The sequence below is a fragment of the Pseudomonas putida genome (assembly GCF_004357765.1).
GTDB lineage: Bacteria > Pseudomonadota > Gammaproteobacteria > Pseudomonadales > Pseudomonadaceae > Aquipseudomonas > Aquipseudomonas putida_U.
The window spans coordinates 1-57671 of sequence record NZ_SMTE01000017.1 but is presented as its reverse complement, the minus strand read 5'-3'; the positions used below and the strand labels follow the sequence as shown (position 1 = coordinate 57671).

Below are 57671 nucleotides of genomic sequence, written 5' to 3'. Positions count from 1 at the left end.
ACCTTGGCAGGCAGGATCAGCAAACGGTCCTTCAGGAACACTTCGTAGTACTGGCGCGTGCCCGCTGGCCAGTTGTGCGCCATCACGTGCTCGATACGCCAGTGATGGACGTTGTTCTCATACACCACGACCCGTTCGACCTTGTGCCCGTTGCAGGCGGCGAGCAGTGGCAAAAACAGGTATCCGAGCCCGGTACGCAGGCGGCGCAATATCATCGAAAATTGCCTCGTTGTATCAGTGAGAGTGGTCACTTCAGCGCCTGACGGTTGGCCCTGCGAATCTGCCGGTACTCTACCAGTTGAACGCGCATCTCTCGGTAGCGCTGACTGTTGACGATCAACAACGCCGTCAAGCCGAACAGCAATATCGAGACGTAACCGCCCATGTGCGGTCGGTAGCCATAGCTCGGCAGCACGGCGAGAAGCGCAATCACGACCAGCCCAATCACCCCACGCACGCCCCAGGCATAGCCGCGCACCAGGGCGATATGCGAAGCCGCACTCACCACCGCTACCAGGGCCAGCGCCATGACGGGCTGCGCGCGGTCGGGGCTACGCAGATAGGTGGAGAATACCAACGAGACGGTGCCGCCCAATGTCAGGCAGGACAGGAAAAACTCGGCGATGAACACGCCGAAATAACGGGAAAGAAATCGCTGTAGTTCCTGGCCACGTGTCACTCGCTGATCTCCTCGTAAAGCCCCACTGCAACCGATTGCACGAAGCTACTGCTGCCAAAGCCAGACAACGCGCCGATCGAATCCTGGATAAGGGTCTTGGTGGCGTGCTGGATCTCTGTAGGGGTAAAACGCTTGATCGCCGTGCCCGCAGCTTGCTGCAGCTTGAGCTGCTTGGCCGTGAGCGACGGGTGCTTGATCAGCAATAATTCCTTGGCCAGTGCCTTGCGTTGCTGGCGGCTGAGGTTATGGAACAGCTCTGTCCAGCCTTTACCGGTCGCGGCCTTACGCACTTGCAGGAAACGCACCGTGGTCGCGCCCGAGGCGCCGACGCCCAGCAGCGAGACACCATCGAGGATACCCATCACAGTCTGCACGGTGTCGTTGTTGTCGAGCCAGTCGTTTTGCTCCGGGTCGTTCATTTCGTTGTAAACGCGGTAAGCGCCCATCATGCACTGCCCAGTCCCGGCAGCGGCAGCCGCGTAACCCACGGCGGTGAGGGTCAGGCTGGCACCGGCGGTGAACGGCACGGCAACGGTGCCACTGAACATGACGATCCAGCCCAGAGCTGCAGACAGACAGCTGGCGGTCGCATTCACGGCCTCGCTGACCACCTTGCGCTCGCGAGCGCCAGTCTGCAACTGGGTCATGAACTGCTCGGGCGAGGTATAAGGCGGCGCCTCCTGCAGGATGATGCGCTTGGGCGCGATACTGCAGATCGGCTGAAATTCACGTAGCACGATGACGTTGTACTGGGCATCGATGTAGACGACGCCAGCGCCGACGATGCCAGGGTCGGCATCGATGGCCCTGAACAGCTTCTGCTGGTCAAGGCTCAACAACAGCCGCTGACGCGCCATCTGCTGACGGTTGCGGCCCAGCACATCGGGCAATAGATCACTCACGACAACTCTCCTTCGGTCGACAAGCCGCTGCGCCGGCCCACGCGCTTGCCCGGCAGGTCACAAGACCTGCCAAAGGCAGCACGTGCGCAGGCGCGAGCGCAACGAAGCGTGGATTTACACGTTCGGGCAAGGGACCGGCGCCCAGTCACCCATGTCGGGGCTGTTGCACATCTTGTTGACCTGGGCCACACCGGCATTGGCGACCTGCTGTGCCTCGGCCTTCTTGGTGGTGGCCTTCTGCAAGGTCTTCTCGGTGGCGACGGCCTCTTGCGGCACGCTCTTGCTCACTTTCTTGGTCTTGCTGGTCGGGGTGGCGACCTTCGCCACTTCGGTACGCGCTACACCCACCTGCTTGAGGTCTTGCTCGTAAGCCTGGGTGTAACTGTCGAGGTTTTCCGCGACGCGGCCATTGACGGTGGCCAACAGCTGGTTCGACTCCTGCAGGCCGGAGACGATCTCGGCCAGGCGCTTGCGTCCTTCGGTGTCGTTGATGCGGTTGGCCTTGCGGCCTTCGATCAGGCTGCTGAACTCGCGCTGATAGCAGCTCTGCGACGCCTTGGCGTAGGCGGTGGTGCGGTCGAGGTCGGCAGCGCTCTTGTCGATGTCGGTGGCGTACGAAGCGATACGCTGCTTGTCGTCGCTGATCTGCTTCTGGCGCTCGGTGTAGTAACCGGCTGCGCCGCCGACCAGGGCGCCACCCGCTGCACCGATGGCGGCGTTGCGGCCACGGTTTTCCTTGTCGACCAAGGCGCCGGTCAAGGCACCGCCGAGCGCACCGATGACCGCGCCGCTGGCAACCGACTTGGTCATGTCACCGTCGGTGGAGCGCAGGTGCTGCACCGGCTCGTAGCAGCTCGGGTAGTACTCGACCTTGGTCGTGGCACCGACCTTGGAGACCGGCGAGCTGGAGCAGCCAGCCAGCAGAACGGTACTGAAGCCTGCCGCCAGCAGCAGGGTGGAACGGGCCTGGGAGGCCGTGATGAAGGTCTTGAACATGTCACTTTTCTCACGTGGGTGGATCGAACCGGGGAGCCTCATGCCACCCCGGGGTTACAACAGCCAGAAACCACTACGAAGGCCGCGCGGCGGCCGACGCCAGGAGCTCCTTGAGGATCGTCGCCGGGTCGGCCCGCCGGTTCTGGCGGTACTCCCCAACGTGGCGGACGAACAGGGTGGCGCGGTTCATCAGGCTCTTGCCCAGGACCGGCTTGCGATTGAGCTCTTCCTTGACCCGCTGGAACTGCGCCTGAATCACCGCATCGGTGTAGCGCGTGCCGCTGGCCAGGTTGTCGATGTAGATCGCCACCGCACCATCGAGGGCGGCGCGACCGTTGGCGATGGCGGCGGCGTACATGCGCACCGTGGTCTGGTCGCCACGCGCCTTGGCCTCGGCCTGGGTATTGCGCAGGTTGGTCAGGCGGATGTTGTAGTTGTTGATGGTCTCGGCGACCAACGCGGCCGACTGGATCAGGTTGCCGGCAGCTTCCTCGCGCTGACGGCCGATCAGCGAGACGCTGCGCTTGAGCTCTTCGTTGACCAGGCCCAGTTCGGCCTGCTGGCGCGGGTCGACAGTGGCGGCGATGATGCTGTCCAGGCGCTTGGTCGGGTCCTGGGCGGCGTCGATGTCGTCGGTCAGGCTGGTCAGACGGCCCTCTTTCTGCCATTGCTCGAACAGTTCCTGATAACGCGAGCGCGGTGCCGACAGCGCACCGATGGCGACCCGGAAACCGGTGGTCGCATTGCGCTGCTCGGTGCCGTCGGCGCCGAACAAGGGGTATTCGCGGCGCATGCCGGTGAACAGCGTGCCCTCGCCTTCGAGGTAGTTGCCGCCCTTGACCACGAAGCCGCCATAGGCGCCTTGCAGCCTGCCGGCATGTACCAGCTGGAAAGACTCCTGGACCATCTCGGCGGCGTTGCCGATCACATCGAACAGCCCCAGCGGGTTCGGCAGCTTGGTGCCAATCGGCATCAAGCGCGCAGCCTGGCCGGTGCCGCCGGCCACCTGGTTGTACACCGCCCAGTCGCCCAGCGGCCCATCGCTGTCGCTGCCCTCGACCCTGCGCGGGAACAACCGCCCTTCCAGCTCCTGGCGGCTCACGGCCGAACCACCGCGGGCGGCGAACTCCCATTCCACTTCGGTGGGCAGGCGCACGAAACCGACTCCGCCGTCCTCGGACTTGCTACCACGGCCACTGACCGGCAGCAGGTCGCGGTGGTGCTTGAGCAACCAAGCGCTGTACACGGCGGCAAAGCGCTCGGCCTCGAAGCGCGACAGCTTGACCTTGGGTAAGCGCCCCGCCGCCGTGGTCTCGGGCTCACAGGCCGGCGCCGCTGCGCCGCTGGCCAACGACTGGGCCTGGGCCATGACCTGGGCGTATTGGCGCGCGGTGACTTCGTATTTGCCGATGAAGTACATCATCGGCTTGAGCGGGCCACCCTGATCGAGCTTGGGCAAGGTCGGGGCGACCGCCTTCTGCCAGCCGGGCGACAGGTCCTGCAGCGCGAACTGGCCGTTGATGAAGTCGCGGCGGTAGCCGGAGATGAATGATTGCTTGTAGCCGGGCTCGCCTTCGCTGAACGGGTAGCCGAGATTGACCTCGCGGTCGTCCAGGCTGCCTTGGGCCAGCACGTAGACACTGCGCAGCACCAGTTCGCCGCCGCACGGCAGCGGCAGGCTGACATCGCCCGGCAACGGTTTGGGGTTGTCCAACCGGGTGCTGTCGACCGGCTGCGCCGAGGCGCTGGCAGGTGCGTCAGGCTTGGCTGGCTGTTCGTCGCCCGGCGAGCAGGCCGCCAGGCTCAAGGTGGACAGGAACAGGGCCACGGCCCCGAGGCGAAGGTCAGACATCACGGATTCCTTGGCTGGCATCGATGCGCGCCACCCGCCAGCCGCCCAGGGCGGCAGCGGCCATGCTGGCCAGCAGCACGGCACACAGCGCAACGAGGAAGTGCATCGGCAACAGGTGACTGGCGTACTCGCCCGGCACCTGCATGAACATTCGGTTGAGGCCGTGCTCGGCCAACAGATACAGGCCCCCGGCAGCGGCTGCCGCCAGCACGCCGCTGTACAGCGCCTGCAGCACCACGAACAGCAGCAGCGCGACCGTGCCGAAGCCCAGCAGGCGCAACACTGCCAGCTCGCGTTGCTTGCGCTGCACCGCCGCCACCGCGCCTGCAGCGATGGCCGCCACGGCGCCGGCCACGGCGAGGCCGGTGATGATCCAGAACACCAGGTCAAGGTTGCGGCTGAGGGTCTGCACCTGGGCGATCTGCGCGGCCTGGGTCGACACCAGCCAATTGCGTGCGGCGAAGTATTCGCGCAGCGGCTCGACGTCGGCAAGCTCGCGGGCATACAGGCGAAACGCCGGATACACCCGCTGGGCGTCGCTGCCTGGCGTCTCGCCCGGCCAGCCCAACGCAGGCACGGCGCGCCCGTCGCGGTAGTCTTCGACGGCCTCGAGCAGACCCAGCGAGGCGAACAACCCGTCGCGCTCGAACGCCGCCAGCGGCAGCACGGCGCTCACCTGCAGCGGCAGCTGGCGCCATTGCACCTGGCCGGCCTGCTGGCGGCTGAAACTGGCCTGCAGTTCATCGCCGACCTGGGCGCCAAGCTTCTCGGCAGCAGTGAAGCTCAGCACCACCTGCTGCAGGCCCTGCGCTGGCGACACCTGCTGCAACAGCGGGTCGCCAGCAGCGGTGGGGATCATTTCGACGGTCACCGCGCGCCCCTGAGCGGGCAGCAACAGCTCGGCGGTGGCGGCGATCTGCCGGGTCCGGGGGATGGCGAACGCCACGTCGGGGCGCTGGGCCAATTGCTGGATGAAGTCAGCGCGATAACGCCCGCCGCCAAGGGGGATGATCTCGCGTACGGCCGGGTCCCGTTGCAGTCGCTCGGTCAGGCTGCCGACCAGGCCGAACTTGAGCCCAAACAGCACCAGCAGCGGCGCGATCACCGCCACCAACGCCAACACGCTGCACGCCGACAGCCGCGCATCGTTGCGATAATCCTGCCAGGCCAGCCCGGCGATCAGCCACGGGCGCATCAGGCGGCCTGCTCCAAGGTGGCGGTGACACCGCCGTCGGCATCGCGCCGGCAGGCCATGCGCAACACATTCAACCCGGCTGCGCGGGCCAGCGCTTCGTCGTGGGTGGCGACCACGCAGGTTACCTGGCGAGCCTGCGCCTCACGCAACAACAACTGCATGACCCGCTCGGCATTCACCGGGTCCAGCGCCGCCGTGGGTTCGTCGGCCAGCAGCAGCGCCGGTGCATGGGCCAGGGCCCGGGCGCAACTGACTCGCTGGCGTTGGCCAAGGGACAGCGCGGCGGGTTTCTTGGACAACTGATCGTGCACATCCAGCGCTTCGGCCAGGCGCTCGACGCTGCCGTCTTCGCCCAGGCCCAGCAGTTGCCGGGGCAGGCGGATATTGCCGCGCACATCGAGAAAGCCCAGCAGCCCGCCTGCCTGCAGCACATAGCCCAGCTGCCGACTGCGCAGCGCGGCAAGCCGGTCGAGGCGGCGCTGACGCCAGAGGCCCGCGACATCGGCGTTGCCGAGCATGAAGCCCTCGGCGATGTCGGGGGCCAGCACCAGCGCCAGCAGGTCGAGCAAGGTGCTCTTGCCACAGCCGCTGGGGCCGACCAAGGCCACCCGCGCACCCACCGCCAACTCGAGGCTATCGACCTGCAGGCTGTAGCGCTGGGCACCCTGCCCGCGTGTCTTGCGCACCCCGTTCAGGCTGATCATCATGGCAGCGTCGACAACGGGACACGGTACAAGGCATCGCCCGGCTCGGCCTTGCCGAAGCGCACCCAGTTGGCCATATCGTTGTGGAAGGTCTCGTACAGGCGGATCTTCGACTCGAGCTCGTCGATGAAATCCTCCTGCTCGGCCACCGACAGCGACAGCCACAGGTCCTGGGTCATGCTCAGGGACTTGCTGCGGTATGGCAGGCCTTCGAGGTATTCGCCCAACACGCCGCCCTGGGCGAGGTTGGCACCTTTGCGCAAGGCGCCGGGGTCACGGCTCATGTAGGCACTGGCGCTGGCGATCTCGTTGAAGAAGTCGCCCGGCGAGCTGCGGGTCTTGCGCGCAGCATCGACGATCAGCTTCAGTGATTGCTGCAGATCGTTGAGCTGCAGCTTGGTCAGCATCACGCATACCTGCAGGCTCGGCAGCGCTGGATTGGTCAGGTCGCGATCAGCGGCCCAGGCGCTGACCAACTGTGGCGCCTGGCTGGCGCTGTGACGACCGAGAAAGTCCATGTGCATGGCGTAGCCGATGGCCTGGGACTTGGCCGCCAGGCTCGCGCCCGCGCTCAGTTGCGGCACTGCCTGGGGCTGCTGCTCGCGCACCTGGTGCACCAACTCGGCGAAGGTCGAGCCGATCTCGCGTACACGCTCGCCAAAGGCGCCGACATCACCGCCTGGGACGCCCACGTACAGGTCGCCGATCTGCGGGTTGCTGTCGGCAGTGAGCACCCGGTACTGGCTCTCGGCCGAGGCATGGTTCTTCGCCCCCGCAGGGGTACGCAAGTGCAGGGCGTAGATCTTGATCTGCTTGCTCAACGCGGCCTGGCGCACCTCGGCCTCGTTCATCTGGGTGCTGCTGTATGGATCGTTCTTGCGCAGGGCGCCGGCATCGCTGACCAGCAGGACGATGCGCCCGCCATAGCCGGACCAGTCCATGCCCTCCACCGCCTGCATCACCCCGGCGAAGGCATCTTCGTTGAATGAATGGCTGGACACGCTGGTGGCCTTGACCTGCGCAGCGGCCTTGAGGAAGCGCGCCGGATCGCGCCCCTCCTCCAGACTGACCAGGGTCTTGCTCAGGTAGTCCAAGCCCGGAGTGCGCTTGACGCTGTTGCGAAAGCCCACCAAGCCGAAACTGACGCTGTCCAGCTCGCCACGGGCCGCGAGTTGCTGCTGCAGTTCGCTGACCACCTGGCGCACGCGGTCGATGTACGGCTGCATCGACACCGAGGTGTCGACCACCAGCACGATGCCGGTGCGGAAGCTGTTGTCCGCTGCCGCCAGCGCCGCACCTGCAGCCTTGGGCGCGCTGTCACGGGCGCTGGCACCGGGGTCGATGGAGGCGACGTTGAGCAGTTGCACCGGCTGCCCGTCGGCGTCGAAGCTCTCGCGGTAATCGAAGATCGGCATCAGGTAGAACTGGTTCTGCGGCACCGCGCTGGCCGCCGGCTCCAGGGCCAGTACCTGGGGCACCTGATCGGGCTGGTTCTGGACCTTGAGCAGGTCGGCACGGGCCTTGCCGGTGTCGTCGAGCAACTGCTGCAGGTCGTCGGCCTGACGCATGAACATCACCGGCGAGCGGCCCGAACGTTCGGTGAACTTCAGCACCAGGCTTTGCTTCCAGTCGCTGGTCTGCGCCGCTTGCAGCCAACCGTCGCGCTGGCCATCGCTGGAGGCTCCGACCTCCAGCCACTGCTGACCATCGATGACCTTGCGCTGATACACGTACAGCACCGAAAACGCCGGCAGTGGCTCACCCGAGGCGTCGCCAGGCTGGACCAGCAACTGTGCCTCGGGCTTGCTCAGCACGCGCTGGAACAGGGTCTTCTTGCCAGGCATCAACAGCGGCCGGCCATCTTCGCTGACCGCAGGCGGCGGCGTGGGCGCTGCGACAGGCTCGCTCGAAGCGTGGATCTCGGGCGCAGGTTCGGCCGACTCGTCACGGCTGCCGAGCAGCCAGAAGAAGGTCCCGCCCAGGCCCAACGCCGCCGCGATGGCCACCGCCAACACAGCCTTGGCCGGATTGCCCGAACCAGAGGTGACGGAAGTGGCCGGCTTGGGCTGTGGCGGCTCCACACGGGGCTCGGGTTTGCCCGGTGGCGGCTCAGGCGCCGGTGCGGCCTGTGGAATTTCGATGGAAACTGGCGTCAGTCCGCCCAGATCGCCCTTCACCGGCTCGACCACCGGCAGTGGTCGGATCACCGTGCTGTCATGGTCGTCGGCGGGCAAGCGGTCGAGCGCGGCCAACAGCGCCGCGGCATCGGCAAAGCGCTCGGCTGGGTCCTTGGCCAGCAGTCCGCGCAAGATCTCCCGGTATCGACCATGTTCGATGGGCAGTTCCGGCAGTGGCTCGGTCAGGTGCGCCAACGCCGTCGACAGTGCATCGGTGCCCCGGTACGGCAGTTCGCCGACGAGGATTTCGTACAGCACCACGCCGAGCGCATACAGGTCGGCACGTCCGTCGATGTCCATGCCCCGGGCTTGTTCGGGGCTCATGTAGCTGGGTGTGCCCACGGCGAAGCCGGCCTGGGTGAACTGGGTGCGGTCATCCAGGGATTTGGCGATGCCGAAGTCCGAGAGCACGGCGGTGCCGTCGGCGCGGAACAGGATGTTGGCCGGCTTGACATCGCGGTGCACCAGGTCCTGGGCGTGGGCATAGCCCAGCGCCTGGGCGATCTGGCGCACGTACAGCAGTCCCTGCTGCGGTGAAAGGCCTGCTTCGATGCGCTCTTTGAGCGTGCCGTTGGGCAGGTATTCCATGGCCATGTAGTACAGCTCGCCGACGTTACCGATGTCGTGGATGGTGGCGATGTGCGGGTGCGACAGCCGCGCCAGGGTGCGCCCTTCGCGCAGGAAGCGTTCGCAGAAGGTGGGATCGGCGGCCAGGCTGGCGGCCATGACCTTCAGCGCCACCTTGCGCTGCAGCGAGCGTTGAGTGGCCAGGTAGACGCTGGCCATGGCGCCCTGGCCAATCTCGCTGTCGATGTCGTATCCGGGAATCTGCATGGTCTGGGTGCTCTTCAATTGGCCTTCACCACCACGGCGGTGATGTTGTCCGGGGCACCACGGGTCAGCCCCAGGTGCACCAGGCTGCGCACCACCTGGTAGGGGTCGGCGTGGCCGAGCACGTCGGCGATCTCGTGGTCCTCGGCGGTCTTGTTCAGGCCATCGCTGCACAGCAGGTAGGTGTCGCCGGGCTGTACCTGCACGCTGACGGCCTGTAGTTCGAGGCGATCCTGGACACCGATGGCGCGGGTGACGATGTTGCCGCGTGGGTGTACGCGGGCTTCGGCCTCGTTGAGCAGGCCGCTGTCCTGCAGTTCCTGGACGTAGCTGTGGTCGTGGGACAGGCGCTCGATGCGACCGCCGCGCAAGCGGTACAGGCGACTGTCGCCGGCCCACAGGCCCATGGCCTGGTCGCCGCGCGCGGCCAACACCACCACGGTGCTGCCCATCATCGCCACGCCACGGCGCACGGTCTCCTCGCGCACCGCACGGTTGACCCGGCCCAAGGTGTCGCGCACGGCCTCGGCGAAATCATCCAGGCCCTCGGCAATCGGCAACTGCCGCAGGCTGTCCACCGCCAGACTGCTCACGTAGTCACCGGCGGCATGCCCGCCCATGCCATCGGCGACCGCCCACAGGCCATCCCAGGTCAGTTCCAGGCAGGCGTCTTCGTTGATCTTGCGCACCATGCCGACATGGCTGTAGCTCGCCGCGCTGTAGTGCATGCCGCTCATGCAGGGCCGCCCTCGCTGCCGAGCAAAAAGGCGGCGAACTGGTCGCTACGCGGCAGCCCCCGGCTGCGTATCAGCCCCGGTTCGATGCGCTCGCTGCCATCCCCCCACCACAGGCTCATGCCTTCGCAGGCGCATTCGGCCAAGGCCGTAGTCCTGTCCTGCGGCGTAACCGCATCCAGGTGCTGCAACCCCGCCACGGTCATGCGCGGACCCGCTGGCAGCGGCCTTGAGCCGTGAAAAGGCTGCAAGGCCGCCTCGAAGTCCTCGAACGCCGCGTCAGCCTCGAGCGTGCCCAACAAGGCCCGTTCAACGCCTTCGAACCAGTCGTCGGCCGCGCCGACCACACCCGCCACAGACGCTCCAGGCTCCAGTACCTGGGCCACGGTCAGCGGAAAGTACCGCCCGACCCGGTCGATGCTCGGCATCAGCACACCCACCACCGCATCGGTGCCGCACACACCCGGAGCCAGGGCAAAGCGCCACAGCGGGCTGACCAGGTAAGCCTGCAGCCACTGCTCGCCCAGTGCCTGCTGGCTGGCCTGGATACCGGCGGCCAGCCACTGGTCCCAGGGCTGGATGAAGGTCTGCGGCAGGCTGCGACTGACGAAGTCGCCGCGGCAGGCCAGTTTTCCGTAGAAACCCACGTCGTTCACAAATGCTCCGGCAGGCTGAAACCGCTGACCACTCGGCTGCGGAACGGGTTGAAGGCGCTGCTGGCACGCAGCTCGTAGGAAACGCTGGCGCCATCCACGCGCAAGCGCAGGTTGAAGCGCTCCGGCGAGCTGCCGGCCACCAGATCGGACTGATCGAGCAGGCGGAACCACGCCCACGGCCCTTCCATGGTCAGCCCCGAACGGCCACTGGCCGAGGGTGGCGATATCGACAGGCGGACCACGCCGATACTGTTGGGATTGGGCCACTGCAGTGCCACTGGGCGGCTTGGGCCGTGGTCGTAGCTGACCTGCTGACCATCGAGATCGAGCAGGAACTGGGTGATGCTCGCATCCATCGCCACCGGTTTGAGCTCGAAGCGCACTCCCGGCTGCAGGCCACTGCCGCTGCGGAAGAAGGCATCGCGGATGGTCGCCGCGCGCTGGAAGGTATGCAGCACGCCGCTGTTGATCCCGAGCTTCTGCGCCGCGCCCGGCTGCCAGCTCCAGGGTGTGCTGGAGGTGTTGACGTAGGGCTGCAGGTACTTGCGGAAGTAGTTGTCCATCACCCCGCCGACGCCGAAGAACTGGCCGAAGTCTTCCAGGGTGGCGTCACGCGAGCTGCCGACCACCATCGGGTAGCGGCCGCTGAGCGATTGGCGGTAGACGTTGACCACCTCGCTCGACCAGGCGGCATTGAGCTGATTGCGCACCCCGCCCATGACGATGCTGTGGGTCGAGCCGAGCACCGAGCTGACCAGGTTCTGCACCACCTTGGGCTGGCGTGCCGCGCCCAGGGCGACACGTTGCGCCGCCGCCTGCGCCTGGTTCTTGGCTTCGCCGAGCAAGGCATCGCCGCTGGCGCCGACCATGGCGCTGACCTGCACGTAGAGCGCGTTGAGGTCGGTGAGCAAGCCATCGATGGCCGCTGGCTGACCTTCGCCGGTGTCGACCAGCGCGGCCAGTTCGGCGAAGTGTGAGGTCACCGGGTCCAGCGCCTTGGCGGCGGGGTTATCGCTGGGCAGCGGCGCTTCGCCCAGCAACCCACCCAAGCGTTGGCGCAGTTGATCGACACCTGCTTGCTCGGCCTTGTCCTTGACCTTGTCGAGGGCAGTCGGCTGGCTGAGGTCGGTCTCATGGGCCACGGCCTGCAGCAGTTGCTTCATCGGCGAGGTCGGCCCCGACAGCACCCGCAACACATCGGCCGCCTGGCCGACACTGGTGATCGGCACGAAATCCAGATCGTCGAGCAAGGCATCCCAGTGGCGGATGTAGTCCTGATAGTAGAGCTGCTGCACGTCGTCGGCCAGGCGCTTGGCGTCGCCCGCCTCGCTGGGTGTGCGCCCCAGTACCCAACGCTCCTCGGCAAGGGTGGTGCTCTGCGCCAGGCTGGCAGCAAGAAATGCCTTGCGGTAGCCCTCGACGGTGAACAGTCCAGGCAGCGGGTCGCTGAGTGGTTTGCCGTTCTTGAAACGGAACACCAGCGCAGCATCGCGGCCTGCCGCCTCGCTGACGCGGAAGTCGCTGACACCGACAGGCAGCTTCTGACGCTTGACCCGGTCATACACACGCTGGGCCACCGGCAACTGCTGCAGTTGGCGACGGGTGTCGTCGATCAGACGCTGGTCCAGCCGCGCATTCGGCGGGCGTTTGTCGAACAGCGCCGTCAGGTGCTGCTCCAGGGCCTGGCGCAGATCGGGGGCAAGGTCGCGGGGTAGCTGGCGCTCCCAGTCGAGGGTGATCCAGGCCTTGAGGAACTCGGGGTCGTAATGTTCGCCATCGGCCAGCATCAGGTAAGCCTTGAGGCCTTCGTAGAGGTAGTCGGAGGGACCGCCGGCATACAACTGCTCCTCGATGCGGGTCACCAGGCGCGGGGCGAAGATGGCGATCAGCAGCTTGCGGTACAGGCTCTGGGATTCGCTTTCGAGCATGTCGCCCTGGTACAGGCCCAGCCCTTCGGCCCAGCCAGGCGGATCATCGGTCAGGCGGCGCACGGCGTTGAGCAGCGGCAGCACGTCGACCACGCTGCGCTGGGCCGGACTCAGCGCCTGCACGCGCTTGCCCAGCGGCTGCAAGCGGCTGTCGACATCGGCGATGTACTGCTGGTTGGCGCGGTAGCTGAGGGTCCATAAGGTGCCCACCAGTACGACCAGCGCTACGCTCAAGGCCAAGGCGCCGCGGGCGATCCACTTGCGCCGCCGCTCCACCTTGGGGTTGCTGCCGACCAGGCCACGCTCGGCGAAGGCCACCGCGCTGAACAGCTTCTCGATGAAGTAGCTGCGGCCGCTGCCGCTTTGTCGTGCCAGGTGAGCGCGGTCCAGGCCCATGCTCTGTGCCATGCTGCCGATCAGCCGGTCGATGGGGCTGCCTTCCTGGGTGCCGCTGGTGAAATACACACCGCGCAGCAGCGCGCGCTCCTCGAAAGCGTTGGGTTTGAAGACACCGTCGAGGAACTGCGTGAGGTTGCCGCGCAACGCGGCGAACTGTTGCACGAAGCCGTAGATCAGATCGCGCCGGGCCGGGTCGCGCTCTTGTTGCAGACGCTCGACCAGACGCTCGCCGAGGCGCTGTTCGAGCAGCCCGAACTCGCGCCCGAATTGTGCCAGCGGGCCGTCGCCACCCTGCTCCACGGTGTCCAGCGGGAAGGTCATGCCCCACACCTGGGCGCGCTCGTCCTTGCCCAGGTTGTCGAAGAACTCCATGAAGCCCGGTACCAGATCGAGTTTGGTCAGCATCAGGTATACCGGGAAGCGCACGCCTAGCTGGCTGTACAGTTCCTGGATCCGCGCGCGGATGGCTGCGGCATGGGCGGCGCGCTCGGCCTCGCTGCCGAGCAGCAGGTCGGACAGGCTGATGGCGATGAACGCACCGTCGATCGGCCGGCGTGCACGCTGAGTCTTGAGCAGGTCGAGAAAGCCCAGCCAGGCGGCCTTGTCGACCTGGGCGTGGCTGTCCTGAGTGGTGTAGCGACCCGCGGTGTCGAGCAGCACGGCCTGGTCGGTGAACCACCAGTCGCAGTTGCGCGTGCCGCCTACGCCACGGATGGCGCCCTCGCCCAGTTGCGCGGCCAGCGGGAAGTGCAGGCCGGAGTTGACCAGCGCGGTGGTCTTGCCGGAGCCAGGTGGGCCGATGATCACGTACCACGGCAGTTCGTACAGGTTACGCCGCTCGTCGCCGCCGAGGCGGGCTTTCTTGAGCAGCGCCAGGGCTTCGTCCATGCGCTGGCGCAGGGTCGCCAGTTCTTCGGCGGTCGCCACGCTGGCAGGATCCGGGGCAGTTTCCGCCGCCAGGCTTTGCATTACCTTGGCGGCCTGGCGGCGTGCCTGGACGATACGCCAGGTGCGATAGCCGATCCAGGCGGCGAACAGCAGGACGATCAACGCCCAACGCGGGGCAGCCGGCGCCAGTACATCCAGCAAAGGCCCGACGAACCAGATGATCAGGCTCAGGGCGATCAACCCCAGCAACGGGACCACCCAGCGAACGACAAAACTGAACAACGCCTTCACTCGACGCCCTCCGCCAGAACGGTGATTTCAACGCGGCGATTCTTCGCCCGACCCTGCGCAGTGGCGTTCGACGCCAGCGGCTCGGTATCGCTCAGCCCTTGGGCGCTGAAGCGATCGGGTTGGCCGGTACGCGCGACGAGCATGGCCTTGACCTCTTCGGCCCGTGCCTGGGACAGCGCCCAGTTGGACGGGAAGCGCAAGGTGGCGATGCGTTGGTTGTCGCTGTGCCCGGTGACCCGGACGTTGCCCTTGACCTTGGCCACCGCCTCGGCGATGCGTAGCAGCAGGGGTTGGAAGTCACCCTTGATACTGGCGCTGGCACTGGCGAACAGTTCGTCGCCACGGATGGTCACCACCGACCGGTCCACCGCGTCTTCCACGGCCACCCGACCGGCCTTGATGTCGTCGGCCAGGAACCCAGCCAGGCGCGGGCGCTCCACCGGTTTGGGTTGCACCACCGGTCGGTCCATGGCCTGCACCGGGATCTCGCCCAGGGCGTGGATGCCACGAAACACCGGCTCGGCATCGGCGGCCAGCTTCAGGCGCAGGCCGAACAGCACCAGCAGCAGCAATGCCAGGGCCACGGCCAGGCCCACCCAGGGCGGTACGAACTGGGCCAGACGATCACGGCTGACGGTCACCCCGCGCCAGTGCGGCGACAGTTCCCGCTCGCGTTCGCCGCGGGCGCTGCGGATGGCCGCGGCAGTCCGCTCGCGCAAGGCTTCGAGCTGGGCGCGGCCATCGTTCATGACCCGGTAGCGGCCTTCGAAACCGAGGCTGGTGCACAGGTACAGCAACTCCAGCAGGTTAAGGCGCTCACGGGGGCTCTGTAGACAATGCTCCATCAACTGGAACACTTTCTCGCCCCCCCAGGCCTCGTTGTGCACGGTGATCAACAGGCTCTGCCGGCCCCAGTCGCTGGCACTGCCCCAGGGCGTGCTGAGGACCGCTTCGTCCAGGGCGGTGCACAGCGCGTAGCGCGCCAGCAACACTTCGTTGCGGGCCACACCGGCGGCTTCGGCGCGTTCCTCGAACTGGCGCAGATAGGCCAGCAACTGCGCCCGTAAGCTGGCCGGCGCCGGGTGGGCGATGGTGTTGCGCAGACGGGTGAGCAAGGCCAGCAATGGCCCGGCCGCCTGTTCGAGCGGATTAAGGCCCACGCCCTGACCAGGTGCCAGGGGCTCGGCGGGCATCTGTAACGACGCCGCAGGCGCCGCCTGCGCAGCGGCCGCGGCGGCAGATTGCGGGCCGCGGCCACCGGGGCGCGGCATGAACTGAGTGCGGTCGTCTGCCTGTGGATCTTCCGGGTGCATCGCGGCTTATCCTCGAATGGCCCAGAAGGCCAGGCTCAGGCCGGGGAACTCGCCGGCGACGTAGAAGGCGAAACCGCCGGAATGCTGCAACTGTTTCCAGTGCTCGCTGCCGCGGTCGAGCTCGAAATAGGTGGAGCCGGCGTGGAATGGGATCTGCCGCGGTGCCACCGGCAACGGCAGCAGGCCGATACCCGGCAACTGCAGGTTGACCAGGTCGCGGATGTGTTCCACCGAACCAATCTTGCTTTGCTGACCGAAACGGCTGCGCAAGGTCTCGCTGGGCACATCGGCGCGGACCACGAGGATGAAACTGGCGCTGTCGAGCAGGCTGCGATCGGCGAGCATGCCGACGTGGATACCGTAGGCCTTCTCGACGATGGGAATAGCCACCGCCTTGCTGTCGATCAGGGTCGAGAGGGCCTCGCGCAGCGCCGCCATCACCGGGGCGAAAGTCGCGGCCAGATCGTCGTGCTGGTACACCGGGAAACTGTGCGGGCGGCGACCATCGCGGGTGAAGGTGGCGAACTCGCCGGCCAGTGCCACCAGCTCGCTGTACAGCCGTTCGGGGTGCAGCGGACTGAGCTGGTTGAGGTGCTCGACCAGTGGCTGGGCGCGGTTGACCAACTGCAACAACATGAAGTCGGCGATCTCCGAAGCCCCACCATTGGCCGATGCCACCACCCGCCCCGCCAGCGCTTCGCCGCGCTGGTGCAGCAGGCCCAGCAGCTCGCCGCAAAAGCTCGACAACTGTTGGCTGGCGGCCACGTCGAGCACCGGTGGGATATAGCTGTCATCGATCACCAGAGCGCGATCGGCGCGCTTTTCTCGCACGCGCAGCATGCCGAGTGCGGCGTAGTCGCTGAGGCCATCTTCGCTGCGCAGCAGACGCAGGGCGCGGCTGCCCAGTGCCAATGGCGCGCGGTTCTCGAACGGGGCGTTGTCATCACGCACTTCACTGACCCGGCTGATGTAGCGGGCACCGGCGAGCGCTTCACCCTCGTCGACGGTATCGCGGGCGCCTGCTCGTTTGAGCGGCAGGCCGAGGTGGATCACCCCGTCGCGCAGCTCGTCAGGCACCTCCAGCGGCGCCGGCGGCAGGTCGTCGCGCGGGATATCGAACGGCGTGCCGTCGGGCAACAGGCCCCGGGCACTGAGAATCGCCAGCTTGCCCTGGGCCAGCAGGCCCTGGTCGAGCAGCAGTTCCGAGAAGCCCCAGGCAGCAGCGCTCAAGGGTCGGCTGCGGGCGTCGACGAAATGCTCAAGATAGCGGTCATGCTGTTGGAAGTGCTGGGTCGTGATGAACATGCCTTCCGACCAGACCACGCGATTGTTCCAGGACATGGGGGCTCCGATTGCCTAGCGCACAGGCTCAGGTTGTGGGGTGGCCACGGCGCTGCGCACGGCACGCACATCGAGGCTGATCTGATAGTCACGGGGCGGCACCGGCAGCACGCTGCGCCACAGGGCCTGGTCGATCTCGCGATAGCCGACCACTAGACCGACCTGGCGGGTGGCCGGGTCGAGCGGACGCTCCAGGCGCAATTGCTCGCCAGGCTGCAACAGCACTTCGTCCTGATCGATCAGGTCGGCGCCAAGGGTCGCCTGGGCACGCTCGGCCAGGGCGAAATAGTCGGCGCGGGCAAAGGCTGCACTGTTCTTCAGCTCGTATAGGCGCACCCGAACCGGCGCGGGTGTACCGCCAGCGCCCGGATTGAGCCCGGCGGCAGCGCTGAAATACAGGGTGACGGCAGAGCCGCTGGCCGCACTGTCGGCGGCGATGGGCGCGTCCTTGCTGCAGGCACTGAGCAGCACCAGGGTCAGTGCGGCGATCAGTCGTGTCGCTTTCATCCTCGTCCTCATGACGTACTGTGATCTTCCTTCGCTCGCTCAGGAGCGTCGCAAACGGCTGTTATGGGCCTCGTAGGCACGGCTGAATTCCCGACCGAACAGGTCCTGGAAGTCGTCTTCGGCCTCTTGGGAAATCTGCCCATAGAGTTCGGTGAACTGTTGCCAGCAGTGCGCCTGACGCGAGCCTCCGAACAGCTTGGCGAGCCCGCCTGCCGGTGCCAGACGCTGCTCCAGGCGGGCCGGTTCGAATCGGCCGAGCAGATGCTTGATGGCCGCTTCCACGCCGGCCATCACGGCCAGTTGGTGCGCGCGCACATCATCGAAGCTGTCGCGCACGGCCTGGTCCGGCGCCATGAACGCCTGGTTGCCGTGGCGCAGCAACAGCAGCAACGCTTCATCGGCGTTTGGGGCAAATTTCAAGGGGTTGTTCTGCACCGGGGCGATGGTGGTCTGCTGCATGCGGAATTCGCCTTTGAGGCTGCTACGCGCACGCAGCACATCGATCAGACCTTCGACCATCAGGCGGTAGCTGCGGCCGATGGCCTCCATCTGTGCCGCGGCATCGGCAGCGTCGATGCGCAGGTGTTCGATACCGGCGCCGCGCAGAAAGGCTTGAAGCAACGCATCGCCGGTCGCGCTCGGTGCGGGTGGCGCAGCGGCAGGTGCGACCGGCTCAGGCGACGGAGCCAGCGGTGCTGGTGCGACTGGCGCAGGCGGCTCTGCCGGGGGCGGTGCCTGTACTGGAGCGGGCGGTGTGTCGAACAGGTTCCAGTCTTCCGGAATCTTCCCCGCCGGGGCAGGCTCGGCCACCGACGCGGGCGGAGTCGGTGACGCTACCGGAGTCGGCGGACGGAAGTCGTGTTGCTGGGCCGGGACATGGTCGGGTTGGCTGACTGGCGGTACGCTCGAAGGGCCAAGAAAATCGAACAGGTCGGGCAGCGTATCGTGACTCGATGCCCCCTGGAGGAATGCCGCAGGCGCACCGGAAATCGGCGGGTTGCTCACCGCCGAGGCCGAGGATTGATTTGCCATCAACGCCTCGAAACTGTGGACCTCGGGTTCGCCGCCCACGCTGGCGGAAAGACCGGAGTCGATGCGCGCCTGAATTTCGTATTCGCCGATCCGAATAACTTCGCCATCCATCAGCGGCTCACTGGCGCCGCGGCGCAGGCGAATACCGGCGCGCACTAACTCCACACCATTGGTACTGTTATCGGTCAAGTAATAACGCCCATCCTTGAACTGAATCACACAATGCCTGGCTGATACCAGTCGTTCCGGATCTGGCAGCACCCAATCATTATCCGACGAACGCCCGACAGTGATGGCACCGGCTTCCAGCAACTTCTCCGGGCATTGTCCGGGAGTAATCTTGTGATAACTGGTGATAGTCAGGCAAAGTGCCATCATGCCTCCTTGCATATATTTGAAGTGCCAGGCCATTCATTTGAATAGATCAGCCCTGCCCTTCAAATGAGTGCTGAACCCCTTGATTATCAAGGCTTCCAGACGACAAACCGAATATAAGGCGAGCTCTATGACCCTATTGTTCCCGCACACTCATTGCACCCGACAAGTGGTACTGTGCGGCTGCCAACTGGGTCACAGTGGGTACTCAGGGCGCGTAGCTTACCTTGACACTCGCGAACAAATAAACCATAAATGCGCAACTTCGAAGTACTAAAACGATATCACTCTGATATCACCTCGGTACTCTTTGGCAAATCTGTGCACTGGTTCACACTTGCAACTTCGCGCGTGAACACGCCCCTACCACGGGCCGATATGGAGATCGATTTCTGGTGAACTCATCGCAGTTACTCGCCGCCGTTTCCGCTGATTTCCCCTGCGGCGATGACCTCGAATACGACGCCGATTTCCTGCAACTTGAGCGGGATGCCCAAGGTCGCCCGGAACGTGTGATGGGCGATGCGGTTCAGCCTGCCGAACCGCCTCAATGGCGCGATATCGAACAGGCCTGCACGGCCCTGTTGCAACGCAGTAAAGACCTGCGTATCACCCATTTCCTGCTCCAGGCCAACCTTGCCTTGCACGGTCTGCCGGGCCTGGTCGCCAGTCTCGAACTCATTCGCGATCTGCTTGGCGAGTACTGGCTGTATCTGCACCCGCAACTGGACGCAGCCGACGACAACGACCCCACCGTACGCGTCAATGCCCTTGCCGGCCTGACCTGCGAGACCAACATCGCGCTGCTGCGCGACGCCGTGCTGGTGCGCTCGCGCGCCTTCGGCCCGGTGACCCTGCGTGCAGCGCTGCACGCTGCCGGCGTTCAGCACTTCGCCAGCGAGCAGCTCAGCGCCGAGGAGTTGGCCGCCGCGCTGCGCGATGCCGATGACGAGCAGTTGCAGCAGTGCCGGCAGGCCCTGCAACTGGCCCGCGAAGCCGTGGACGCCATCGAGCGCCGGGTCAACGACCAGGTCGGTTCGGCCAGTGGTGTCGACCTGTCGGCCCTACGCCAGCCGCTGCGTCAGGTGCAACAGGTGCTGAACGACTACGGCCCGGCAGGAGCGGCACCGGCTTTGGCCGACGATGCCGCGCCTGCCGCCGACAGCGCTGAGGACCAGATTGCCACCATCCCGGCCAGCCCACGCGCCGCCGCACGACCTGGCGAGATCAGCAGCCGCGAGGACGTGCAACAGAGCCTGGACCGCCTGTTGCAGTACTACGCCCGCCACGAGCCATCGAGCCCGCTGCCGGTGCTGCTGCACCGGGCGAAGAAGCTGGTCAATGCCGATTTCGCAACCATTGTCCGCGACCTGATCCCCGATGGCTGGTCGCAATTCGAGAACCTGCGCGGCCCCGAGGACGATTGACGCCCTCGCGCCGCATCAATACCGACGCCCGCAACGAATAGAGCCGCCGCACCGGCGACCAGGAGGAACAACGTGGCGAAAGACAGCTCCCAGAAATTCATCGCGCGCAACCGCGCGCCGCGGGTGCAGATCGAATATGACGTCGAACTCTACGGCGCCGAGAAAAAGGTCCAGTTGCCGTTCGTCATGGGCGTGCTCTCCGACCTCGCCGGCAAGCCGGCCGAGCCGCTGCCGGCAGTCGCCGAGCGCAAGTTCCTGGAGATCGACGTCGACAACTTCGACTCGCGGCTCAAAGCGATGAAGCCACGCGTAGCCTTCAATGTGCCCAACGAACTGACCGGTGAAGGCAACCTGAGCCTGGACATCACCTTCGAGAGCATGGACGACTTCAGCCCTGCCGCCGTGGCGCGCAAGGTCGATGCCCTCAACCAGTTGCTCGAAGCCCGCACCCAACTGGCCAACCTGCTGACCTACATGGACGGCAAGACCGGGGCCGAGGACATCATCCTCAAGGCCATCAAGGACCCGGCCCTGCTCCAGGCCCTGGCCAGCGCGCCGAAACCCGCCGACAACGAGCCCAAGGCCTGAGGAGACAGCCCATGAACGATCCAATGCGCGACGCCCAGGGCCAACCGGCCGCGGCCACCCAGGACCCCAGCGAATTCGCCAACCTGCTGCTGCAGGAATTCAAGCCCAAGACCGAGCGCGCCAAGGAAGCCGTGGAAAGCGCCGTGCGTACCTTGGCCGAGCAGGCCCTGGCGCAGACCAACCTGGTCTCCAACGATGCCATCGGTTCGATCGAGCAGATCATCGCCGCCATCGATGCCAAGCTCACCGCCCAGGTCAACCAGATCATCCACCACGACGATTTCCAGAAGCTGGAAAGCGCCTGGCGTGGCCTGCACTACCTGGTCAACAACACCGAGAGCGACGAGCAACTGAAGATCCGCGTGCTCAACGTTTCCAAGACCGATCTGCACAAGACCTTGAAGAAGTTCAAGGGCACCGCCTGGGACCAGAGCCCGATCTTCAAGAAGCTGTACGAGGAAGAGTACGGTCAGTTCGGCGGCGAGCCCTACGGCTGCCTGGTGGGCGACTACTACTTCGACCAATCGCCACCAGACGTGGAGCTGCTCGGCGAAGTGTCGAAGATCTGCGCCTCGATGCATGCGCCGTTCATCTCCGCTGCCTCGCCGACGGTCATGGGCATGGGCTCGTGGCAGGAACTGAGCAACCCGCGCGACCTGACCAAGATCTTCACCACGCCGGAATACGCCGGCTGGCGTTCGTTGCGTGAATCGGAAGACTCGCGCTACATCGGCCTGACCATGCCGCGCTTCCTGGCCCGCCTGCCCTACGGCGCCAAGACCGACCCGGTCGAGGCCTTCGCCTTCGAGGAAGACACCGACGGCGCCGACAGCAGCAAGTACACCTGGGCCAACGCCGCCTACGCCATGGCGGTGAACATCAACCGCTCGTTCAAGCACTACGGCTGGTGCTCGCGCATCCGCGGCGTGGAATCGGGCGGCGAAGTGCAGGGCCTGCCGGCGCACACCTTCCCCACCGACGACGGCGGCGTGGACATGAAGTGCCCGACCGAGATCGCCATCTCCGACCGCCGCGAAGCGGAGCTGGCCAAGAACGGCTTCATGCCGCTGCTGCACAAGAAAAACACCGACTTCGCCGCCTTCATCGGCGCCCAGTCGCTGCAGAAGCCGGCCGAGTACGACGACCCGGACGCCAGCGCCAACGCCAACCTGGCCGCGCGCCTGCCGTACCTGTTCGCCACCTGCCGCTTCGCGCATTACCTCAAGTGCATCGTTCGCGACAAGATCGGCTCGTTCAAGGAGAAGGACGAGATGCAGCGCTGGCTGCAGGACTGGATCCTCAACTACGTCGACGGCGACCCGGCGCACTCCACCGAGACCACCAAGGCCCAGCACCCGCTGGCAGCGGCCGAAGTGGTGGTCGAGGACGTCGAAGGCAACCCAGGCTACTACAACTCGCGCTTCTACCTGCGCCCGCACTACCAGCTCGAAGGGCTGACCGTGTCGCTGCGACTGGTGTCGAAGCTGCCTTCGGCCAAAGGGGCTTGATGCCCCGCCCACCCGTTAATCGACATGTAATTCCGAGGACATCATGGCTGTAGATATTTTCATCAAGATCGGCGACATCAAGGGCGAGTCCAACGACAAGACCCACAAGGACGAGATCGACGTGCTCAACTGGAGCTGGGGCATGTCCCAGTCCGGCAACATGCACATGGGCAGCGGCGGCGGTTCGGGCAAGGTCAACATCCAGGACCTGTCGATCACCAAGTACATCGACAAGTCCAGCCCCAACCTGATGGCCCACTGCTCCAGCGGCAAGCACATCGACAAGGTCAAGCTGACCGTGCGCAAGGCGGGCGGTGAAAGCCAGGTCGAGTACCTGATCATCAATCTCGAAGAAGTGCTGATCAGCTCGCTGAGCACCGGCGGCTCGGGCAGCGACGATCGCCTGACCGAGAACGTGACCCTGAACTTCGCCAAGGTCACCGTCGACTACCAGCCGCAAAAAGCCGACGGCAGCAAGGAAGGCGGCCCGATCAAGTACGGCTGGAACATTCGTTCCAACGTCAAGATCTGACGTGGCCACCCCCTGTGGGAAGTCTCCAGCCGATTGCGCGTCCTGTAGGAGCGGGCTTGCCCCGCGAAACAGACGCCGCGGTACATGGCACCGGCTTTGCCGGTGTTCGCGGGGCAAGCCCGCTCCTACAGGGTCCCACTCATCTCTGCGAGACCTTCTGAAGTGGTAGCCGAGATTGCCGCCCGCGACCGCTTGCAGCCCTCGCTGCTCGATCGCCTGACCGACGACGACCCGGGCAACCCACAGGAAGCCCCGGACAAGCGTGTGCTCAGCCTGCAACAGCTCAAGGCCTCGGTTCTGCGCGACCTGGCCTGGCTGCTCAACACCACCTCGCTGCTGGACGCCAGCACCACCCTCAACGCCCCCGCCGGCGCCTCGGTGGTCAACTATGGCCTGCCAGCATTGGCTGGCAACAGCGCCTCGAACATCGACCTGAACGTGCTGGAGCGCATCATCCACCAGGCCATCGTCACCTATGAGCCACGCATCCTCGCCCACACCCTGAAGGTGCGTGCCCAGGCTGCGCCCGGGCAGATGAACGCCAACGCCCTGAGCTTCGAGATCGAGGGCGATCTGTGGGCTCAGCCCGCGGCCCTGCCGCTGCTGCTGCAAACCGACGTCGACCTGGAGTCCGGGCATGTCAGCGTGGCACCGGCCGACCGCAGGAGGCGAGCATGAACCCGCGCCTGCTGGAGCTGTACAACCAGGAACTGCAGCACATCCGCGAAGGAGCCGCTGAGTTCGCCAAGGAGTACCCGAAGATCGCCGGGCGCCTGACGCTGTCCGGCATCGAATGCGCCGACCCCTACGTCGAGCGCCTGCTCGAAGGCTTCGCCTACCTCACCGCGCGGGTGCAACTCAAGCTCGACGCCGAGTATCCGACCTTCACCCACAACCTGCTGGAAATCGCCTACCCGCACTACCTGGCACCGACCCCGTCGATGACCGTGGTGCACTTGCAGACCGACCCGGACGAGGGCTCGCTGGCGGCCGGTTTCCAGCTACCGCGGGGCAGCGTGCTGCGCGCCAACCTGGGCCGCAATTCACAGACCCCGTGCGAGTTTCGGAGCACCCAGGACGTGACCCTGTGGCCGCTGCAGGTGGCCCGCGCCGATTACTTCGGCAACCCCGGCGCGGTGCTCGGGCGCCTGGCCGCCAGTGTGCCCCAGGCCCGTGCCGGCCTGCGCCTGACCCTGCGCAGCGGCGCCGAAGTACCGTTCGCCAGCCTGCCGTTGAGCCACCTGCCGCTGTACCTGAACGGCGCCGACGAAACCCCGTTCCGCCTCTACGAGCAATTGCTGGGCAGCGCCTGCGCGGTGTTCGTGCGCCAGCCCGGAGCCGACTGGGTCGAACGCATCCCGGTCGAGCAAGCCTTGCGCCCGTGTGGTTTCGATGATCGCGAAGCCGCGTTGCCGGTGGTGCCCCAGGCGTTCCAGGGCTACCGCCTGCTGCAGGAGTATTTCGCCCTGCCGCAACGCTTCCTGTTCGTCGACTTCGCCGGCCTCGAGGGCGCCGTGCAGCGCTGCACTGGCCAGGAACTGGAAGTGCTGGTGCTGTTCGAGCGTTTCGACCAGAGCCTGGAAAGCAGTGTCGGCGCCAGCCAGTTCGTGCCGTTCTGCACCCCGGCGATCAACCTGTTCCCGCGTCGGGTCGACCGACTGCACCTGACCGACCGTGTGCATGAGCACCATGTGATCGCCGACCGCACCCGCCCCACCGATTTCGAGATCCATTCGCTGCAGCAGGTGACCGGCCACGGCACCGGCCCGGATCAGGAGTTCTTGCCCTTCTACGCCGTGCGCGACCCGTCGCGCTATGGCCGCGACCAGGCCTACTACATCGTGCGCCGCGAGCCACGGGTGCTGTCCAGCGAACAGCGACGCAACGGTACCCGCTCCAGCTACATGGGCAGCGAGACCTTCGTCAGCCTGGTCGACGGCCAGCAGGCACCCTACCGCCACGACTTACGGCAACTGGGCATCACCGCCCTGTGCAGCAACCGCGACCTGCCGCTGTTCATGACCGTCGGCGACGGGCGCAGCGATTTCAGCCTGGCCGACAGCGCCCCGGTCGCAGGCATACGCTGCCTGGCCGGACCGAGTCGGCCCAAGGCCAGCCATGCCCACGACAACCGTGCCTGGCGCCTGATCAGCCAGCTGTCGCTGAACTACCTGTCGCTGGCCGAGCAAGGCCAGGGCGCCGCCGCCCTGCGCGAACTGCTGCGCCTGTACGGCGACCCACAGGACAGCGCCCTGAACCTGCAGATCGAAGGGCTGCGCGAGGTCAGTTGCAAACCCTGCACCCGGCGCCTGCCGATGCCAGGGCCGATCGTCTTCGGTCGTGGCCTGGAGATCACCCTCACGTTCGATGAAAATGCTTTCCGCGGCACCGGCGTGTTCCTGCTAGGGGCGGTGTTCGAGCGCTTCCTGACCCGCTACGTGTCGATCAACAGCTTCACCGAAACCGTGCTGCGCACCAGCGAACGTGGCGAGATCATGCGCTGGACCGCCAAGCCCGGACGCAGGCCGATCCTGTGAACACCTTGCAGGCCATGCAGGCCGAGCCCTGGGCTTACGATTTCTTCCAGGCCTTGCGCCGCCTCGAGGCAGAACACCCCGAGCTGCCGCGCTTCGGCCACTCGCTACGCCTGGCCGATGAGCCAGTGCGCCTGGGCCAGCGCCTGGACTGCGGCTTCGCCCCGGCGACCCTTGCCGCGGTCGATGCCGTGGAGGACGGCCCTGCGCGCCTGGAGCAGTTCTTCTTCGGCCTGGGCGGGCCCAACGGCCCGCTGCCGCTGCACCTGACCGAATACATGCGCGAGCGCCAGCGCAACCATGCCGACGCGACCAGCAAGGCCTTTCTCGACGTCTTCCACCACCGCCTGCTGAGCCTGTTCTACCGGGCCTGGGCCGAAGCACGCCCGACCGTCAGCCACGACCGCCCCGGCGATGACTATTGGGCCGCGCGCCTGGCGGCGCTGAGCGGTCGTGGTCAACCCGAACTGCTAGGCCAGGGCCCGCTGGCCGATACCGCCAAGTTGCACTGGTCCGGCCACCTGAGCGCGCAGACCCGCTACCCCGACGGTTTGTGCAGCATTCTCAGCGGCTACTTCGGGGTACCGGTGACGCTCGAGGAGTACGTTGGCCAATGGCTCGAACTGCCCGAGCGCAGCCAGCTCGGCGTACGCGCCAATCGCCTGGGCGTGGACCTGTGCCTGGGCCGCTACGTCTGGGACCGTCAGCACAAGTTCCGGTTATGCCTCGGCCCGCTCAGCCTCGACCAGTACCACGCCCTGCTGCCCGGAGGACAGGCCTTCGTCGAGCTGGCGGCGTGGGTCGCCGAATACCTGGGCCAGGAGCTGGACTGGAATCTGAACCTGATACTCGCGCAGGACCAGGTGCCCGCGCTGCAACTCAACGCTGGCCAACGCCTGGGCTTCGATACCTGGCTCGGCCGTCCCTCGCACGATGCACGCGACCTCAAGCTGGCCCGCTACTACGCCGACCAGCCGGTCGCCGCCCCACCGACAAGGAACCAGGACCATGGGTGAAATCAGCCGCGCCGCACTGTTCGGCAAACTCAACAGCGTTGCGTACAAGGCCATCGAAGCCGCCACGGTGTTCTGCAAACTGCGGGGCAACCCCTATGTCGAGCTGGTGCACTGGCTGCACCAGTTGCTGCAACTGCAGGACAGCGACCTGCACCGCATCGTGCGTCAGTTCAACGTCGAACCGGCGCGCTTGGCCCGCGACCTGACTGACGCCCTGGACCGGCTGCCACGCGGCTCGACCTCGATCACCGATCTGTCTTCCCAGGTCGAAGAAGCGGTCGAGCGTGGCTGGGTGTATGGCAGCCTGATGTTCGGCGAAAGCCAGGTGCGCACCGGCTATCTGCTGGTCGGTATCCTCAAGACGCCGAGCCTGCGCAACGCACTGCTGGGCCTGTCGAGTGAATTCGCCAAGCTCAAGATAGAAGCCTTGAGCGAACGCTTCGACGAGTACGTGGGTGACTCTCCGGAAAACCAACTGGCCGCCACCGACGGCTTCAGCGCTGCCGTTCCGGGCGAAGCCAGTGGCGCCGTGGCGCCGGCGGCGATGGGCAAGCAGGAGGCGCTCAAGCGCTTCACCGTCGACCTCACCGAACAGGCCCGCAGCGGCAAGCTCGACCCCATCGTCGGACGCGACGAGGAGATCCGCCAGTTGGTCGATATCCTCATGCGCCGCCGGCAGAACAACCCGATCCTCACCGGCGAGGCGGGCGTGGGCAAGACCGCAGTGGTCGAAGGCTTCGCCTTGCGCATCGTCGCCGGCGATGTGCCGCCGGCCCTCAAGGACGTCGAACTGCGCAGCCTGGACGTCGGCCTGCTGCAAGCCGGTGCCAGCATGAAGGGCGAGTTCGAGCAGCGCCTGCGCCAAGTGATCGAAGACGTGCAGGCTTCGCCCAGGCCGATCATCCTGTTCATCGACGAAGCCCATACCCTGGTCGGTGCCGGTGGCGCCGCCGGCACCGGCGATGCGGCCAACCTGCTCAAGCCCGCCCTGGCCCGTGGCAGCCTGCGCACGGTAGCGGCGACCACCTGGGCCGAGTACAAGAAGCACATCGAGAAAGACCCCGCCCTGACCCGCCGCTTCCAGGTGGTGCAGGTGGACGAGCCGAGCGAGGCCAAGGCCTTGCTGATGATGCGTGGCGTGGCCTCGACCATGGAAAGACACCACCAGGTGCAGATCCTCGACGAAGCGCTCGAAGCCGCGGTAAAGCTGTCGCACCGCTACATTCCGGCGCGCCAGCTGCCGGACAAGTCGGTGAGCCTGCTCGACACCGCCTGCGCCCGCGTGGCCATCAGCCTGCATGCGGTGCCGGCTGAAGTGGACGACAGCCGCCGGCGCATCGAGGCGCTGGAAGTGGAACTGGCGATCATCGCCCGGGAGCACGCCATTGGCGTGCACACCGGACAGCGCCAGGCCCAGGCCGAGGCGCTGCTGGGCGAAGAACGCCAGCGCCTGGCCACGCTGGAGGACCGCTGGGCCGAAGAGAAAGCTCTGGTGGATGAGCTGCTGGCCACCCGTGCGCAACTGCGTGAGCAGGTCGGCGAGGTCGATCAGGAGACTGAGGTACCAGGCAGCCATGCGCTGCGTGAAACCCTGGTGGACCTGCAACAGCGCTTGGGCGCTTTGCAGGGCGAAACCCCGTTGATCCTGCCGACCGTGGACTACCAGGCGGTGGCCTCGGTGGTGGCCGACTGGACCGGCATCCCGGTCGGGCGCATGGCCCGCAACGAGATCGAGACCGTGCTCAACCTCGACAGCCACCTGGCCAAGCGCATCATCGGCCAGGACCACGCGCTGAAAATGATCGCCAAGCGCATCCAGACCTCCCGCGCCGGCCTGGACAACCCGAACAAGCCGATCGGCGTGTTCATGCTCGCCGGCACCTCGGGCGTGGGCAAGACCGAGACCGCCCTGGCCCTGGCCGAGGCGCTGTACGGCGGTGAGCAGAACCTGATCACCATCAACATGAGCGAGTTCCAGGAAGCCCACACCGTCTCCACCCTCAAGGGCGCCCCTCCCGGCTACGTCGGCTACGGCGAAGGCGGCGTGCTGACCGAGGCGGTGCGCCGCCGACCGTACAGCGTGGTGCTGCTGGACGAGGTGGAGAAAGCCCACCCGGACGTGCATGAAATCTTCTTCCAGGTCTTCGACAAAGGCGTGATGGAAGACGGCGAAGGCCGCCAGATCGATTTTCGCAATACGCTGATCCTGCTCACCACCAATGCCGGCACCGAGTTGATCGCCCGCACCTGCAGCGACCCGCAGGCCCTGCCCGACCCGGACACGGTGGCCACCTCGCTGCGCCAGCCGCTGCTGGAAATCTTCCCACCGGCGCTGCTTGGCCGCTTGGTGACCATTCCCTACTACCCGCTCAGCGACGCCATGCTCAAGGCCATTACCCGCCTGCAGCTGGAGCGCATCCGCAAGCGCGTGGAAGGTACGCACAAGGTCGGCTTCGCCTACGACGACGGCGTGGTGGACCTCATCGTCTCGCGCTGCAGCGAAACCGAAAGCGGTGGCCGGATGATCGACGCAATTCTCACCAACGGCCTGCTGCCGGACATGAGCCGCGAATTCCTCACCCGCCTGCTCGAAGGCAAGCCGCTGGCCAGCGTCAGCATCAGCCGCCGCGACAACGACTTGCACTATGACTTCGGCGCCGCCGACTGACAGGATCGACCATGCTGTTCACGCAGTTCACGCGCCTGGCGCGAATCGACAGCCCCTTGGGGCCGGACAAGCTGATCCTTGCCGAAATGGGTGGCAGCGATGAGCTCGGCCGGCCATTCGACTACGAGCTGCGGCTGACCAGCGACGACCCGGCCATCGACCTCAATGCCCTGCTCGGCAAGCCGATGTGCCTGAGCGTGCAGCAGGACCTGGGCACCTCTCGGCACTTTCACGGCATCGTCGCCCGCTGCAGCCAGTCGGTCGACCAAGGCCAGTTCGCCAGCTACCGGGTCACCTTGCGCCCCTGGCTGTGGTTGCTGACCCGTACCAGCGACTGCCGCATCTTCCAGCACCTGAGCGCACCGCAGATCATCAAGCAGGTGTTCCGCGACCTGGGTTTCTCGGACTTCGAGGATGCCCTGAGCCGTAGCTACCGCGAGCGCGAATACTGCGTGCAGTACCGTGAGACCAGCTTCGACTTCGTTAGCCGATTGATGGAAGAAGAAGGCATCTACTACTTCTTCCGCCACGAGCAGGAACGCCACGTGCTGGTGCTGGCCGATGCCTATGGCGCCCACCCTCGGGTGCCGGGCTACGAGAGCGTGCCCTACTATCCGCCGGACGGGCAGCATCGCGAACGCGACCACATCAACGACTGGCACCTGGCCCAGGAGGTCCAGCCAGGTTCCCTGGAGCTCAACGACTACGATTTCCAGCGCCCCAGCGCGCGCATCGACGTGCGCTCGGCCATGCCGCGCCCGCACCAGGCCGGCGACTACCCGCTGTTCGACTACCCAGGTGCCTACGAGCAGAGCCAAGACGGCGAGCACTATGCACGCACCCGCCTGGAGTCGTTGCAGAGCCTGCATGAGCGTATCGAACTGCGCGGCAATGCGCGCGGCCTGGGCAGCGGCAACCTGTTCAGTCTGAGCGGCTTCACCCGCCAGGATCAGAACCGCGAGTACCTGATCGTCGCGGCGCGCTACTACGTGCATCAAGAGCGCCTGGAGAGCGGCAGCGGCGGCGGCGAGGCGCAGTTCGAAGGCAACCTCAGCTGCATCGACGCGCAGCAGAGTTTTCGCCCCCAGGGCAGTACCGTGCGGCCCATCGTCAAGGGCCCGCAGACCGCAGTCGTGGTCGGTCCGCCCGGCGAGGAGATCTGGACCGACCAGTACGGTCGGGTCAAGGTGCACTTTCACTGGGACCGCCATGACCAATCCAACGAGAACAGCTCGTGCTGGATCCGCGTGTCCCAGGCCTGGGCCGGCAAGAACTGGGGGTCGATGCAGATTCCACGGATCGGCCAGGAGGTCATCGTCAGCTTTCTCGAAGGCGACCCCGACCGGCCGATCATCACCGGGCGGGTGTACAACGCCGAGCAGAGCGTGCCCTACGACCTGCCCGCCAACGCCACGCAGAGCGGCATGAAGAGCCGTTCGAGCAAGGGCGGCAGCCCGGCCAACTTCAATGAAATCCGCATGGAAGACAAGAAGGGTGCCGAGCAGCTGTACGTGCACGCCGAACGCAACATGGACACCGTGGTCGAGCAGAACCAGACCTTGTCCGTGGGCATCAACCGCAGCCAGAGCGTGGGCATGCTCGAGACCATCACCATCGGCCAGGACCGCATCCGCGCCGTGCGCCGCGACGACATGCTGCTGGTCGGCGCCAGCAAGACCGACAGCGTCAGCACCAGCTACCTGATCGAAGTGGGCGAGAACCTGCGCCTGGTCTGCGGCAAGAGCGTGATCGAGCTCAATGCCAGCGGGCAGATCAACATCAGCTGCGAGCAGTTCAGCTTCCATGCCAAGCAGGACGCCGAGATCAACACCGACGGCACCCTCGACCTGAACGTCGGCAGCGGCGCGCAGACCGCGCCGGACAACCAGGGCGTGAAAAAGACCATCGACGACGCGGTGAAGGCCCTCTTCCCCGACGCCGGCAAGTAACGAGACTTCCCCATGAATTACCGCCTCAACGAATTCCGTATGGCCCTGCCCGACACTTCGGTGCAGGACAGCAGCATCAACATCCTGCGCTTCGACGCCCTGGCCACTTCGCTGATCGTCAGCCGCAGCCTGCTGGCCGAAGGCGAGACCTTGCAGAGCAACTTCGACGGCCAGTTGCAGCGCCTGCAGCAGCAGGTCAAGGACCTGCGCATGCAACCGGCCCAGGCCGTGCAGGTGGGTGCCGGCCAAGCTATCGACGCCATCGAGCTGAGCAGTCAGTTCAGCAAGGGCCAGGAGAAGGTCTACCAGTACCAGTTGGCCCTGGTGCTGCCCGGCACGCGCAAGATGTTCGCCCTCAGCTACGTGAAGGCCAGTCCCCTGGGCGCGGCCGAGGCTGCGCACTGGGCAGCCATCAAGCAGTCGCTCGACTTCGACAACCTCGGCTGACCTCGCGCCATGTCCGACGCCTTGTGGGCCGCGCGCGAAGGCGACGCGCTGATGCACACCTCGATGCTCGCCGACATCGTTGGCGGGGTGCTGGAGATCGCCGCCACCGTGGCCATCGGCGCCCTGGCCACCGCCGCGGTGGCGGCGGCATTCGGCCTGACCGTGGCCACCGGCGGCCTGGGCTGCTTCGTGCTTGGCGCGGTGGTCGGCCTGGTGGTGGGGGTGGTCATGGCCAAGACCGGGGCGGATACCGGGCTCAGTCGATTATGCGAGGGCATCGGCAACTTCCTGTTCCCTCCTTCGGTACAGGCGACCATCGCCAGTGGCTCGTCGAACACCAAGACCAACGGCAAGCGCGCCGCCCGAGCCGCCGGCATCGTCACCGGCCCGCCGGCGCCCCTGGAGCAGGTCGCCGCCGAGGCAGGCGAGGCCGAGGAAGAAAGCTTCCTCGACATGGCCAAGGGCTTTTTCTCGCAGATGTGGCGGCCGACCGTGGCCACGCCTGCGGCCAATACCCAGGAGGCCCCCGACGACAAGATCGCCTGCACCAAGCACCCGGCGATGCCGCCCCAGTACCTGGCCGAGGGCTCCAGCAAGGTGCTGATCAACGGCCATCCGGCCTGCCGCAGCGGTGACCGCAGCACCTGCGAAGCGGTGATCGTCGATGGCGGCCTGGTGTCGAACAACGTGCGCATCGGCGGCGAGCCGATCGTGGTGCGCGAGATCCGCAGCGGCAAGACGCCTGGCATCGGTTTGGCGGTGACTACGCTGATGCTGCTGCGTGGGCGGGGGGGGAAGTTCTACAGCAAGTTTGGTTGCATGTTGGTGGGCGGCGTCAGCAGCTTCGTCACCGGCCAGGTGACTGGCGCCCTCACCCAGGCCATGGCGGGTTCGCCAAACCCGGTACATGCCGCCACCGGCGCGAAAATCCTGTGCGCCGAGGATGATCTGGATTTCACCGTGCAAGCGACCCTGCCGATGGTCTGGCAACGCTACTACAACAGCCACGACGAACGCGTCGATGGCTTGTTTGGCGCTGGCTGGAGCCTGCCCTACGAGGTTTCGGTGCAGGTCGATCCGGGTGATCGCCTGGTCCTGATCGATGAGCAGGCACGCCGGGTGGAAATGGGCGTCATCCCGCTGGGCGATGCGGTTTTCAGCGTCGGTGAGGGGCTCAGCGTGCGCCGCGCGCACAACGGCGAGTTGCTGACCGAAAGCCGCGAGGGCGAGTATCGTCTGTTCCAGCCGTCGCCTGGGCGACCGGAACGGTTGCGCCTGAGTCAGGTCGGCGATCGCAACGACAACCGTATCTATCTGGACTACGACGACCGTGGCCGTCTTTGCCAGTTGCGCGATGCCTTCGATCAGGTGCGTGTGGTGTTGAGCTACAGCGAACAATGGCCGCAGCGGGTCAGCCACGTGGACCATCAGGCGACCGACGGTCAGTCGCGACGATTGGCCAGTTATCGCTACGACGCCAGCGGCGATCTGGCCCAAGTGCTGGACGGTGCGGACCAGGTGGTGCGCAGCTTCGCCTACGACCCTGCCAGGCGCATGATCGAACACCGCACCGGCAGCGGCCTGCGCTGTTTCTACGAATGGGCGCAGCATGACGATGGCTGGCGGGTAGCACGGCATTGGACCGACGCCGGTGACAGCTACGCTTTCGAGTACGACATTGCCGCTGGCATCACCCGCGCGACCGACAGTCTCGATCGCGTTGCCGTGCGCCATTGGAACGAGCAATACCAGATCACCGCCTACACCGATGAACTGGCGCGGACCTGGCGTTTTGAATGGAACGACGAGCGCCAACTGCTGGCGGCGATCGACCCGATGGGTGGACGTTGGCAGTATTTCTACGATGCGTCGGGCAACATTGCCGAAACCATAGACCCACTGGGGCGCAGCGAGTCCACCGAGTGGCTGGAACATTGGTCGCTGCCACGCAGCCAGACCGATCAGGCCGGCCAGCGCTGGACCTTCGCCTACGATCAACGCGGCAACTGCATTCGCGAAACAGACCCGCTGGGCCAACATACCCAGTATCGCCATGACAGCCTGGGCAATCCCGTCGAGATCATCGACGCCAACGGTTCGAGTCGGCACCTGCGCTGGAACGACCTGGGGCTGCTGGTCGAACACAAAGATTGTTCCGGATACCTCACCCGACTTGGTTACGACCCATTGGGCCATCTGCAGTCGATCACCGACGCCCAGGGCGAGCGCACCGAGTACCACCACGATGGCAAGGGTCGCTTGCGCAGCGTGACCCTGCCCGATGGTCGTAGCGAAACGTTCGAACTCGACGGCGCTGGCCTGTTGATCCGGCACGTGGACACAGCGGGTCACGTCACCCACTACCAGCGTAATCGCCGCGGCCAACTGGAACTGCGCATCGACCCGCTGGGCCGACAGGTACGCTACCAGTACGACGGCTACGGTCGCCTGCTTGCCCTCTACAACGAAAATGGCGAGGCCTACCGCTTCGATTGGGACGCGGGCAACCGCTTGATCGCAGAGCACGACCTCGACGCCAGCTCGCGACGTTACCAGTACGATGCACTGGACCATCTTGACCAAGTGACTTTCGTACCCGCGCCAGGCAGCGAGCAAGCACCGATCGTTCATCGCATGGAGTACGACGCGGTCGGCCGGCTTCTCACTCGCCATACCGCTGATGCACGTACCGACTACAGCAACGACCCGCTGGACAATGTGGTCGCCATCCGCCGCACCGCCGCGGATGGCCAGGTCGAGGAACTAGGCTTCGTCTTCGATGCGCTAGGCCAACTGCGCGAGGAGCGCAGCGCCGACGGCAGCGTGCAGCACCAGTACGATCCGTTGGGCAACGTCACCCGCACGCGGGTGCCCGATGGCCGCTGGATCAACCGTCTGTACTACGGCAGCGGGCATCTGCACCAGGTCAACCTCGACGGGCAGGTGGTATGCGATTTCGAGCGTGATCGCCTGCACCGGGAAACCCTGCGTCTGCAAGGCCCCCTTGCCACCCAGCGCCTTTACGACCGCACTGGGCGCCTGCGTACCCTGCTCCGCCGACCGGCATCGCAACCCAGCCAGTTACCGGCGCCAAGCCAACTGCGCTACCAATTCGACGCTGCCGACCAACTGGCGATGCGCGAGGTGCAGCACCCGGGCATGGGCTATCTGCAGGCACTCCAGCACGATGGTAGCGGCCACGTGCTTGGCCGCCAGGACAGCCCCAGCGGGCAGCGCGAGGCATTCCGCTACGACCCGGCAGGCAATCTGCTCGACCCAACAGCAGTCGGCGCAGGCTTGGTCAGGCACAACCGCCTGGTCACATTCGAGGACAAGCGCTATCGCTACGACGGCTTCGGTCGGCTGGTGGAAAAACGCAGCCGCCGACGCGGTACCCAGCATTTCCATTATGACGCCGACCACCGGCTGATACGGGTGCGCAACCTGCAACCCGGACGCGAGCGCATCGTCGACATGCGTTACGACCCAATGGGCCGGCGCACCGAAAAGATCGAATCGACGCTGGACGGCCAGGTGGTCTGCCGCACCCGCTTCAGCTGGAGTGGCCTGCGCCTGCTCGGCGAACAACGCAATGGGCTGTCGACGCTGTATCTATACGAAGACGATGGCCATGAACCACTCGCCCGTGTAGACGGCCAAGGCGCGCATCAACAACTGCGCCACTATCACAACGACCTCAACGGACTGCCTGAGCAACTGACCGACGACCACGGCCAGGTGGTGTGGTCGGCGCGTTACCTGACCTGGGGCATGAGCTGGGAGGAACAGCGGGCCCCGGGGCTGGTCGAGGAACAGAACCTGCGTTTCCAGGGCCAGTATCTGGACCGCGAAATCGGTTTGCACTACAACCTGTTCCGCTTCTATGACCCGGATATCGGTCGTTTCACACAGCCTGATCCGATCGGCTTGGCCGGTGGCTTGAACCTGTATGCCTATGCGCCCAATCCGTTTACCTGGCTGGATCCATGGGGGCTGGCCAAACTCAAGCAGGGAGAGGTAGCAGGGTTCGGTACCGATCCTCACTACAAGGATGGGCATCAAGCACATGAGATCATGCGTCACAAGTTCATGCAGGACAAAGGCATTGCTAAGACATCCAGGGTAATTGGCAATCCTGCAATGGCGCTCACGCAAAAGAACCATACCATCGTTCACAATGAAGAGCGTCGCCTGAGGGCCCTGCGAGGGCTCGGGCCGAACCAGATGCTCAAACGCGGCAAGCTAGAAATTCGACTGATGTCCGAAGCCATCCACAACACGCTGGTGTTGAATGGTACCGTGACACAGCAACAACTCCGCACTGCCAGGCGGTTAGCCCGGTCGTACGCAAAAAGCAAAGGGTGTTACTGAATTGAACTCGAACAAAATTGTGTTTACCGAGCGTGACAAAGGGTTCGGTCAGGTGGGTGGTAGCGTTCGCATGGACGATCCCACTTTGTGGCCTTTGGCGCCCGACACCCAGGAGCCAATGACCCCCCTGTGCACCATCACGGAAAAGTTCCTACCGGCGCCGGTCTTTCCTGCGGGGATGGCAGCGACCGTTTTCATCACTGCTCGAAAACGCGACGGTTACTTCAATCAGTCCGTCATCAGACGCTACACCGTTCATGATGAAGCGGAGCTACCGAACACTCACAATGGCTTTGCCCGGGTTCTTCTCCATCGGTTGACCGATCGGGAGCTGCCTGCTCCGACCGGAACGTTCTTGCTCGAGCGTCGTTACATCGACTTCGAGCCGATGACAGACGAAGAATTCGAAGAAGAGCATGCCGACGAGTATGCAGGCCTGGGCATCAGCAAGCAGCTCGGTCGAGCGAGCTGGATGCAAGACCCGATCTATCTTTCAAGCCGGTACGTACTGCTTCTGCAATTGACCGATTACGACATCAGTCGATGGGCACCCACACAGGAGGGTATCTTCCTCGACGGCGTCGGTTTTGTGTATCTGGACAAACAGGCGCGAAGAAAAAAACAAGGCGACGAGGCCGGACTATTCTTCGTCCAATATGCGTGAAAGAGCAAATACTGACTGTAATGCTGATAGGGAACAAGCATTCAATAGCCATCGAGAGTGCGATGACGCACATGGGCTCTGCTTTGGGCCATGCCTGCCTCTGGTTCGGCAATGAGCAATTGGGCAGCCTGGAAGACTTGATCTACCTGGATGGCTATCTCTTGGGTTGCTTACTCGACATGAGAAAGAAACCGCATCTGACCGCACGCTATCAGGGCAAGGACGACCACCAACTGTTCAGCACCCTGAATCAGGACCTGGAATCCTGGGATGAAGACGACGACAAGGACTTCAGCGAAGAGGCTCGCCCCTACTTGCTCACCTGCGGGACGTTGTTCGATTGCTACACGGTGTTCTCGTACCGGTTGGACGAAACGCACGGACGAATCATGTGGCAGATCACCTGCGAGGAGGAAAACACACCCTTCGAGGACCTCAGAACCGCGTCCCGCGATGTGCATTTCGCGACCTTTGACTACACCGAACTCGCCAGTCTCATCAGCGAACTCCAGTCAGTGCTCGAACACGGCAGACTCGGTTGAGCGAGGCTCGAAAGAATGCTGGACCATCGTTGGCGGGAAGGATGTTACTAACCATGCAAAAGATCGTGCTTTCACAACAGGATGAGGGCTTCGGCCAGGTAGGCGGAGGTGCCTTTCTCAACGACCTGTCACTGTGGCCCGTCAGCCCGGAAAGCGGCGAACTGCTGACGCCACTGCTGACCCTCACCGAACGTTTCCGCCCCGCAAGGTTGCTGCCGCCGGGTATGGCCGTCACGTTATTCATAGCGGCACGACAACTGCGAGATGGGGACTTCAGCCATAACTTGCAGCGTCGCTATACGGTCAACCAACCCTCGGAGCTACAGGAAGTCATCAAGAACGGCTATGCCCGAGTCATTCTTCACGAGTTGGCCGAGAAACCGATCGTCCCTAGCGATCATCCACTGCTGTTGCAGAGTGCGTTCATCGATTTCGAGGAGATGACCGATGATGAATTGGAAGATGAGCATGCCCACGAAGATAGTGGCATTGACTTGAGCAAGCCAAGCGGCCGACCCGGTTGGTTGCAAGACCCAATCTATCCTCCGGATCGGTACATGTTTCTGATGCAGCTCGCAGACGGCGATGTGACGGAAGCCAGCCCGCAGCATGATGGGTTGCTCGCCGAGGGAATCGGCTATGTCTTTCTCGACATGCGAGCGCGGCGTGGCAAGGAAGGAGACGAGGCAGGATTCTTTTTTATCCAGTTCACATGATGCCAAACCAGCGTTTTTGTCCAACAGGGCTCTTTTTCGTCCAATACGCGTAACGCTGGCCCGCGCTCACGCCCGCGTGCACCCCAACTCCGCCGACAACCGCGCCGTCACCGCCTTGATCACCGGTACCAGCTCGCGCATCTTCTGCTCGGGCATGTACGGCACCGTGCTGGCCACGCTGATGCCGGCGACGATGCCTCCGCTGGCGTCTCTGACCGGCGCCGCGACGCAGCGGATCGACGGTTCGTTGTCTTCCAGATCGAAGGCATAGCCGCCCGTCACGTACTCGAGCATGCGCTGTTCGAACTGCGCCCAGCTCTGTTCGGTGTGGCTGGGCCAGAAGTTGCTCTTGCCGCCTACCGGCAGGCTGGTCTCGTACAAGCGCTGCCACTGAGCCGGGGTGTCGTCGAGCATCAACGCCTTGCCGATGCCGGTGCGCGCCAGCGGCATGCGATGACCCACCCGCGAGCGCATCTCCGGGCCATTGCGCCCCGGCGTCTTGTGCAGATAGAGCACCTCGTCGCCCTCGCGGATTGCCAGGTGGATGGTATCGCCGGTCAGCGCCGACAATTCGTCCAGGTAAGGCCCGGCGAGCGCCACCAAAGGCAGCTCTTCGCGGGCCTGGAAGCCCAGTTCGATCAGCTTCGGACCGAGCAGGTAGCCCACCTGCGGCAAGACCCGCAGATAGCGTTCGTCCACCAGGCAACTGACCAGGCGGTGGGTGGTGCTGCGGGTGGTACCGATCGCCTGGGCGATGTCCTTCAGGTCGCGGGCACCCGCGGCCACCGCCTGGACCACGGCCAAGCCGCGCAGCAGGGTCTGGGTACCGGTTGGCGCGGCGGTGGATTTCGAAGCGTCTTCCTGCATGGGCAGCCTTCAACGTTGAATCAGGGAGCAGGCGGCATTATGTTCGCCCGCCTGCCACGACTACAACTCGATACGTTCCACCTTGCCCACCAGCAGGATGTACGACAGCGCACCGGCCAGCGCCACCAGCGAGATATAGGTGATGGCCGGGGCGAACGAGTCGCCGCTGGCGAGAAAGCCGATGACGATGGGGGTGACGATCGCCGACAGGTTGCCGATGAAGTTGAACACCCCACCGGTCAACCCGAGCAGACGTGCCGGCGCCAGGGTCGAGACCAGCGACCAGGTGATCGAGGCCAGGCCGTTGCCGAAGAACGCCAGCGCCAGGAAGGCGATCACCCAGGCGGTGGAGTCGACGAAGTTGGCGCCAATGATCGCCGTGGAAATCAGCAGCCCGCCAATGATCGGCAATTTGCGGGCGAAGCCGACGCTGGCGCCGCGCCGAATCAGCCAGTCGGAGAAGAACCCCGAGCACAGCACGCCGACGAAGGCCGCCAGGAACGGCAGCGAAGCCAACAGGCCGGACTTGATGAAGTCCATGCCGCGGTATTTCACCAGGTAGGTCGGGAACCAGGTAAGGAAGAACCACAGCGTCGAATTGAGGCAGAACTGGCCCAGGTAGATGCCCCACAGCTTACGCTTGCTCAGCACCACCCCCAGGTCGGTCCAACTGAAGCGGGCCTTGGCCTGCTCGGTCTGGATATCGACCAGGCCGCCGCCTTCGCGGATCAGCTCGATCTCGCCGTCGTTGACGCCTTTGAAGTCACGCGGTTCGCGATACACCGCGTACCAGATCACGGCCCAGAGAATGCCCACCGCGCCGGTAGCGACGAATACCATGTGCCAGCCGTACTGGTGCTGCAGCCAGGCCAGCACCGGGGTCAAGAACGCCAGGCCGACGAACTGCCCGGAGGTGTAGAAACCGATGGCCGTGGCGCGCTCGCGCTCGGGGAACCAGGTGGTGACCACGCGGCTGTTGATCGGGTAAGCCGGCGCCTCCAGGGCGCCGACCGCCATGCGCAGGGCGAACAAGGCGATGAAGCTGGCGGCGAAACCGAGCAGTACCGTGGCGATCGACCACAGCGCCAGCGCAGCGGTGTAGAGGATGCGCGGCGGCACCCGGTCGACCAGCCAGCCACCGGGAATCTGCATGGCGGCATAGGTCCAGCCGAAGGCGGAAAAGATCAGACCGACATGAATCGGGTCGATGCCCAGATCACTGGTCAAGGCAGGTGCGGCAATGGACAGGTTACTGCGGTCGAGGTAATTGATCACCACGGTGATGAACAACAGCACCATGATGAAGAACCGCTTGCGGCTGGGTGTCGCCAACGCAGCCTGACCGGTCAGGGTATTCGGTTGCATGGGAAGTGCCTCTTGTTATGTTTATTGAGGTCGCGGCCGACCCAGGGTGCGCGGACGCCCCTGAGCCTGGGGTGGATCAGGGCCGCCTCACCACTCGGCGAAGCTGCCGTCGGCGTGACGCCAGACCGGGTTGCGCCAGCGGTGGCCGACCGCCGCGCGTTCGATCACGTATTCTTCGTTGATCTCGATGCCAAGGCCCGGGCCATTGGGGATCTTGACGAAGCCTTGGTCGTAGTCGAACACACCGGCATCCTTGACGTAGTCGAGCAGGTCATTGCTCTCGTTGTAATGGATGCCCAGGCTCTGCTCCTGGATGAACGCGTTGTAGCAGGCGGCGTCGAGCTGCAGGCAGGCAGCCAGGGCGATCGGGCCCAACGGGCAGTGCAAGGCCAGGGCCACGTCGTAGGCTTCAGCCATGTTGGCGATCTTGCGCGTCTCGGTGATACCACCGGCGTGGGAGGCATCGGGCTGGATGATGTCGACGTAACCTTCGCTGAGCACGCGCTTGAAGTCCCAACGCGAGAACAGCCGCTCGCCCAGGGCGATCGGTGTGCTGGTCAGCGGCGCGAGTTCCTTGAGCGCTTCGTAGTTTTCGCTGAGCACCGGCTCTTCGATGAACATCAGCTTGTATGGGTCCAGTTCCTTCATCAGCACCTTGGCCATGGGCTTGTGCACCCGACCATGGAAGTCGACGCCGATGCCCACGTTCGGGCCGACCGCGTCGCGCACGGCGGCGACATTGGCCAGGGCCTGCTCGACTTTGTCGAAAGTGTCGATGAACTGCAGCTCCTCGGTGCCGTTCATCTTCACCGCTGTGAAGCCACGCCCTACTGCTTCTTTCGCGGCACGCGCGGTGTCCGCCGGGCGGTCACCGCCGATCCACGAGTACACGCGGATCTTGTCGCGCACCTGACCGCCGAGCAGGTCGCTGACCGAGACGCCGAGCGCCTTGCCCTTGATGTCCCACAGGGCCTGGTCGATACCGGCCAGGGCGCTCATGTGCACCGCACCGCCGCGGTAGAAGCCTCCGCGATAGAGCACGGTCCAGATGTCTTCGATATTGCGCGGATCCTTGCCGATCAGGTAATCGGACAATTCCTCGACAGCGGCAGCCACGGTATGGGCGCGCCCTTCGACCACGGGCTCGCCCCAGCCGGTCACGCCTTGGTCGGTTTCGACCTTGAGGAAGCACCAGCGCGGCGGCACGATGAAGGTGGTCAGCTTGGTGATTTTCATCTTGTTATCTCTCTTGTGGATGCAGCGCTCGGGCGCTGTCAGACGTCTTGGCCGAGGGCTGCCCAGGCAGTGGCATAGGCCTGGGCATTGAGCGCCACCTGCTCGGGTGTCAGGCCGGGCTTGTACAGGCCGGAGCCGAGCCCGAAGCCCCTGGCACCAGCGTCGAAGAACTGCTGCATGTTGCCGGGGGTGATGCCGCCGACCGGCGCCAGGAGCGTCCCGGCAGGCAACACGGCGAGCCAGGCTTTCACCACGGCCGGGCCCATCTGCTCGGCAGGGAACAGCTTGAGCATATCGGCCCCCTCGGCCAGCGCGGCGAACGCCTCGGTGGGAGTGGCCACGCCAGGGCAGAGCGACAGCCCGGCGGCTTTACCGGCACGCAGCACGCGGGCATCGCTGTGCGGCATGACGATCACTTGCCCACCCGCCGCCTTGACCTGCTCGACCTGTTCCGGTGTGAGCACGGTACCTGCGCCGATCAGGCAATCGGCTGGCAGGGTGTGGCGCAGGATGCGGATGCTCTCGAAGGGCTTGGGCGAATTGAGCGGCACCTCGATGACACGAAAGCCTGCGCGGTACAGAACCTCGCCCATGGCGGCGGCTTCCTCGGGATGCAGCCCACGCAGGATCGCGATCAGGCCGTTGTGCGCCAGTGCTTGCTTGAGCATGTCAAAGCTCCATTGAGGGGGAAGGAATCGCGGCAGCAGGCACCAGCCCAGCGGCCACGGCCAGTTGCCACAGGCCACGCTCGGTAGCCTGTTCGGCCTCTGCCACTTGGGGGAAACCACAGGCCTGCAGGGCTCGCCGGTAGCGGGCGCAGAGGCTGGCATTGCCGATCAACAGCACCGCTGGCAGTGCCATGGCCTGGCGTCGGCGTCGTTGCACCGCGGCCAGGGCAGCCAATTCGTGTCCGATCAGCAGCCCGGAAAGGTAGTCAGGCTGGGCCGCCGCGCTCAGTTCGCCGGTCAGGCCCAGGCAGCGGGTGCTGAAGATGGTCGACAGCGGGCCGGCCTCCCCGGCTGTCGACAGGGCCACGCGCACGCCACGGTCGAAAGCATGGCTGTCGAAGCCTTCGCTGCGCTGCTGGGTGCGACCCAGGATGCTGTGCTCACTGAGCACGGCGAACACTTCGCCGGTCATGAAGGTGTCGAAGTGCACGATGCAACCGTCGGCGACCTGCACCCATTTCGAATGACTGCCCGGCAAGCCGATCAACAGGTCGCCAGGCGCGTTGTCGGCGACGCTGTGTAGAACACCGAGCACTTGTGTTTCTTCGCCGCGCATCACGTTAGGCAGCGTCGAGCGCTGGATCACCCCCGGGACGATGTGCACCTCAGTGCCGCGCAGGGTGCGCACGGTTTGCAGGGACGAGCCCAGCGTTGCGACATCGGCAGGTGTCTCGCGGTAGGCCGCTTCGCGCCAGCCCTGGGCACTGCCGATCATGCCGCAGGCGATCACCGGCAACTCGGGTTGAGCGTCGAGCCAGTCGCCACAGGCGTCGTCGAACGCCAGTTCGAAACCGTCACTGCATGCCTGACCGGCGATCACGCGGGTGGACCTGGGCAGTTGCATGATGCCTGACGACAGCGCCCGCTGGTCGAGTACCCGCCCTCCCTGGGCGAGTTTGTAAGCCCGGAGTGAGGTCGTCCCCCAATCGAGCGCGATCAATTGCGCCTGCATCGTTTCCCCTGTTCTGTTGTTCTTTGCTGGGCAAGGAGTGACAGGGACTATAAACGCAGCCGGGAACAAATTCCAATATGTAGAACTACATCCCATATTATGGGATTTAATCTAGCCGTTGACACTCCAGGGGGGGCTTGCTAATAATCACGCCCAGTTGTACGACAACACATAACAAAAACAACAATACAGGGACACCTTCCATGTCGACATCACGCTCGCACTCGATCCCCACGCTCGCGCCTCCCCTCCTCATCAACACAGCGACCTGACGCTCGCTCAGACCTGACTTTTCTGGCCTAGACGGCCTCGCGTTTCTTTATCCCGCTCCAGCGCAGGTCACCCTCGGCTGCGCGAAGAGTGGGCTGCCAGCCCCAGTGGAGAACAACAACAATGAACATCCGCCAACCCCTACTGCCGCTCGCCCTGTTGACTGCGGGTGTGGCCGGGTCGCTCCCTGCCAGTGGCCTCGCTGCCGGCTTCATCGACGACGCCAAGGTCGGGCTCAACCTGCGCAACTTCTACATCAATCGTAATTTCACCAACCCCAGCAACCCACAGAGCAAGGCCGAAGAGTGGACCCAGAGCTTCATTCTCGACGCACGCTCCGGCTTCACCGAGGGCCCGGTCGGCTTCGGCGTGGATGTGCTGGGCATGTGGTCGGTCAAGCTCGACGGCGGTGGTGGTACCTACGGCACGGCGCTGCTGCCGCGCCATGATGACGGGCGCCCTGCCGACGATTTCGGGCGTCTGGCGGTGGCGGGCAAGATGCGCATTTCCAAGACTGAACTGAAGATCGGCGAATGGATGCCGGTGTTGCCCATCCTGCGCTCGGACGATGGTCGCTCGTTGCCGCAGACCTTCCGTGGCGGCCAGGTGACCTCCAACGAGATCGCCGGACTGACCCTCTATGGCGGGCAGTTCCGGGCCAACAGCCCGCGTAACGATGCCAGCATGGAAGACATGAGCTACGGCGGTGGGGTCTCGGATCGCTTCAATTTCGCCGGTGGTGAATACAAGTTCAACCAGGACCGTACCCTGCTGGGCCTGTGGCATGCACAGCTCAAGGATGTGTACAGCCAGCAGTACCTGCAGCTCAGCCACAGCCAGCCAGTAGGTGCTTGGACCCTGGGTGCGAACCTGGGTTATTTCCACGGCGGCGAGGACGGCGCTGAACGGGCCGGTGCACTGGACAACGACACCTACTCCGGGATGTTCTCCGCACGCTACGGCGGTCACACGTTCTGGGTCGGTCTGCAGAAGGTCGACGGCGATACCTGGATGCGCGTCAACGGCACCAGCGGCGGTACGCTGGCCAACGACAGCTACAACTCGAGCTTCGACAATGCCAACGAGCGCTCCTGGCAGGTGCGCCACGACTTCAATTTCGTCGCTGTGGGCATTCCTGGCCTGACCCTGATGAACCGTTACATCAGCGGTCGCGACGTGCGCACCACTGCAGTGGACGATGGCAAGGAATGGGTGCGTGAAACCGAACTGGCGTATGTGTTCCAGAGCGGCGCGTTGAAGGATCTGAGCTTGAAATGGCGCAACTCGACGATTCGACGGGATTTCAGCAACAACGAGTTCGACGAGAACCGTCTGATCATCAACTACCCCTTGTCGCTGCTTTGACGACCCGTTGCGACCTAAGTCGCATTGACAGACCAGTGGTTTATCGAACCATAATCAGCAAAGTCATACGACAACCTACAACAAAAGACAATAAAGAGCTGCCATGACCAAAACTCCCTTCAAACGCCTGCTGCTCACTGGAGCCGCAGGCGGCCTGGGCCAGGTGCTTCGTCAACGCCTTGGCGGCTGCGCCGAGATCCTGCGCCTCTCCGACATTGCCCCAATGGCGCCTGCCGCGGGGCCCCATGAAGAAGTCATCCTCTGCGACCTGGCCGACAAGGCCGCAGTGCATGCGCTGGTCGAAGGGGTAGATGCCATCGTGCACTTCGGCGGCGTGTCCACGGAACATGCCTTCGAGGACATCCTGGGCCCGAATATCTGTGGCGTCTTCCACGTCTACGAGGCGGCACGCCGGCACGGCGTCAAGCGCGTGGTGTTCGCCAGTTCCAACCACACCATCGGCTTCTACCGCCAGGATGAAGTCATCGACGCCCACGCCCTGCGCCGACCGGACAGCTACTACGGCTTGTCCAAATGCTATGGCGAAGACGTCGCGAGCTTCTACTTCGACCGCTACGGTATCGAGACCGTCAGTATCCGCATCGGCTCTTCGTTCCCCGAGCCGCAGAACCGGCGGATGCTCAGCACCTGGCTGAGCTATGACGACCTCACCCAACTCATCGAGCGCTCGCTGTTCACCCCTGCTGTCGGCCACACCGTGGTCTATGGCGCCTCCGCCAACCGCGACCAGTGGTGGGACAATCGCTACGCGGCGCACCTCGGCTTCACCCCCAAGGACAGCTCGGAACGCTTCCGCACAGCAGTGGAGGCCCAACCTGCACCTGCTGCCGACGATCCGAGCATGGTGTATCAGGGCGGCGCCTTCGTCGCGGCTGGCCCGTTCGACTGAACCCAGGGAGTCAGGATCATGGACTGCGAACTGATCGTCGATGCGCGCAATGCCACGGGCGAGAGCCCGGTGTGGCATGCCCACGAGCAGGCCCTGTACTGGGTCGACATCCCGGCCGGGCATCTGCACCGCTGGCAGGACGGCCAGCACCAGCACTGGCAGGCCGATGAAATGCTCGCCTGCATCGCCCGCACCGAACACGGCTGGCTGGCAGGCATGGAGAGCGGTGTGTTCCACCTGCGAGCAGGTGCCGACGGGCGTCTGCTCGGCGAACGGCTGGCCAGCGCCGAACACGGCCAGGCCGGCATGCGCCTGAACGACGGCCGTTGCGACCGGCAGGGACGCTTCTGGGCCGGCAGCATGCTCCTGGACATGCAACGGGGCGCTGCGGTCGGGGCGCTGTATCGGCTGGACGAGGGCGGTGCTCGTCTGAACGTGCAACTGGATGGCCTGATCGTGCCCAACGGCTTGGCCTTCAGCCCCGCGGGCGACCGCATGTACCTGTCCGACTCGCACCCCGACGTCCAGACCATCTGGGCATTCGACTACGACATCGAGACCGGGACTGCGCACAACCGCAAGCTGTTCGTCGACATGCACGACTACCCTGGGCGGCCCGATGGCGCGGCGGTGGATGAAGACGGCTGCTACTGGATCTGCGCCAACGACGCCGGACAGGTCCATCGTTTCACGCCCGAAGGACGCCTGGACCGTTCGCTCACCCTACCGGTGCGCAAGCCCTCGATGTGCGCTTTCGGCGGTCCCGGCCTGGATACGCTGTTCGTCACCTCGATCCGCCCCGCCGGCGTCGACCTTCAGGATCAGCCCCTGGCCGGTGGCGTGTTTGCCCTGCGCCCTGGGGTCAAGGGCCTGGAGGAGCCGGCCTGGCGCGCCTGACACCCACGTTGCAAAGCTGCGAAACCTACATCTGCGAAACCGGATAATAACAACCACGGAGTTTCATCATGACCTTCAAACGCAAGCTGCTTCTTGCCGTACTCCCATTCGCCTTTGGCTTTGCCGGTCCGGCATCGGCGCTGGACATCAAGTTCGCCGAGATTCACCCGGCCGGCTACCCCACCGTGGTCGCCGAGCAGAACATGGGCAAGAAGATCGAAGCCGCCAGCAACGGCGAAATCACCTTCAAGATGTTTCCCGGCGGTGTGCTCGGCTCGGAAAAGGAAGTGATCGAGCAGGCGCAGATCGGTGCCGTGCAGATGACCCGCGTCAGCCTCGGCATCGTCGGCCCGGTGGTCCCCGACGTCAACGTGTTCAACATGCCGTTCGTGTTCCGTGACCACGATCACATGCGCAAGGTCATCGATGGCGAGATCGGCCAGGAGATTCTCGACAAGATCACCAACTCCGACTTCAACCTGGTGGCGCTGGCCTGGATGGATGGCGGCACCCGCAACCTCTACACCAAGCAACCGGTGCGCAGCATCGGCGACCTCAAAGGCATGAAGATCCGCGTGCAGGGCAACCCGCTGTTCATCGACATGATGAATGCCATGGGCGGCAACGGCATCGCCATGGACACCGGGGAAATCTTCAGCGCGCTGCAGACCGGCGTGATCGATGGGGCCGAGAACAACCCACCGACCCTGCTCGAGCACAACCACTACCAGAATGCCAAGTACTACACCCTCACCGGTCACCTGATCCTGCCTGAGCCGGTGGTGATGTCCAAGACCACCTGGAACGCCCTCACCCCCGAGCAACAGGCTCTGGTGAAGAAAGTCGCCCGCGAAGCGCAGATGGAAGAGCGCGAGCTGTGGGACGCCAAGACCGCCGCCAGCGAGGAGAAACTCAAGGCCGCCGGCGTGGAGTTCATCACCGTCGACAAGAAGCCCTTCTACGACGCTACCGCGTCGGTGCGCGAGCAGTATGGCAAGGACTTCGCCGACCTGATGAAACGTATCGACGCGGTGAACTGATCGCCCTTTCCTCTCCAGACGACCGCGGCAGCCTGGCCACGCCATCTGCCGCTTGGGTGATGTTCGATGAAAAGCATTGTTCTGCGTACCAACGATGCGCTGTATAGCGCCTGCATCTGGATAGCCGGTCTGTCGGTGCTGACCATGTCCCTGATCATTCCCTGGGGCATCTTCGCCCGTTACGTGCTGGGCACCGGCTCGAGCTGGCCGGAGCCGGTCGCCATCATGCTGATGGTGGTATTCACCTTCGTCGGTGCCGCTGCCAGCTACCGTGCCGGCGCGCACATGGCGGTGGCGATGGTCACCGATCGCCTGCCTGATGGCGCCCGCCGGGCAGCGGCGCTGCTGGTGCAGCTGCTGATGGTCGGGGTGTGCCTGTTCATGACCTATTACGGCACCAAGCTGTGCATCACCACCTGGAAGCAGTTCATGGCCTCGCTGCCCAGCGTGCGGGTAGGCGTGAGCTACGCGCCCATTCCCATCGGTGGCGTGCTGACCTTGATCTTCGTCTTGGAAAAACTCGTTCTCGGCGATCAGAGCCAGCGCAAGGTCGTGCGCTTCGACCTTGAAGAAAGTGAAGGAGCGGCGTAAATGGATGCGTTCATTCTGTTGGGCAGCTTCATTCTGCTCATCGTCCTGGGCATGCCGGTGGCGTATGCGTTGGGCCTGTCGGCGCTGATCGGCGCCTGGTGGATCGATATTCCGCTGCAGGCCATGATGATTCAGGTCGCCAGCGGTGTTAACAAATTCTCGCTGCTGGCGATCCCGTTCTTCGTCCTGGCCGGTGCGATCATGGCCGAGGGCGGCATGTCCAGGCGCCTGGTGGCCTTCGCCGGGGTGCTGGTAGGCTTCGTGCGGGGTGGCCTGTCCCTGGTCAACATCACCGCCTCGACGTTCTTCGGCGCCATCTCCGGTTCCTCGGTGGCCGACACTGCCTCGGTCGGTTCGGTATTGATTCCGGAAATGGAGCGCAAGGGCTATCCGCGGGAATTCTCCACCGCGGTGACGGTGAGCGGCTCGGTGCAGGCCCTGCTGACGCCGCCGAGCCATAACTCGGTGCTGTATTCCCTGGCCGCTGGCGGCACGGTGTCGATCGGCTCGCTGTTCATCGCCGGGGTCATGCCCGGACTGCTGCTCAGCGCGGTGATGATGGGCCTGTGCCTGATCTTCGCCAAGCGCCGCAACTACCCCAAGGGCGAGGTCATTCCGCTGCGTCAGGCGCTGAAGATCGCCGGCGAGGCGTTGTGGGGCCTGATGGCCATGGTGATCATTCTTGGCGGTATCCTTTCGGGAGTGTTCACCGCGACCGAGTCGGCAGCGATCGCCGTGGTCTGGTCGTTCTTCGTGACCATGTTCATCTACCGCGACTACAAGTGGCGTGACCTGCCCAAGCTGATGCACCGCACGGTACGGACCATCTCGATCGTGATGATCCTGATCGGCTTCGCCGCCAGCTTCGGCTACGTCATGACGTTGATGCAGATCCCTTCGAAGATCACCACGGCGTTCCTGACCCTGTCCGACAACCGCTACGTGATCCTGATGTGCATCAACTTCATGCTCCTGCTGCTGGGCACGGTGATGGACATGGCCCCGCTGATCCTGATCCTGACGCCGATCCTGATGCCGGTGATCACCGGTATCGGCGTCGATCCGGTGCAGTTCGGCATGATCATGCTGGTCAACCTCGGCATCGGCCTGATCACGCCACCGGTGGGCGCGGTGCTGTTCGTCGGTTCGGCGGTCGGCAAGGTCAGCATCGAAGCGACGGTCAAGGCGTTGCTGCCCTTCTACGTGGCGCTGTTCCTGGTACTGCTGGCGGTGACCTACATCCCGGCGATCTCCCTGTGGCTGCCGAGCGTATTGCTCTGACCTCGTGAATGGCGGGCCCACCGGCCCGCCCCCGCCTTCGAATGGATTCTGCCCATGGCTGTTTCTTCACCTGCCGTACCGCTGCTGCCGCGCAAGCTGGCGGTAGCGCTGCTGGCCTTGCTCGCCTGCTCGTTCGCCGGCAACCATATCGCTGCCCGCATCGCTTTCGACAACGACACCGGGGTGCTTCTGGCGATTCTGTGCCGTTCGGGCATCACCCTGTTGGTGTTGAGCGCACTGGTCCTCTGGCAACGCCAGCCCTTGGGCCTGCCAGCGGGCACCCGGGGCTGGCAACTGCTGCTCGGGTTATTGATCGCCACCCAGAGCCTGTGCCTGTATTCGGCGGTGGCGCGCATTCCGGTGGCACTCGCGTTGCTGGTCGGCAATACCTTTCCGATGCTCCTGGCGCTGCTGACCTGGGCGCTCGGCGGGCCTCGCCCGAATACCCGCACGGTGCTGTTCATGAGCCTGATCCTGATCGGTCTGGTGCTGGCCCTGGATGTGCCCGGTCAGCTTGGCAAGACCGGTCAGGTCGATCACCACTGGCAATTGGGCGTCAGCCTGGCCTTCACCGCTGCCTGCGTGTTCGCCTGTGCGCTATGGATCACTGATCACAAGCTTGCCGCGGTCCGTGGCCCGGTGCGCAGCCTGCTGACCTTGCTGGTGGTGTTCGTCAGCATGCTGTTGGCGGGGCTCAGCGGTGTCATGCCGGCCGGGCTGGCGCTACCCGGCAGTGTCAACGGCTGGTTGGCGCTGGCCAGCTTGGTGGTGCTGTACGGCGTGGCATTCAGCTTGCTGTTCGTCTGCGTGCCGCGCCTGAACATGGCGCGCAATGCGCCAGTGATGAACATCGAACCGATCGCGACCCTGCTGTTGGGCTGGGCCTTGCTCGATCAGCATCTGGGCGCGTCGCAGTTGCTGGGCGGCGCCGTGGTGGTGTGCGGCATCGTCCTGCTGACCTGGCGCCGCGCCGCCTGAATCCACTGACCACGGGAACCTGACATGTCGACACCGTTGCTACACCTGCAGGACGCGCTCACCTCCCTGAGCATCGCTCCGTCGCTGGGGGCGAGCCTGGTCAACTGGCAGGTGAAAGCCAGCGGCCAGCCCTTGCTGCGCCCGACCGATGCCAATGGGCTGGCCAGTGCCAACCCACGGGCGCTGGGGTGCTATCCGCTGGTGCCGTGGTCCAACCGCATCGCTGGCGGGGGCATCGCCACGCCCGATGGCTGGTTGCAGCTGTCACCTAACACAACACACGACCCCTACCCCATCCATGGCAGCGGCTGGCAACAGGCCTGGGAAGTCCAACGTCAGACTCAGCGATCGGCTCGGCTCGGTCTGTCCAGCCAGATTCCGTTCGCCTATCAAGCGCTGCTGGACATCGACTTGCACGACGGCTGCCTGACACTGCAGCTGACGGTCATCCATCAGGACACGCGCCCCATGTGGCACGGCCTGGGCCTGCACCCGTACTTCCCCCGCAACGCACATACGCGGCTGCAGGCGGCGGCAGAAACGGTGTGGATCGGCGAGCCAGGGCAACTGCCCGAGCGCCAGGAAGCCGTGCCGCAGCAGTGGCGTTTCGAGCGCCTGCGGCCCTTGCCGACAGCAGTCGTGGACCATGCCTTCAGTGGCTGGTCAGGACAGTGTCTGATCGAGCAGGCTGACGCCGGCTATCGCTTGAGCTGTTCGGCCCAAGGCGCCGAGCATTTCCTGCTGTTCTGCCCCGAGCAGCGGGATTTTTTCTGCTTCGAGCCCGTCAGTCACCCGATCAACGCCCATCACCTGCCCCAACGCCCAGGGCTGCGCCTGCTCCAGCGCGGGCAACGCCATACACTGGGCCTGCGCCTGCAGTACCAGCCCTTGGCGGAGCAGCCGGGTTGAGCGCCGTTCAGTTCAGGTAGCGGTACTGACCGAGCGAGGCGACCAGCAGGTCGATGAAGGCTCGAACCTTGGTCGAGCCATACTTGCTTTCACGATGCAGGACATGGATCGGCCAGGGCGCCTCTTCGAAATCCTCCAACACCGTGCACAGGCGTCCGGCCATCAGCTCATCGGCTACCTGATAGGACAGCAGACGTGCGATGCCCGCGCCGGCACAGGCGGCGACGATCGCCGCATCGTTGCTGGACACGGTCAACCGTGGCTTGATCCTCACCGTCATCACTCCCTCGCCCTCGCGAAACTTCCAGTCCAGGCCCGGGCTGACGCCACTGGCAGCGATCACGGCGTGCTGCGTCAGCTCCCTGGGATGACGGGGTGCACCGTACTGCGCCAGGTAGTCCGGCGAAGCGCACAACAGCCGGCGAACCTTGCCGACCTGCTTGGCCTTGAGGCCCGAGTCCGGCAATGGGCCGATGCGCACGGCGACGTCCATACCCTCCTCTACCAGGTTCACCACACGGTCGAGGAAGAACGCCGAGACATCCACCTCAGGGTAGGCGGCCAGGTAGCGAACGATGCAGGGCATGACGAACTGCTTGCCGAACAGCAGCGGCGCGGTCACCGCCAGGTTGCCGCGCGGCGTTGCATTGATGCCGGCGGCTGCCTCGTTGGCCTCGTGCACACTGGCCAGGATATTGCGCGAATCCTCGAGATAGCGGCTGCCCGCTTCGGTCAGACGCACGTTACGCGTGGTACGCAACAGCAGCTTGACCCCGAGGTTTTCCTCCAGCGCGCCGACCGCGCGGGTGACCGCAGCCGGTGAAATACCCAGGCGACGCGCGGCGGCGGCAAAACTCTCGAGTTCACCGACTGCCACGAACACTCGCATCAGGTGGATCTGGTCCATGCCGCCTCCAGGGCATCAAAGGTGCATGGATTATCACTCATCCGAGGCGCTTGGGTGGTTTCAGATATCCAGTACCAGCGGCTGCTCGCTGGAGGCCGGCACGGCGCAGCAAATCAGTGCTTCGCCGGCATCGGGCAATTCGGCCGGCGGGTTTGGGTAATGCACCTGGCCACTGACCACCTTGGTCCGACAGGTGCCGCATGAACCGCCCCGGCAACTGAACTCAGGGGAAAGCCCACGAGCCTCGGCCAATTCGAGCAAGGTGCCGCTTTCAGGAGCCCAACGTGCCTCCTTGGCCGAACGGGCGAAATATACCGGGACCGCTTGGCTGGCGGCAGGGGGCTGTTGCAACACCGGCTGATCGCCGTCGCCATGGCGGCGAAGCGTGGACGGGCCGAACGCCTCGGCGTGAATGCGTCCATCCGCCACTCCGACGCTGCGCAGGCCTTCATAGATATCTTGGGTGAAGGCACCGGGTCCGCACAGGTAGAAGTCGTAATCGTCCAGGGTCAGAGCCGCCTTGATCTGCTCGATGCCGAGGCGGCCGGTGTGCTCGTAGTCGCGCCCCGGGACAGCCCCTGCTTCCGGTTGGCTGAGCGCACGGTGCAGGCGCAACCGCTCGCCAGCATGCTGCTGCAAGGCGGCAAGTTCACCCTGGAACGGCAGGTCCGCCAGGCTGCGAGCTCCCTGAAACAGATGAACACGTCGGCTCGGGGTGCTCGCCAGCTGTTCGCGCAGCATGGCCATCAGCGGCGTGATGCCGACACCGGCACCGATCAGCACCAAGGGTCGGGGGCTGAGGCTGTCGAGGGTGAAGCTGCCCATGGGCAGGCGCACATCGAGTGTATCGCCGACGCCGATATGCGTGTGCAGGTAGCGCGATGCTGGTCCTTGGGCCTTGACGCTGATGCGCAGTTGGCCATCGGAAGGGGCATACGACAGGCTGTAGGTGCGGATCAACGGTGCCTGGCCCGGTACGGCAATGCGTACCGGTATGTGCTGCCCCGGCACGAATGCTACAGGCATGTCCGCAGCCAGGTGGAAGGAGCGGATGTCCTGGCTTTCCTGCTCGATACGCACCACCTTCCAGCTCAGCCACTGCCGCTCGCGGCGCTGCTGTTCCAAGCGCTGCCGGGCTTCGCTCCAGGTGCCGGTGAGCAAGCTGGTGGGTGCATATTCATGGAACGTCCAGCGCAGCGACAGCGCGGCTGGACGCCTGACCATCTGTTCGACCTCCAGCACCCAGAGCCGCTCGGCGCCCTCGAATGCCTGGATCACTGGGCTGTCGAGGATGATCTCGGTACGCCCGGAGAGCTGCAACACGTCACCGCTGCGGAAATCCACGAACAACAGGCCGGCCTGGGGGTTTTCCAGCAGGTTGCCCAAGGTGTTGAAGTGCAGGTTGCCAGCGTAGTCGGGGATGGTCAGGCGATTGCCCTCGACCCGGACGAAACCTGGCCGGCCACCACGGTGGGAGACATCCACCGCACGCTGGCCGTTGGCATCGGTGAAATAGCTGGCGACGAAGAAAGTATCGGCGCCTTCGATCATGGCTACCGCCGCAGCATCCAGCGTGTTCGAGTCCTGACGCAGACCAGCCGTTGGCACCACACGAACGTAGTCACGCAACTGGATGTACTGGGGACAGTTGCCGAACGACTGCTGCACCTGAACCTGCAGCAGACCGTCGGTCGAAGCCTGCAGCACCCCATTGAGTCGGTTGCGCCGGCGGGTATGCAACTCGATACCCAACAGGCCGATGGCCTCCCCTGCCAGCAGCCCTGCCGCCGCCGGATCATCCTCGGCTTGCACGACATGGATGAGCAACTGCCGGGGGTCTGGCGATTCGACGAAGCCTTCCGGCCCTTCCAGCAAGGTCGCCCAGGGTCGGCCGGCGGGATCCACCGTGCCGGCGACCATGAATGGCAATTGCTGGAAGAAGGTACGGTGCTGGTCGGGCATATGGTCACGGATGACCTTCTGCCCGAACGCCTCCATGCGCTCGGCAACGCCGGCGCGCTCCTGGAGACGTTTTTCGCCGGTGTGCCAAGGCGACTGAGTAGAGGTGGGAATCTGCTGCATGGCCGTATACCTCACTGGGGAGAATGGCTCAGGCGCGGGTCTCCAGACCCACGGCAGTGCGAGGCATGCCGATGAACCCCGGCAGCGCTTCGATGCGGTTCAGCCAGGCGCGCACGTGGGGGTAGGCATCGAGCGAAACGTTACCTTCGGGGGCATGGGCGATGTAGGAATAGTTGGCGATATCGGCGATGGTCGGCTCATTGCCGACCAGGAACGGCGTCTTGCCCAGTTCCGCGTCCATGACCTTGAGCAGCGTATGGGCTCGGTTGATCACTTCGTCGCTGTTGAACGAAGCGCCGAACACCGTGTTCAAGCGAGCCGCGGCCGGGCCGAAGGCCAACAGGCCAGCGGCGACCGACAGCCAGCGCTGCACACGAGCGGCACCGAGCGGATCACGCGGCAGCCACTGGCCCCGTGTGTCGTAAGTGCTGGCCAGGTAGACAAGGATGGCGTTGGAGTCGGCAATGATAGTGCCGTTGTCGTCCAGCACAGGGACCTGGCCAAAGGGGTTCATGGCCAGGAACTCCGGCGTCTTGTGGGCGCCTTTGGCCAGGTCGACGAACACCCGCTCGGCGGGCAGGTCGAGCAAGGACAACATCAGGTCGATGCGGTGAGCATGGCCGGACTTGGGGAAGTTGTAGAGTTTGATCATGGTCGCAGGCTCCTGGGCGGCACCGGGCTGGTGCGGGTCAGGAGCCATGCTGCGCCGATTCGGCTGACAGGAGAATCAGCGTCGCTAGCAATCCATAATTTCGCGGTGCGAAACAATCGCCCGCAAATGACGTGCTAACCGTTTGCCGTCGATGAGGCGGCTGCGATTCAGTGGCGCTGTTTCTGGTAGCGGTACAACTCGCGCACCGCTTCGACCACCTGCGGCACACACGCCTGCAGTTCGTCGAAACTCATGGCATCGAGCAGTTCGAAGTTATCTTCCAGACCATGCAGGGAAATGGTCTTGAGCAATCGGTCCTGCTCTGGGGGCAGCTCAGCCCAAGCGGCTACCTGGGTACCGCGCATATAGCCGAAGCACCACTCTTCCATGATCACCGCCGGCCCTTCTTCGACTTCACTCTGTTCGAACAACGGCTCGAAGTGTTCAAGATCGTCGGCCAGAGCTTCGCCGACCTGATGGGCATAGCGCAGCATCAGCGCCGTATAGGCCTCTTCATGGGCTGGTTTCTTGAACTTGGGGACCTTGCCACCGGCCACGGCGGGCAGCCATTGCTCGGGATTGACACGAGTCGGGGAACTGGCGAGAGCGGTAAAGAAGCCGTTGAGTTCGGCCAGGTTGAGCACCGAGTAGTCGTTGCCGTAAGTGATCAGCAGGTCTTCTAGGCGATGGAGTTCTTTGTCGCTGAGGGCGGGGAGCATGGGCGGGTGTCCTGGAAGGCAGATTTGCCTGCACCCTAGCACAAAAGCATCGCCGGCAAGGCGGCTCCTGGGAGCCGCCTTGCCGGCGATCAGACCTTACACTGCCAGCGCGCGCTCACGCAGCTCGCTGTTGAGGATGCGGTCGTTCTCGCTGTAATCGACCGGGCAGTCGATCACGTGCACACCTGGGGTCTTGATGCAGTGCTCGAGCAGCGGCAGCAAGGCGTCGGCGCTTTCGACACGGTGGCCATTGGCACCGTAGGCTTCGGCGTATTTGACGAAGTCCGGGTTGCCGTAGTCCAGGCCGAAATCGGTGAAGCCCATGTTGGCCTGCTTCCAGCGAATCATGCCGTAGCCGTCGTCACGCAGGATCACCACGGTGATGTGCATGCCCAGACGGACTGCGGTTTCCAGCTCCTGGCTGTTCATCATGAAGCCGCCGTCGCCGCACACGGAGATGACCGGGCGATCCGGGTACACCAGGTGCGCCGCCATGGCCGATGGCAGGCCGGCGCCCATGGTCGCCAGGGCGTTGTCGAGCAGCACGGTGTTGGGTTTGTGCGCCTTGTAGTTGCGGGCGAACCAGATCTTGTAGATGCCGTTGTCCAGGGCGACGATGCCTTCGGACGGCAGCACGCGACGGATGTCGGCGACCATGCGCTGCGGGTAGACCGGGAAACGGTCGTCGTCGGCGCCTTCGGCGATCTGTACTTCGTTGGCCTCGCGGATGGCCAGCAGGCGGGTGAAGTCCCAGTGCGAGGTGTCGGTCAGCGCTTCGCCGATCTGCCACACAGCGTTGGCGATGTCGCCGATCACTTCGACCTGCGGGAAATATACGGCATCGACTTCAGCGGAGCGGAAGCTGATGTGGATGACTTCGGTGCCACCACGGACCATGAAGAACGGTGGCTTCTCGATCACGTCGTGGCCGATGTTGATGATCAGGTCGGCCGCTTCGATGGCGCGGTGGACGAAGTCACCGGAGGACAGCGCGGCGTTGCCGAGGAAGCGCGGATGGCGCTCGTCGACCACGCCTTTACCCATCTGGGTGGTGATGAACGGGATGCCGGTGTTGTCGATCAGTTGCTTGAGGACCTTGGCGGTCATCTTGCGGTTGGCGCCGGCGCCGATCACCAGGATCGGGCTGCGGGCCTTCTGCAGTTTCTCGACGGCGGCTTCGATGGCCACGTGCTCGGCCAGCGGGCGACGGTGCAGGCTGCGCGGGATCGGCAGGGCGTCGGTCTGCTCGGCGGCGATGTCTTCCGGCAGCTCCAGGTGCACCGCACCCGGCTTCTCTTCTTCAGCCAGGCGGAAGGCTTCGCGCATGCGCGCCGGGATGTTGTCGGCCGAGGCGAACTGGTGGGTGTACTTGGTGATGGGGTCCATCATGCCGCACACGTCAATGATCTGGAAGCGGCCTTGCTTGGACTTCTTGATCGGCTTCTGGCCGGTGATCATCATCATCGGCATGCCGCCCAGGTAGGCGTATGCACTGGCGGTTACCAGGTTGGTGGCGCCAGGGCCCAGGGTCGACAGACTGACGCCGGTCTTGCCGGTCAGGCGGCCATAGGTGGCAGCCATGAAGCCCGCGGACTGCTCGTGGCGGGTCAGTACCAGCTTGATCTTCGACTTGCGCAGGGATTCCAGCAGGTCGAGGTTTTCCTCACCGGGAATGCCGAACACATACTCGACACCTTCGTTTTCCAGGCATTGCACAACGACATCGGCGGCCTTGGCCATCTTGCTTGTAACCTCAAGTGATCGGACGGTAAAAGTCCAGAAATGCGCAGCACGGTACGCTGGCATCGCTCGGTTCGGGGGCCAGGATTGCCCCGAACTTAAGTCTTGACGCAGCTTAAGCGCGAACAAGTCACGTTATTTTGCGAGAAATATTGTCGCACTCTATCGACCGTGCAGATAGGAGGATACAGACAAAAGACCTTTGGTTGCAGCGTCAAAGCGCCGAATCGGGGCGATAAGCGCACAAAGACAAAACCCCTACCTGCTCGCGCAGATAGGGGTTTTGCGAAATGAATCTTGACGATGACCTACTCTCACATGGGGAAACCCCACACTACCATCGGCGATGCATCGTTTCACTGCTGAGTTCGGGATGGGATCAGGTGGTTCCAATGCTCTATGGTCGTCAAGAAATTCTGT

47 protein-coding genes and 1 rRNA gene (1 of these 48 running past the window's edge) are annotated in these 57671 nt (G+C 64.6%); 22 read left to right on the top strand and 26 right to left on the bottom strand.

Features of this window, described 5'->3' with window-relative positions; all coding sequences use genetic code 11:
• The 15 genes from E2H86_RS22530 to tagH form a co-directional block, all read right to left on the bottom strand.
• Positions 1-215, bottom strand: the 5' portion of a protein-coding gene (locus E2H86_RS22530; protein ID WP_133331730.1) for a hypothetical protein. The gene continues 241 nt to the left of window position 1, outside the view; only the first 215 of its 456 coding nucleotides appear in the window; it begins with the start codon at positions 213-215; its stop codon lies off the left edge, out of view.
• A gap of 32 nt (positions 216-247) precedes the next feature.
• A complete protein-coding gene (locus E2H86_RS22525; protein ID WP_133331729.1) occupies positions 248-679 on the bottom strand; it encodes a hypothetical protein in 432 nt (143 codons plus the stop codon).
• On the bottom strand, positions 676-1581 hold the full coding sequence (locus E2H86_RS22520; RefSeq protein WP_439958290.1) for an NAD synthetase: 906 nt from the start codon (positions 1579-1581) through the stop codon (positions 676-678). Before E2H86_RS22520 ends, E2H86_RS22525 begins: the two co-directional genes overlap by 4 nt.
• A 114-nt stretch (positions 1582-1695) precedes the next feature.
• Entirely contained in the window at positions 1696-2577 is an 882-nt protein-coding gene (tagQ, locus tag E2H86_RS22515; RefSeq protein ID WP_133331728.1) for a type VI secretion system-associated lipoprotein TagQ, read from the bottom strand.
• 73 nt (positions 2578-2650) lie between these two features.
• The gene (locus tag E2H86_RS22510; RefSeq protein WP_133331727.1) at positions 2651-4429 is read right to left on the bottom strand and encodes a formylglycine-generating enzyme family protein; all 1779 of its coding nucleotides are present in this window, start codon (positions 4427-4429) and stop codon (positions 2651-2653) included.
• On the bottom strand, positions 4422-5624 hold the full coding sequence (locus E2H86_RS22505; RefSeq protein ID WP_133331726.1) for an FtsX-like permease family protein: 1203 nt from the start codon (positions 5622-5624) through the stop codon (positions 4422-4424). Before E2H86_RS22505 ends, E2H86_RS22510 begins: the two co-directional genes overlap by 8 nt.
• On the bottom strand, positions 5624-6328 hold the full coding sequence (locus E2H86_RS22500) for an ATP-binding cassette domain-containing protein (RefSeq protein WP_133331783.1): 705 nt from the start codon (positions 6326-6328) through the stop codon (positions 5624-5626). Before E2H86_RS22500 ends, E2H86_RS22505 begins: the two co-directional genes overlap by 1 nt.
• Positions 6328-9339, bottom strand: coding sequence for a serine/threonine-protein kinase (locus tag E2H86_RS22495; RefSeq protein ID WP_133331725.1), 3012 nt, complete (start codon positions 9337-9339; stop codon positions 6328-6330). Before E2H86_RS22495 ends, E2H86_RS22500 begins: the two co-directional genes overlap by 1 nt.
• Before the next feature lie 14 nt (positions 9340-9353).
• Positions 9354-10073, bottom strand: coding sequence for a PP2C family protein-serine/threonine phosphatase (locus E2H86_RS22490; protein ID WP_133331724.1), 720 nt, complete (start codon positions 10071-10073; stop codon positions 9354-9356).
• Positions 10070-10726, bottom strand: coding sequence for a type VI secretion system-associated protein TagF (gene tagF / locus E2H86_RS22485; protein ID WP_133331723.1), 657 nt, complete (start codon positions 10724-10726; stop codon positions 10070-10072). Before tagF ends, E2H86_RS22490 begins: the two co-directional genes overlap by 4 nt.
• On the bottom strand, positions 10723-14232 hold the full coding sequence (tssM, locus tag E2H86_RS22480; protein WP_133331722.1) for a type VI secretion system membrane subunit TssM: 3510 nt from the start codon (positions 14230-14232) through the stop codon (positions 10723-10725). The genes tagF and tssM overlap by 4 nt, the downstream gene beginning before the upstream one ends.
• Positions 14229-15545 carry a DotU family type VI secretion system protein gene (locus E2H86_RS22475; RefSeq protein WP_133331721.1) on the bottom strand — a complete coding sequence of 439 codons (1317 nt, stop codon included), beginning with the start codon at positions 15543-15545 and terminating at the stop codon, positions 14229-14231. Before E2H86_RS22475 ends, tssM begins: the two co-directional genes overlap by 4 nt.
• Before the next feature lie 6 nt (positions 15546-15551).
• The gene (tssK, locus tag E2H86_RS22470; RefSeq protein WP_133331720.1) at positions 15552-16886 is read right to left on the bottom strand and encodes a type VI secretion system baseplate subunit TssK; all 1335 of its coding nucleotides are present in this window, start codon (positions 16884-16886) and stop codon (positions 15552-15554) included.
• Between the two features lie 15 nt (positions 16887-16901).
• Positions 16902-17393, bottom strand: coding sequence for a type VI secretion system lipoprotein TssJ (tssJ, locus tag E2H86_RS22465; protein WP_133331719.1), 492 nt, complete (start codon positions 17391-17393; stop codon positions 16902-16904).
• A gap of 39 nt (positions 17394-17432) precedes the next feature.
• Positions 17433-18800 carry a type VI secretion system-associated FHA domain protein TagH gene (tagH, locus tag E2H86_RS22460; RefSeq protein ID WP_133331718.1) on the bottom strand — a complete coding sequence of 456 codons (1368 nt, stop codon included), beginning with the start codon at positions 18798-18800 and terminating at the stop codon, positions 17433-17435.
• A 395-nt stretch (positions 18801-19195) separates the two neighbouring features.
• On the opposite strand from tagH, the gene tssA reads away from it, so the two are divergent.
• From tssA to E2H86_RS22390, 14 genes are all read left to right on the top strand, one after another.
• Positions 19196-20227, top strand: a complete 1032-nt coding sequence (gene tssA / locus E2H86_RS22455; RefSeq protein WP_133331717.1) for a type VI secretion system protein TssA — start codon at positions 19196-19198, stop codon at positions 20225-20227.
• A 72-nt stretch (positions 20228-20299) separates the two neighbouring features.
• Entirely contained in the window at positions 20300-20815 is a 516-nt protein-coding gene (gene tssB / locus E2H86_RS22450; RefSeq protein WP_133331716.1) for a type VI secretion system contractile sheath small subunit, read from the top strand.
• Positions 20816-20826: 11 nt separating this feature from the next.
• Positions 20827-22323, top strand: coding sequence for a type VI secretion system contractile sheath large subunit (gene tssC, locus E2H86_RS22445; protein ID WP_133331715.1), 1497 nt, complete (start codon positions 20827-20829; stop codon positions 22321-22323).
• A 43-nt stretch (positions 22324-22366) separates the two neighbouring features.
• A complete protein-coding gene (locus E2H86_RS22440; RefSeq protein ID WP_133331714.1) occupies positions 22367-22855 on the top strand; it encodes an Hcp family type VI secretion system effector in 489 nt (162 codons plus the stop codon).
• Positions 22856-23017: 162 nt separating this feature from the next.
• Entirely contained in the window at positions 23018-23533 is a 516-nt protein-coding gene (tssE, locus tag E2H86_RS22435; RefSeq protein ID WP_133331713.1) for a type VI secretion system baseplate subunit TssE, read from the top strand.
• Positions 23530-25392 (top strand): type VI secretion system baseplate subunit TssF, encoded by a 1863-nt coding sequence (gene tssF / locus E2H86_RS22430; protein ID WP_133331712.1) that lies wholly within the window; start codon positions 23530-23532, stop codon positions 25390-25392. Before tssE ends, tssF begins: the two co-directional genes overlap by 4 nt.
• Positions 25356-26405 carry a type VI secretion system baseplate subunit TssG gene (gene tssG, locus E2H86_RS22425; RefSeq protein WP_133331711.1) on the top strand — a complete coding sequence of 350 codons (1050 nt, stop codon included), beginning with the start codon at positions 25356-25358 and terminating at the stop codon, positions 26403-26405. The genes tssF and tssG overlap by 37 nt, the downstream gene beginning before the upstream one ends.
• Positions 26398-29073 (top strand): type VI secretion system ATPase TssH, encoded by a 2676-nt coding sequence (tssH, locus tag E2H86_RS22420; RefSeq protein ID WP_133331710.1) that lies wholly within the window; start codon positions 26398-26400, stop codon positions 29071-29073. Before tssG ends, tssH begins: the two co-directional genes overlap by 8 nt.
• Positions 29074-29084: 11 nt before the next feature.
• Positions 29085-31022 carry a type VI secretion system Vgr family protein gene (locus E2H86_RS22415; protein WP_133331709.1) on the top strand — a complete coding sequence of 646 codons (1938 nt, stop codon included), beginning with the start codon at positions 29085-29087 and terminating at the stop codon, positions 31020-31022.
• A gap of 12 nt (positions 31023-31034) precedes the next feature.
• On the top strand, positions 31035-31469 hold the full coding sequence (locus E2H86_RS22410; RefSeq protein WP_133331708.1) for a DcrB-related protein: 435 nt from the start codon (positions 31035-31037) through the stop codon (positions 31467-31469).
• A gap of 9 nt (positions 31470-31478) precedes the next feature.
• Positions 31479-35840 carry an RHS repeat-associated core domain-containing protein gene (locus tag E2H86_RS22405; RefSeq protein ID WP_133331707.1) on the top strand — a complete coding sequence of 1454 codons (4362 nt, stop codon included), beginning with the start codon at positions 31479-31481 and terminating at the stop codon, positions 35838-35840.
• Position 35841: 1 nt separating this feature from the next.
• Positions 35842-36504: a hypothetical protein gene (locus E2H86_RS22400; protein ID WP_133331706.1), complete on the top strand. Its 663-nt coding sequence runs from the start codon at positions 35842-35844 to the stop codon at positions 36502-36504.
• Positions 36505-36575: 71 nt separating this feature from the next.
• Positions 36576-37046, top strand: coding sequence for a hypothetical protein (locus tag E2H86_RS22395; RefSeq protein ID WP_133331705.1), 471 nt, complete (start codon positions 36576-36578; stop codon positions 37044-37046).
• A gap of 53 nt (positions 37047-37099) precedes the next feature.
• Entirely contained in the window at positions 37100-37762 is a 663-nt protein-coding gene (locus E2H86_RS22390; RefSeq protein ID WP_133331704.1) for a hypothetical protein, read from the top strand.
• A gap of 66 nt (positions 37763-37828) precedes the next feature.
• On the opposite strand, the gene E2H86_RS22385 is transcribed toward E2H86_RS22390, so the two are convergent.
• The 5 genes from E2H86_RS22385 to E2H86_RS22365 all read right to left on the bottom strand — a co-directional run bounded on the left by E2H86_RS22385 (position 37829) and on the right by E2H86_RS22365 (position 42910).
• Complete coding sequence (locus E2H86_RS22385; protein ID WP_133331703.1) at positions 37829-38629, bottom strand: IclR family transcriptional regulator; 801 nt, start codon at positions 38627-38629, stop codon at positions 37829-37831.
• A gap of 60 nt (positions 38630-38689) precedes the next feature.
• On the bottom strand, positions 38690-39994 hold the full coding sequence (locus tag E2H86_RS22380; protein WP_133331702.1) for an MFS transporter: 1305 nt from the start codon (positions 39992-39994) through the stop codon (positions 38690-38692).
• 87 nt (positions 39995-40081) lie between these two features.
• Positions 40082-41230, bottom strand: a complete 1149-nt coding sequence (gene dgoD / locus E2H86_RS22375) for a galactonate dehydratase (protein WP_133331701.1) — start codon at positions 41228-41230, stop codon at positions 40082-40084.
• Positions 41231-41268: 38 nt separating this feature from the next.
• Positions 41269-41898, bottom strand: coding sequence for a 2-dehydro-3-deoxy-6-phosphogalactonate aldolase (locus E2H86_RS22370; RefSeq protein WP_133331700.1), 630 nt, complete (start codon positions 41896-41898; stop codon positions 41269-41271).
• 1 nt (position 41899) lies between these two features.
• Entirely contained in the window at positions 41900-42910 is a 1011-nt protein-coding gene (locus tag E2H86_RS22365) for a 2-dehydro-3-deoxygalactonokinase (RefSeq protein WP_133331699.1), read from the bottom strand.
• Positions 42911-43303: 393 nt separating this feature from the next.
• Here E2H86_RS22365 and E2H86_RS22360 point away from each other — a divergent pair, with 393 nt between their 5' ends.
• The 8 genes from E2H86_RS22360 to E2H86_RS22325 all read left to right on the top strand — a co-directional run bounded on the left by E2H86_RS22360 (position 43304) and on the right by E2H86_RS22325 (position 51151).
• Positions 43304-44545: an OprD family porin gene (locus E2H86_RS22360; protein WP_133331698.1), complete on the top strand. Its 1242-nt coding sequence runs from the start codon at positions 43304-43306 to the stop codon at positions 44543-44545.
• A 103-nt stretch (positions 44546-44648) separates the two neighbouring features.
• Complete coding sequence (locus tag E2H86_RS22355) at positions 44649-45455, top strand: NAD-dependent epimerase/dehydratase family protein (protein WP_133331697.1); 807 nt, start codon at positions 44649-44651, stop codon at positions 45453-45455.
• A gap of 18 nt (positions 45456-45473) precedes the next feature.
• Positions 45474-46352, top strand: coding sequence for an SMP-30/gluconolactonase/LRE family protein (locus tag E2H86_RS22350; protein WP_133331696.1), 879 nt, complete (start codon positions 45474-45476; stop codon positions 46350-46352).
• A 68-nt stretch (positions 46353-46420) separates the two neighbouring features.
• Positions 46421-47392 (top strand): TRAP transporter substrate-binding protein, encoded by a 972-nt coding sequence (locus E2H86_RS22345; protein ID WP_133331695.1) that lies wholly within the window; start codon positions 46421-46423, stop codon positions 47390-47392.
• 66 nt (positions 47393-47458) lie between these two features.
• On the top strand, positions 47459-47983 hold the full coding sequence (locus tag E2H86_RS22340; RefSeq protein WP_133331694.1) for a TRAP transporter small permease: 525 nt from the start codon (positions 47459-47461) through the stop codon (positions 47981-47983).
• Entirely contained in the window at positions 47984-49264 is a 1281-nt protein-coding gene (locus E2H86_RS22335) for a TRAP transporter large permease (RefSeq protein ID WP_133331693.1), read from the top strand. It begins immediately after the preceding gene.
• 54 nt (positions 49265-49318) lie between these two features.
• Positions 49319-50242, top strand: a complete 924-nt coding sequence (locus E2H86_RS22330; RefSeq protein ID WP_133331692.1) for an EamA family transporter — start codon at positions 49319-49321, stop codon at positions 50240-50242.
• 24 nt (positions 50243-50266) lie between these two features.
• Positions 50267-51151 carry an aldose 1-epimerase gene (locus E2H86_RS22325; RefSeq protein ID WP_133331691.1) on the top strand — a complete coding sequence of 295 codons (885 nt, stop codon included), beginning with the start codon at positions 50267-50269 and terminating at the stop codon, positions 51149-51151.
• 7 nt (positions 51152-51158) lie between these two features.
• On the opposite strand, the gene E2H86_RS22320 is transcribed toward E2H86_RS22325, so the two are convergent.
• The 6 genes from E2H86_RS22320 to rrf all read right to left on the bottom strand — a co-directional run bounded on the left by E2H86_RS22320 (position 51159) and on the right by rrf (position 57662).
• A complete protein-coding gene (locus E2H86_RS22320) occupies positions 51159-52058 on the bottom strand; it encodes a LysR family transcriptional regulator (protein WP_133331690.1) in 900 nt (299 codons plus the stop codon).
• 60 nt (positions 52059-52118) lie between these two features.
• The gene (locus tag E2H86_RS22315; RefSeq protein WP_133331689.1) at positions 52119-54140 is read right to left on the bottom strand and encodes a pyridoxamine 5'-phosphate oxidase family protein; all 2022 of its coding nucleotides are present in this window, start codon (positions 54138-54140) and stop codon (positions 52119-52121) included.
• Between the two features lie 28 nt (positions 54141-54168).
• Positions 54169-54792 (bottom strand): glutathione S-transferase family protein, encoded by a 624-nt coding sequence (locus tag E2H86_RS22310; protein ID WP_133331688.1) that lies wholly within the window; start codon positions 54790-54792, stop codon positions 54169-54171.
• A gap of 167 nt (positions 54793-54959) precedes the next feature.
• On the bottom strand, positions 54960-55511 hold the full coding sequence (locus E2H86_RS22305) for a UPF0149 family protein (protein ID WP_133331687.1): 552 nt from the start codon (positions 55509-55511) through the stop codon (positions 54960-54962).
• Positions 55512-55607: 96 nt separating this feature from the next.
• Positions 55608-57251, bottom strand: a complete 1644-nt coding sequence (locus E2H86_RS22300; RefSeq protein WP_133331686.1) for an acetolactate synthase large subunit — start codon at positions 57249-57251, stop codon at positions 55608-55610.
• A 295-nt stretch (positions 57252-57546) separates the two neighbouring features.
• A 5S ribosomal RNA gene (gene rrf / locus E2H86_RS22295) occupies positions 57547-57662 on the bottom strand.
• Positions 57663-57671 lie beyond the last annotated feature (9 nt).

What these genes read in the sequence shown, in the direction of transcription:
- tagQ (WP_133331728.1), bottom strand. Translation starts at nt 2,577, where the DNA reads ATGTTCAAGACCTTCATCACGGCCTCCCAGGCCCGTTCCACCCTGCTG.
- E2H86_RS22510 (WP_133331727.1), bottom strand. Translation starts at nt 4,429, where the DNA reads ATGTCTGACCTTCGCCTCGGGGCCGTGGCCCTGTTCCTGTCCACCTTG.
- E2H86_RS22505 (WP_133331726.1), bottom strand. Translation starts at nt 5,624, where the DNA reads ATGCGCCCGTGGCTGATCGCCGGGCTGGCCTGGCAGGATTATCGCAAC.
- E2H86_RS22500 (WP_133331783.1), bottom strand. Translation starts at nt 6,328, where the DNA reads ATGATCAGCCTGAACGGGGTGCGCAAGACACGCGGGCAGGGTGCCCAG.
- E2H86_RS22495 (WP_133331725.1), bottom strand. Translation starts at nt 9,339, where the DNA reads ATGCAGATTCCCGGATACGACATCGACAGCGAGATTGGCCAGGGCGCC.
- E2H86_RS22490 (WP_133331724.1), bottom strand. Translation starts at nt 10,073, where the DNA reads ATGAGCGGCATGCACTACAGCGCGGCGAGCTACAGCCATGTCGGCATG.
- E2H86_RS22475 (WP_133331721.1), bottom strand. Translation starts at nt 15,545, where the DNA reads ATGCACCCGGAAGATCCACAGGCAGACGACCGCACTCAGTTCATGCCG.
- tssK (WP_133331720.1), bottom strand. Translation starts at nt 16,886, where the DNA reads ATGTCCTGGAACAATCGCGTGGTCTGGTCGGAAGGCATGTTCATCACG.
- tssJ (WP_133331719.1), bottom strand. Translation starts at nt 17,393, where the DNA reads ATGAAAGCGACACGACTGATCGCCGCACTGACCCTGGTGCTGCTCAGT.
- tagH (WP_133331718.1), bottom strand. Translation starts at nt 18,800, where the DNA reads ATGGCACTTTGCCTGACTATCACCAGTTATCACAAGATTACTCCCGGA.
- tssC (WP_133331715.1), top strand. Translation starts at nt 20,827, where the DNA reads ATGAACGATCCAATGCGCGACGCCCAGGGCCAACCGGCCGCGGCCACC.
- E2H86_RS22440 (WP_133331714.1), top strand. Translation starts at nt 22,367, where the DNA reads ATGGCTGTAGATATTTTCATCAAGATCGGCGACATCAAGGGCGAGTCC.
- tssF (WP_133331712.1), top strand. Translation starts at nt 23,530, where the DNA reads ATGAACCCGCGCCTGCTGGAGCTGTACAACCAGGAACTGCAGCACATC.
- tssH (WP_133331710.1), top strand. Translation starts at nt 26,398, where the DNA reads ATGGGTGAAATCAGCCGCGCCGCACTGTTCGGCAAACTCAACAGCGTT.
- E2H86_RS22415 (WP_133331709.1), top strand. Translation starts at nt 29,085, where the DNA reads ATGCTGTTCACGCAGTTCACGCGCCTGGCGCGAATCGACAGCCCCTTG.
- E2H86_RS22410 (WP_133331708.1), top strand. Translation starts at nt 31,035, where the DNA reads ATGAATTACCGCCTCAACGAATTCCGTATGGCCCTGCCCGACACTTCG.
- E2H86_RS22405 (WP_133331707.1), top strand. Translation starts at nt 31,479, where the DNA reads ATGTCCGACGCCTTGTGGGCCGCGCGCGAAGGCGACGCGCTGATGCAC.
- E2H86_RS22395 (WP_133331705.1), top strand. Translation starts at nt 36,576, where the DNA reads ATGGGCTCTGCTTTGGGCCATGCCTGCCTCTGGTTCGGCAATGAGCAA.
- E2H86_RS22390 (WP_133331704.1), top strand. Translation starts at nt 37,100, where the DNA reads ATGCAAAAGATCGTGCTTTCACAACAGGATGAGGGCTTCGGCCAGGTA.
- E2H86_RS22385 (WP_133331703.1), bottom strand. Translation starts at nt 38,629, where the DNA reads ATGCAGGAAGACGCTTCGAAATCCACCGCCGCGCCAACCGGTACCCAG.
- E2H86_RS22380 (WP_133331702.1), bottom strand. Translation starts at nt 39,994, where the DNA reads ATGCAACCGAATACCCTGACCGGTCAGGCTGCGTTGGCGACACCCAGC.
- dgoD (WP_133331701.1), bottom strand. Translation starts at nt 41,230, where the DNA reads ATGAAAATCACCAAGCTGACCACCTTCATCGTGCCGCCGCGCTGGTGC.
- E2H86_RS22370 (WP_133331700.1), bottom strand. Translation starts at nt 41,898, where the DNA reads ATGCTCAAGCAAGCACTGGCGCACAACGGCCTGATCGCGATCCTGCGT.
- E2H86_RS22365 (WP_133331699.1), bottom strand. Translation starts at nt 42,910, where the DNA reads ATGCAGGCGCAATTGATCGCGCTCGATTGGGGGACGACCTCACTCCGG.
- E2H86_RS22360 (WP_133331698.1), top strand. Translation starts at nt 43,304, where the DNA reads ATGAACATCCGCCAACCCCTACTGCCGCTCGCCCTGTTGACTGCGGGT.
- E2H86_RS22355 (WP_133331697.1), top strand. Translation starts at nt 44,649, where the DNA reads ATGACCAAAACTCCCTTCAAACGCCTGCTGCTCACTGGAGCCGCAGGC.
- E2H86_RS22350 (WP_133331696.1), top strand. Translation starts at nt 45,474, where the DNA reads ATGGACTGCGAACTGATCGTCGATGCGCGCAATGCCACGGGCGAGAGC.
- E2H86_RS22345 (WP_133331695.1), top strand. Translation starts at nt 46,421, where the DNA reads ATGACCTTCAAACGCAAGCTGCTTCTTGCCGTACTCCCATTCGCCTTT.
- E2H86_RS22340 (WP_133331694.1), top strand. Translation starts at nt 47,459, where the DNA reads ATGAAAAGCATTGTTCTGCGTACCAACGATGCGCTGTATAGCGCCTGC.
- E2H86_RS22335 (WP_133331693.1), top strand. Translation starts at nt 47,984, where the DNA reads ATGGATGCGTTCATTCTGTTGGGCAGCTTCATTCTGCTCATCGTCCTG.
- E2H86_RS22330 (WP_133331692.1), top strand. Translation starts at nt 49,319, where the DNA reads ATGGCTGTTTCTTCACCTGCCGTACCGCTGCTGCCGCGCAAGCTGGCG.
- E2H86_RS22325 (WP_133331691.1), top strand. Translation starts at nt 50,267, where the DNA reads ATGTCGACACCGTTGCTACACCTGCAGGACGCGCTCACCTCCCTGAGC.
- E2H86_RS22320 (WP_133331690.1), bottom strand. Translation starts at nt 52,058, where the DNA reads ATGGACCAGATCCACCTGATGCGAGTGTTCGTGGCAGTCGGTGAACTC.
- E2H86_RS22315 (WP_133331689.1), bottom strand. Translation starts at nt 54,140, where the DNA reads ATGCAGCAGATTCCCACCTCTACTCAGTCGCCTTGGCACACCGGCGAA.
- E2H86_RS22310 (WP_133331688.1), bottom strand. Translation starts at nt 54,792, where the DNA reads ATGATCAAACTCTACAACTTCCCCAAGTCCGGCCATGCTCACCGCATC.
- E2H86_RS22305 (WP_133331687.1), bottom strand. Translation starts at nt 55,511, where the DNA reads ATGCTCCCCGCCCTCAGCGACAAAGAACTCCATCGCCTAGAAGACCTG.
- E2H86_RS22300 (WP_133331686.1), bottom strand. Translation starts at nt 57,251, where the DNA reads ATGGCCAAGGCCGCCGATGTCGTTGTGCAATGCCTGGAAAACGAAGGT.